This is a genomic window from Bacillota bacterium, assembly GCA_040755295.1.
In the GTDB taxonomy this organism is placed as follows: domain Bacteria; phylum Bacillota; class Desulfotomaculia; order Desulfotomaculales; family Ammonificaceae; genus SURF-55.
Genome location: JBFMBK010000019.1, coordinates 1 through 41,066, shown reverse-complemented (window position 1 = coordinate 41,066; position 41,066 = coordinate 1). Strand labels below are relative to the sequence as shown.

The following is a 41,066-nucleotide window of genomic DNA, read 5'->3' as shown; positions in this document are numbered from 1 at the left end:
AAATGACAACCCTATACAGCAAGAAGTCAGAGGACTTTATACCACTGATGAATGGACTAAATCTACTGATGCCGAAAGCGACGGTATTTATATTGATGTGTGGACATTAGAAAGTAAGGTGCTCAGCGAAAGAATAAAAGAAGCTCTCTCGTCTGAATTAAGCAAGAAATTTGAGATAATGCAAAATGGGTTGGGTTATAATAATTTGCTCTTTATGGCGGCGGTCTTGGGGGATATCGAGGCTGCTACTGCCGAAACGCTGTTCAGTTTACTATTGGTGGAGGAACCCGAGGCTCACCTACATCCGCAGCTTCAGGAACTTGTACATAGCTTTTTTGAAAAGAATTCAAATAATGATAATGTACAGGTAATTTATACTACACATTCGCCGACACTTATTTCACGTATTGGCATTGATAAGATTGTTCTATTATTCGAAAATGCTCACAGAATCGATTGTTTATCCCTTTCCGAAAGCAACTTGGATGAAAGGGATAAGTATTATCTGGAGCGGTATCTTGATGTGACAAAATCACAAATGCTTTTTGCGAAAGGCATTATATTCGTTGAAGGTATCAGCGAAGCGCTCATTTTACCATGCTTGGCAAAAATGATTCACCGCCCGCTTGATAAATATGCCGTGACAGTGGTTAATGTAGATGGTGTTTCTTTTGAGCCGTTTTCCAAATTGCTTTGTTTTGCTAACGACCCACAAAGGCAAACCATCAAGGCTGCTATAATTACAGATGACGATCGTTGTACAGACAAGACCTTGCGAGCGCAGTATATTTCCAAAGATTTAGACTTTGACTGCGACCAAACAGCCTTGAGTGATGTTATATCAAAACTAAGTACTGGCGATGCATCTGATCGATATAATAAGATCGATGAGTTGTGCCAGAATGCCCATATAGAAGTTTGTGGTGTGCCGAAAACACTCGAATACACACTGTCTTTGTCAGATAAAAATATTCATTATATGCTTAGCGCAATTATTGATGTATATACGGGTCAAAGAATAGGGGTCAGGTCTTGAAATATCGGATTATCTCTGTTAAAGTAGCCACATGGCCAGACCGTTGCGAGTCGAATATCCAGGAGCCGTCTATCATATAACATCCCGGGGCAATGCGCGGGATAAAGTTTTTGACGATGATCAGGACCGAAAGAACTTTCTCTCTGTCCTTGCTTCCGTTTCTAAGCGCTACAACTGGCTTTGCCACGCCTACTGCCTCATGGACAATCACTTCCACCTCTTAGTCGAAACACTCGACGCAAACCTTTCCGTCGGCATGCGCCAACTTAACGGCGTGTATACCCAGAAATACAACCGCACACACGACAAACCGGGCCATGTTTTTCAGGGACGCTTCAAGGCGATCCTAGTCGATAAAGAAAGTTACCTGCTCGAACTCTGCCGCTATGTGGTATTAAATCCCGTACGAGCGAAGATGGTCGAAGAACCAAAACAGTGGCTGTGGAGCAGTTACGCGGCTACCGCAGGATTAGAACCGGTACCCGGTTATCTTTCAGTAGACTGGATATTGGGTGTATTCAGTACTAACCGTAAGGTTGCCCAAAAGAAATATCGGTTGTTTGTTAAGGAAGGTATGCATATGGCGTCACCCTGGGACGAACTTCAAGGGCAGGTGTTGCTGGGTAAGGAAGGTTTTGTCGAGAAGTTTAAAGACCTATTGTCCGACAAAGAAAAGATCAAAGAGATACCTCGACCACAGCGCTATGTAGGAAGGCCGGGTCTCGAAAAGCTTTTCCAAGGAATAGATACAAAATCCCAAAGGGACAGAAATGTCTACGATGCCCATATAAAATACGGGTATACACTTAAGGAAATTGCGGATCACCTGGGAATTCACTATACTACGGTCAGCAAAGTGATTTCGAAAGGGGTAAGAGAATAAAGAACTGATAATTCAAGACCTGACCCTACCTGACCCCAATACTACCAAGCTCAAAACCTGGTGCTTCTAATAAAACGGGCGGTCGATGCCTGCCGGGATTTTTTGGAGTCATATGAAGAATTAGAAACGATGGGTGACTGTTCACAGGTCTCAGAAGATATCTGGGTAGAGAGATACGAGGGAGTTACAAAACGCTTCAGGTTTCTGTCGGCAATCGTGCATGAGGTTGAGAAGCTGGCATCTCTAAACCAAGTAATCAGCGTGTTAGAAGGGTCGGGTACGGAAACGCCGGATCCGCAGGCCCATTAATATCTAGGATGAACTGATAATCAGCTCCTCTAAACGCCGCTTCGGTACGTGGTGGACGCCTTCGGCGTCCCGCCAGTATTTGATGTCCCCGTCCGGGCCGATTTCCTCGAGTACAGCCTTCTCCTTTGGTTTGCCGACCGCAATTGCCAGCAGCACTTCGTACTGCTCCGGGATATTAAGCAAGCCCCTTACCTTCTCTTTCTGCACCGAGCCGAGGATACAGCCGGCCAAGTCCTTTTCCCTTGCGCCCAAGACGATGCTCTGCGCGGCGATCCCGGCATCGTAAGCGAAGGAGGAAGCAATTTTTTTGTCGCCGAGCATAATGATGTATGCGGCCGGCCTTTCTCCCTCCGGCGGGTTCCAGTTTTTAATGTAGCCGGCCCAGGCGAGGCAGGAGAAAATCAATTCGTTGGTGTTCGGATTGGAAGAAAGGATGTACTTTAGCGGCTGCGCGTTCCGTGCCGACGGGGACAACCTCGCCAGGTCGACCAGCTCTTTAAGAGTTGGCGCTTCCACCCTGACTTCCTGGTAGAACCGCCGGCAGCTCCGGTTGCTTAAAATCAAATCTTTGAGCACAAAGGACCACACCTTTCTTAGTTTACGATCAACGTTCACAGCTAAGAACACAGCAGTCAGAATCAGAATCGGTTAGGCAACTTAGAACTGTCAAACTGTTTAACTTAGAACTTTCTTAACAATAGTTTATAATACCTGGAAAAGGCTTTTAAATAAGCGGAACGATAAAATGACATTGGGAGGCGGTAAAATGGCGGAGCCTAATTGTCCCAGGTGCTCGATGCGGGCGAAGTACGATAAGAACCCGAAGTCGCTCCGCGGCCGGTTCTGGCGGTGGCATATCAGGTGGTGCCCGGGGTGGCGGGTGTACATGAAGTCCCTTGGTGAGGAAGAAAGGGCGGAGATCAAGGCGCGATACAAAATTAAGTAAAAAGACCGCCTTAAAGTGCTTTTACTTTGATGAAGCAGAGACTGCAATTTGCAAAAATTCGGCAGGAAATACAACACGATTCGAGAATCTTTAGAAAACGCTATGCTGCCTCGACTCTCCGAACTTATATTGTCTGCGTTTTACATACTCCATCGCATCGGCACCTGACCCGGCAGGAGACAAAAAGTAAAGAGGTAAGCATTCCGTTAAAATTCAGAGTGCTGCAGGATGTTCTACGCTTGGCTGAGGAACTGAATAAAGCGGCGATAGCGCCCATATTTTGGCGGTCCGGAAGTTTCTAGGAAAGGTCGAGGCATTCTGCCGGCGGGCTTTGCACGGGAAGGGGGAGACTTCATGAAAACCGGGTTCAAGACTCTAGGAGCGGTATTAGCGGTGATCGTTTTCGGAGCGCTTCTGACCGGCTGCCGCGGGGAGAAAGCATACAACTCCCAGGCGATAGGCGGCGCGGTCAAGCTGTTTGCGGTCACGTACCTTAACGAACCAAACGGGGCCGGGTACGCGGTGGTTCCTGTGAAAAGGGATTTTAAGGAGAGACAATTCGTCAACGTTGTCGCCGACCTGAACAAGGACGGCAAGTGGAAAAATTACAGCGTCAAAGGCAAGGTGCAGGAGGAGTGGGTGGTCCGGAACGTGGCGGTGGTCGCATCAACCGCGGAGCCGTTCAGCTTTTCTTTTGTGTTCAACGATGCAGACGCCCCGTCGCGTAAAGACCTGAAGCTGAGGGTGGTTTTAACGGAGAAGCCGATTAAGGCATCGGACGCCACCGTCGGCTGGGACGGGACTGTTCCGAAGGGAGCGGCCGCCGCCAGGGACGTTACGGTTGCCGAGGTCGGCGTTGATGAATTCGGGGATATCTGGTCGCCGGATCCGACGGGTTTGACGGAAAAATACCCCGACAAGCCTGCTCCGGCCGCCGCGAGCGACAGCACACCTGACGGCGGGTATTACGGAGCGCCCGAAGCGGCGTATGCCGCGACACCGGAAGATATTACGTTTCATCGGGACGGCGTTCCCGATATCGACCAGCGCCGGAACGAATGCGTCCCGACTTCAACGGCCAATTCGCTGATTTGGCTGGCGGAGAAATATGATTTCAAGGATAAGATGCCTGAGACGGCGGACCAGGTCATTCAAGAGCTGAAGAACGACATGAACTGGGGAGAGCGCTGGGATGCGGCAAAGCGAAGACATGTCGGCGGGGTGAACGTTCTAAGCGACTTTCTCAACGGCAAAAAGAAGTTTATCGACCGCCACCACCTGCCTATCGAAACCCACCAGATCGGTGACAGATTCGACTCGGGTTTTTTTGAGAAGATCGTTGTCGAACTAAAAAAAGGACAGGACGTTGAGATTTCTCTGGAGTATAAAAAAGACGGTGAACGCATCGGCGGCCATATGGTCACCGTTGTGGGCGCACAAACTTACACCGACCCGGACGACGGCAGCGTGGTGAAATTCCTCGCTTTCCACGACCCGGCGAGCCGGCCCGGCCCGTCTACCGATATTTACCCGGTTTTTCTAACCAAGGTTTACGGTTACCGCTATTCGCCCGGTAAGACTAAAGACGGCTACGAGATCCACATTCGTTTCGCCTTTGCCGAATCACCGGTCGAGATTCCTCCCGCGGAGGGAGCGCCCCCAAGAGAAGCGCCGCCTGAGGACGCGCCTCCGGCAGACGGAACACCCCCGGATGGGGAGCCGCGTACCGGGGAAGAACCTGCCGCGGAAGAAGAGCCTTCCTCTACGAGAGAAAGGTCTCCTGGAGATGAACCAGTTTCCGTACCGCCGGCAAAGCCTACCACTATAAAGGCGGACAACTCCGTTTCGTGTCGGATTACCGTTACGTGGAAGGACTGCTCGAACGACGAAGACGGGTTTGAAATCGAAAGGAAAGGACTTTACGAAAAGGATTGGAAGGTTGTTCACACTACCGTGCCTGACACCACCACTTGGACCAACTCCGGTTATGACAACCCGCCGATGCAAGGTGGAGCGACGTACGGGTACCGCATCCGAGCTTACAAAGTCGTCGACTCCCGGCGGCTGTACTCCGAGTACACGGATATCGTCTGGGCTAAGAAGCGGTAGAAAAGCGGCCTTGGGGCAGGATTAAGTGATTCTTATGTTGTCGAGGGGGGGGTAGCAATCATCTACAGGATCAAACCGAGCCTCTGTCGTTCATCCAGCCGGAGCGCTCCGACTGACTATTGAATGATTTTATAGATTGAGGAGACACAATGAGCCATCAAAAATTCAGTGAAATAGACTTGGCAGGCCCGTGCGGATTCTATTGCGGTACCTGCAGGCATTATCTCGCAAGGGCAAAAGGATTGTTAAGAGAAAAAAACCTGAAACACGGCTGCAGGGGCTGCCGGATACAGGATAAGAACTGCGCATGGGTTAAAAGGGATTGCGCATTGTTAAGAAAGAGACAAATAGAGTTTTGTTTTGAATGCAACGATTTCCCTTGCGCTAATCTTAAGAAACTTGATCAGCGACATCTTCGCGATGATAAAGTGAGCCTTATTGGTAATTTACTACGGATAAAAAAGATTGGCGCGGAACAATGGCTTAAGGAACAAGAAAATGAGTGGAGATGTCCCAAATGCGGAGGAATTATCTGTATTATAGATAAGGAATGCTATGATTGCGGGTATGAAATCGATTAAAAAGAGAGGGACTCGGAATTTCATATAACCATAGCACAATAGAAATATCCACCTAGAAGGGAGCGGGAGTGCCTTGAATATGATTATCCGTAACGAGAAAGAATCCGACATTGAGGCGATATTTGAGATCACCAAAGAGGCTTTTGAAAACCATCCCCATAGCAATAATACAGAACAATTCATAATCAATGCCTTACGCGCCTCCAATGCGCTGACTGTCTCGCTGGTCGCCGAGGTTGGCGGAAAAGTGGTCGGCCATATCGCTTTCTCACCGGTAACCGTTCCGACGGCAACCATAATTGGTACGGGCTTGGTCCTATCTCGGTGCTGCCAAGATTTCAAAAGCAAGGGATCGGGAAGGCTCTTGCCCATGAAGGTCTGTCTTTGCTGAAATCATTGGGAGCCCAAGGCTGCGTTCTTGTGGGCGAACCTGAATACTATAAAAGGTTTGGGTTCAGAAGCCTTCCGGACTTGATGCTCGAAGGTGTTCCGCAGGAATACGTTCTTGCTTTGCCGTTTAATAAAAATAGGGCTAAGGGCTTCGTTATACATCACCAAGGCTTTTCCGCAAAAGGCTGACGTTGGCTGACCGAATCAGACCCGCCGCTGTATCTAGTACGCCGGAGCGCTTTACATGTGATAACAAAAACGTCCTTTCGTGAAAGGGAAGGCCGTTTCTTACGAAGAGTCTTTAAATACCCACCTCGTCCAGCTGGTACAGCTTGTATTGATTGATGATGTTGATCAGCTTCACCGGGTACTGGGAGTCGGTGGCGTAACCGCACCGACGCAACGCCCAGGCGCCCAAGGTGCCGTCGTTCATGACTGTTCTGAGGAGTGAGTGCCTGCTGTTAGCAAAAAATAGATTGTCCTGTCAGGAGCCGAATGGTAGAATGTTATAAATAATTTCCAGTGACCCCGGCGGTTGTAAGGTTACCATCCAGCGGAGCCGTAGATTACCTGAAAATATATACGTAAACCTAAGGGGGGTTTTTACGTGCGGTTTTGGGATAAACGTAAATCAGGTTGGTTAATGGGTTTCATTGTGCTGTCGCTTATCCTCAGCACCCTTCCGGCGGCAGCCCTGAACCCGCAACCGGAACCGCCGATGCCGGAGGATATCCAGGTTTTGATTGACGAATCGCCGCTGACGCTGGAGGTGGCGCCGGTGATCATTCAAGGCCGGACGCTCGTGCCCCTGCGGGCGATCTTTGAAAAACTCGGCGCAGCGGTGGAATGGAATCAAGGCGACCAGACCATTACAGCCAAGAAAGGAGATTTATCGCTCAAACTGCGGGTCGGGAGCAGCATCGCTTACAAGAACGGAACAGAGGTAAGACTGGATGCGTCGCCCCAAATCATCAGCGGCCGCACGCTGGTGCCGCTCCGTTTTGTCAGCGAGGCCTTGGGGGCAGAGGTTACGTGGGACGGGGGCAGCCGGAAAGTGAACATTTTTTCCACTCCGGGCCAGTCAGCCGGTTTGCCCGACTGGGTTCTCGATGGTCTTAAATTACCGGCTACAGACAAGAAATTCGATGCCTCTGCGATTTACAGGGATAAGCTCATCGCCAAACCGTTGGATAAGAGCATTATCCTGTCCAGTGTGCCGCCGAAATTGGATTATTCCCAATACATAACGCTGACCGGGAGCCAGGACTCCTGGGGCGGATGCATCGGGCGGTCGATCGTTCATAGTATTGACATCATTAAAGAGATGGAGCACCCGTATTCTCCCGACTTTTCCTTCTGGTACCTTCACGCACGGCAAGATCAGTTGTTGCAGGACGGCGTGCCGGACAGCATCGTTTCGAAAACCCTCCTAGAGAACTATGGCCTGTGTCCGGAATCATCCTTGCCGACGGATTACGATCTAGCCAAGCCGATTACGGACGAAAAGGGCAACCCGGGTTGGGATTTCAGTCCTCTGCCGCAGCCTACGGCGGCTACCAACGCAGAGGCTAATCTTTATCGGGTCAAGCTCTTCAGCGAATCTGCCACGCCGAGTGTGGACGGCGTCAAGAGCTTGCTCTGCAAATACGGTCCGGTGATCGCTGGCGGTCTTCTGACGCTGATCCAGGGTCCGAACCCGGCGGAGCGGCACTGCGTTACGATAGTGGGCTACGACGATAGCACCGCCGTTTTTAAGTGCCTGAACAGTTGGGGCGATACCTGGGGCCCTAACGGGAACGGTTATTTCACCGTACCCTACAACAAACTCACGGAAAACTTCGATTGGGTGCGGTACTTCGAGAACCTGCCCTCAGACCGCACCGGAACCGCAAATGCTTACACCGCCCGGATCAGTGTTGCCATGAAGTTGGCTTGGCGCAATAAACTTACGGTGAAAATCGGCGTTTTGGGTGAGCAGCCGGCAGTGATCTGGGATACCCCTTGCGATAAGGTTTGCAAGGACACCAGCAACAACCTGTGCATAGACGTCCCGCTCCCGGCCTACGCTGCGTCACACTGGCCGCCGAGCGCTGTTAACCAGTGGTACGTAGAAATAACGAATCACGGCTACACCGACCCTGTCGACAACCAGGGCACCGCCGAGGTGAAGGAGATCACGCTGGCTCGGCTGAGCAAAAAAGGCGACGGCGGCTTTGCCACCGAAACCTACACGTCGGACGCGAACGGAATTCTGGTACCCGGACAGACCACGAAGAAGATTTACGTGCCGTCTAAGGAAGGATATACATTAACTCTGTTGCCGGAGAGTGCGACGGTTTCCGCCGGGCAGAGAGTCACCTTTACAGGGACGCTGAGCGCCGTTTCCCAGCCTTCCGACGCTGAAGAAGACGCGGTTGCGGCTTTGCCCGTCGCCGGGAAACAAATTAAAATCTACGAGTTTGCTCAGGCAGCATCCAGAACCTCCACGGGGATTGTGCCTGCTTATGAATGGAGACAATGCGGCGCCGCCGTCACCGGCTCGGATGGAAGCTATTCCTACAGTTTTGCGCCTGCAGCAAGCGGCAGGTACGTCGCGGTTTTCGCCGGGGAAGACGGCAAGGCGCTGTCTACCAGCAACAACGCCGCGATTACCGTCGGCTCACTGCTGTTGCCGCCGGTTCAAATAATGCCTCTGTTCTCGGGTTTGACTTGAGCCAAATACCGTAAGCAGGGTGGACGGATTGTTCGTCCCGCCGGAGCGCTCTGACGATGAAATAAAAACGGCCTTCCGTGGACCGGAAGGCCGTCGTTTTATAGCGAAAAGTTTTCTTTAAATCCCCACTTCGTCCAACTGGTACAGCTTGTATTGATTAATGATGTTGATCAGCTTGACCGGGTACTGGGAGTCGGTGGCGTAACCGCAACGGCGCAGCGCCCATGCGCCGGAGGCGCTGTCCTGCATCACGGCCCTGTAAGGAGCGTATCTTGAGCCGGTCAGCAGGAGGTTTTTGTGGTCCGCCCAGCTTTCGGATGCGTTGTGATAGGCGCGGAACGCCGCATCCACGCGGAACGTGACACCGTTGTATTCCTCCCACGTGTTGTGCGTCACCGAACCCGCTGGGCCGGTTCCTTTAATCCCGAAGAGGTTGTAGGAAAGCTTGCCGGTGTACTTGTCCACCGGCGTGGACTGGCCCCAGCCCGTCTCCAGGATCGCCTGGGCCGTTTGCAGCGCCGCGGACATACCGGTTTTCTTCTGCGACTGCACGGCCAGTTGCGACGCAAAGTCCTTGAATTTGCTCTTCTCGATCACCGGCTGGGGACCGTAAATCTTCCCAAGGTAAACGCGAACCGTCAGGGCTTCGCTCTTAATCGTCTCCGAAACGGCGGCGCCCACGGCCTGGATCTGCCGGGTCCCGGCGTCCCCCGACTGGGGTGTCCAGGAGCATTCCGCCCGCGCGTCGGCACCCCCGGCTATGGCCCGCCAGGCGCCGGTCTGAGGGTTGATCAGCCGGTATTCTATCCCGGTAAGCGCGACGTTGGCGGAGGATTTGAATTTTTCGGACCCCGTAAGCACCTGGTTGGGACCGACGGTTTCCATAAGGAGCCTGGCGTTCCCCGGCACATTCACGCTGATGGAGTTGCTGGAATAGGTTTCGCCCGCGGCGTCCGTGACCCTTGCCGTCAGTTCCCAGGCCCCGGCCTGGTCCGGCCCGGGAAACCACTTATAACTGGAATAGCCGCTATGCTGGAACAAGACCTTTTCCTTTCCGGTCTGCGTATTCCGCAAAACGTACTCCACGCTGCCGACAGAGAAATTACGGGAAAGCCAGAGTGTTACCGGCTTGTCCACGGACGCTCCCGCGGATACACCCCGCAGCGTCAGTTGCGGATCGGCAGCGACCGTTACGTTGACCGGGGGGCCGTAGTGTACCTGTCCGGTGCGGTCATAGGCGGCGGCCCGGATGGCGACCGCCCCGTTGTCGGAGAGCTGCGGCGTCCAGTCGTAGGTACCCTGAGGATCGGATTTATCCGTGACAAATACGCCGCCGGTATCCCAGTTCGTAATCTCGTACTTCACATATTCGGCTACAAAGTTCAGATTAACGCCCAAAGAAACGGAATTCTTGACGACCTGCTGTTCCGTTACGCCCTTTAAGGACACCCACGGCGAAAGCGCAATGTCCACGGGCACAACGCCGCCGGTTAAAAAACGCCCCTCGTTGTCGCAGACGGCGGCGGCGAGCACGCGTTTACCGCTGTAAAACGGGTCGGGCAGCCAGCGGTACGAACCGCGCAGGTCGCTGCCCCTGGCCACGACCGGCCCGCGGCCCGTCTCCGGATCAAGGAGCAGAAACCGTATTTCCGCGGCGCCGGCGTGCAGCCCGCTGCTGAAAGCGGCCTGAAGGTCCGTCGCTCCGGTAACGGCCTGTCCCGGCTCCAAAGAGGGAATGGTAACGTCGAAGAACGGGGTAACGGCCGCGGGTGTGCCGGAATCGACGTAGACGGTCCTCTCGGCGCCGTTCCAGTTAACCGATACCCCGAGGGCGTTGCTCACCAGCCTTAACGGTACAAAAGTCCTGCTGTCGTAGACTTGCGGCGGGACGTCGCACAAACCGAACCCGTTTCCCTTGTAGTCAACCAGCCGGTTATCTATCGTCATATTAACGGACCGGCCGCCCTTGGTGACATAAACAGTCCTGTCTTGATCGTCCCATTCAACCGAAGCCCCCAGCGCCTCGGAAACCAGGCGTACCGGTATCAGGGTGCGGCCTTCTTTGATAACGGGCGGCGGCGACGCTTGAATCTCACGCCCGTCAACGACCAGTCTGACCTCTCCCGCCGCCGGCACCGGCGGCGCGGTCCACAACATAAAAGCCGATGTCAATAAAACTACGGCCGCCAGCCGCCGGCCGGATAACAGACATTTTATCCGCATATATCTTCTCCTTCTACTCACATTAATTAACAAAATACTATCGCCTAGGTTTTTCTCCCGTATTGTTAGACGCTTGACAACGCCTAAAAGTTCGCCGAAATAAGCTGAAAAATTATTCCTGCAGCGGCGGCGGAGGAAAACAATATCGGATTATTATTAAGCGACGTGCCCCCATCTTTGAAGATAATAAACGGATTACCCTGATATAAGTCAAATGGCAAATGTTGAACTGTATAACTTAATCTTGGTTTATTCCGCTATATGCGGACACAGTAAGCCAAAAACACGGTGTATAATGATTTTCGACGCAATAAACGGTAAGGGAAGCAGCGTATACAAAAGATAACGCCTAAAACATTTCAACATTTTGCAGTTCTTTCGATGGCTAAATACCGGGGCGAGGTTGTGTTGCATACGACAACCCTGGAAAAACTCAACTGCTGCCGGACGTGGCAAATCTTCCCCGCGTTCCGAAAATCCTCTTCGTATAAAAGCTCCTTGCGTCTTCGAGGTTAGTAAAAAGAAATGAATGAGTGTGAAAACGGACCAAAGCTTGGGGATCGAATAACTGCCGTCATCACGGAGAAGCCTGCTTTTAAGCTTGTGAGAAAACTGGCAGCCGCGATGGCACGTGAAATCAGGAACCCAATCGGCAGCGCCCGGGGGTTCTTGGAGTTGGCCGGCATGAAAGAAGAAGGCGAGTGCTTTTTTTTCAGGCATTACGTCCCGATGGCAATCAGGGAACTTGAGAGGGTTGATAACATGATCGGGGAGTTGCTTTCCCTGGCTGCCGACAAGCCCGTTAATAAAGAATTGCACCACCTTGATTCGATAATGGAGGATCTGCTACCCTTGATCAGCGAGGAGGCTGCCGCGGCCGGTATAAGGGTCGAAACGGACCTGAGGGACGTCCCCGGCTTGTTGGTAGACTATCATGAGTTGAGACAGCTTATTTTAAGTATTGTGCGCAACGGGCTGGAAGCGATGTCCGTAGCCGGACGTTTAACCTTAAAAACATTTCTGGAAAATGACACGGCGGTTTTAGCGGTGGAGGATACCGGCAAGGGTGTAAGAAATGACGTCCTTCAGAGATTGGGCACACCGTTCTTTACGACCAAAAAATTTGGGACCGGTCTTGGATTGGCGGTCTGTTTCAGTATAGCGCGCAGACACGATGCCGAAATAACGATTGAAACTTGTCCCAGGGGTACCACAGTGTACGTCAGGTTTAAGCCGACGCAAAAACTTTAAAAGCAAAGTCTGTTTTTAGCCGACTGTTGATATACGGAAGCTCCTCCTTCCACAGAGTGCTATCGCCGGAAGCACTTCGTATTGCTCCGTAATACGAAGCAAGCGGCCAAATTTATTTTCTGCGCCACCCCTAAGATGCGGCCGGCAAATATCTTTCTCCCCGCGCCCAAAAGGGTATTCGGCGGCGATACCGCCATCGTGCGCCAAGGTGGAGGAGACTCTTTTTTGTACCAAGGATTTGTAATACAATTAAGAAAAATTAAACGGACGAAATAAAACGTCTTGGAGGCGGAAGAATGGCGGAACACAACTGTCCCAAATGCTCGCTGCGGGCGAAGTACGATAAAAAGCCGAGGTCGCTTGCCGGCCGGTTCTGGAGGTGGCACGTCCGGTGGTGCCCCGGCTGGAAGGCGTATATGAAGTCATTGAGCGAGGAAGAAAGGGAGAAGATAAGGGCTCAATATGGAATGAAAGCTTAAGTTGGACGGTACAAATCCCGGAATACGGCAGACGCGAGGCCCCAGTCCCCGCTCCCAAATATTACTTCCTATTCTTTTATTTATTCGAAAGGCATATGGTGTGTAATGTCTGCTAACCGCGTCCCGCCGTCGATGCGATAACGAAGCAGGAATTCATAAACCTCGCAATGAAGTTATTTCAGACAAACAGCCGCATTGGATAGGCAAGGGCTTGCGGAAGGTGTGAAACAGCAAGGCGCGGTTTTACAACAGCTTCTTACCGAAGAAATGAGGATTTCAAAAGATGTACAGCACTGAAACCGTCCTTCTTATCCTGGAGTCGGTATTGCTGGTCGCCACTTTCATGCTTCTTCTTTTCAGCCTCAAGGAAGGGAGAGGCAGGAAAAAGCTCCTGTTGGAAGTGGGGAAGGCAACGAGGATCCTTACCCGGCAGGAGTATTTTCTGGCGGTTACGGACTCCATGGCGGAGGCCGAGGATGAGGTTATCGGGTTTATCACGGGCAGGCCTCCCGTAGGTGAGGACGAGAAAAGGGTAAGGAGCATCGAGGATAATATCAAAAGGCTTGCGAAGCGCGGCGTGAAGGTGAGATATCTCATTCCCAAAATGCACGACAGGCTGCATATAGGTTACCTGTACACAAAAGCCGGAGCCGAGGTCCGATGCGGAACCTGCGCCATCGCAAACGACATTCGTTATATAGTTGCGGACGATAAAATGGTGGTTGTCGGTATTCCTGAAAGCACCGGCGAGGCCGAAGCCACAAAAAAGGGCTATACGATTCCCTCCGAAAGTCTCGCCGCCATACTGAAAGAACATTTTATCAGGTGCTGGGAGGAAGCGGCGGTTTACGAGGAGTATCTCAAGGATATCATTAAGCAGACCGGCGTTACGACGAAGTTGCTCGGCAAGGAACTTCAGATAGACGAGAAGGAACTGCTGAAGCATGGGAAATAGCACGGCCGTAGGCAGAATGTAGAAGGTAGAAGGTAGAAACAATGATCGGAATACAGCAGGCGGGTTGCAGACCATAAAATAGATAGCAGAACCGGAACCCCGAAATTTGAAACTCCGAATACTAAATAACGGATGCCGGAAACTGCGGGGAGATAACTTGTGGATGACTTGACTTTCCAGCTCAGGGATCACGCGGAAGAAACGTACATAGAAACAATTCTCGATGAACACCCCGAACTGCAGATCCTTTGGAGGCATTTGTCCGCCATTACGTCAGATCACGAAATAAACGGCGTTAATCCGTTACTGCACGTCTATTTCGAGGCGATTGCCGAAGCGCAGATCGCTAAAAGCGACCCGCCCGAAGCGAAGGATGCGGCGGAGCGGCTGAAGGAGCGGGGCTTTACGGGACACGCGGCGCGGGGCGCGGTGGGCGCTCTATGCATCCCCCATCTGTACGAAGCCCTGCAGAATAGAAAGCTTTTTGACCGTAAAGGATACGCGCGGCGCCTCCGGGTATTGGGAACATCAGGCGGCAAACCGGGCCGGAACGAACCGTGTTTGTGCGGCAGCGGGCTTAAGTATAAAAGGTGCTGTCTGCCGCTGGGTGAGATAATGACGCCGAGTGAATACGCCGGGCGCCTGATCCTGGGTTTCGGCGCTTACGCCGGTCCGGAAGATTTGAGCCCTCTGCCGCCCGACGACCCTCTCCTTCAACTGGAAAACCGCGCGCATGTGGCGGCCTATCTTGCCGAAAACGGCCTTGAAACGGCAGCCGGAGAAGCACTGGCGGAGAATATTTCGCAGGCCCAGACTTACCGGGACGGCAAATTCCTTAAAAACGCGCTCCTGCACTTCCTGGAGTTAAGCCTGGAGAATAAAGGCGAATTCGGTCTAAAAGGGCTTGAGGCGATCGACAGGCTGCTCGATATCGTTGACGACGATGAAGAAAAAGGAACCTTCTTTTGCGATAAGGCGGATATCCTGGCCGCTTTGGGACGCTTCGGAGAGGCCCGCGATACCTTCAATGACCTGTTCAACGTCCGGCCCGGGTGGCATTTCGGCCGTTACCGGTACGCACTGTTCCTCCTTAGTTGGGGGGATAAGGAAGAGGCGTTCGACGTACTGAGGGAACTGGCAGCGGATGATGATATCGACGAAGAGACATCCGAAGCCGTCCGTGAGTTGCTTGAAGGACTGACTTGCGGCTTCTGACGCGGGAATTGTATGGGAAACAAATACAAAAGGGAAGGGGGTATATATTGTGGCATTATCGGCGTGCCCGAACTGCCATAAGATCGAATTCGAAATAGCGGAAAGCGATACGTTGAGCGGCGGCGGGTACAGCACAAAGGTGTGGTTCGTCCAGTGTTCCGCGTGCGGGACGGTTTTGGGAGTGATAGATTACTTCAACCTGACGCACCGCATTCGCGAGGTGGAAGCGAAGGTGGATAAAATCCTGGATAAAGTTTAATGCCGACTTGTCCGGGAAAGCGGCGGCTGCACATAATTACTTAGGGCGGGATAACCCGCCCTAATTCTATGTACCCATGAGACAGTACATCCCGGCGGCTCACGGCCGCCGTCAGACTCCTCAAGTTCCGCCAAAACCGATTGTAACCTTACCGCCGTCCACCATTACGGGCACAGCCCTGCGACCTTCGGAATACTTCAGCATTTGTTCCATCGCCCGGGGATCCTTTCTTACGTCCAGATAGCGGTAGGCAAGGCCTTTCTTGGCGTGATCTTCAAGGGCGGCCTTCGTGTAGGGTCACCCTTCCTTCCCAAAGATGAGAACCTCCTGAGACAACCATCTCACCCTCTTTCAATAGTAGCTCTTCATTTCTTAATCAGCCGTCGACCCGCCGATTTTTCTAATGTTATCATGCCGGTATCCGAGATTCAATAACCGGAGCAAAACTCTCCGGAAGGGTTTCCGAAAGGTTTGCGAAGCGCGCTTTCCCGGTGGATACGTTCTTTAAAAACAACGGCGCCGGCTTATTCGCATGCGGACAACTCCACGTTATTGGACCTGGAAATATTCCTTTTCGAACAGATATGTTTTAATCTTGTTGTTGACGATTGCCTGAAACCGAGCTATCCTTATTTTAGCAAATAGATGAAGATAGAGGGAGATTTTTATCAGAATAAGATTAAAACTTTTGGGCATGGTGGTTTTGGCTGTTTTCCTGTCGATCATACTGATCGGTTGCCGCGGAGGAAGCGTGGAAGAATCCTCGGTAGTCGGTGACGGCATCAGATTGTTTGCGGTTACTTATCTCGACGCTCCAAACGGGGCGGGTTATGTGATGATTCCTTTCAAAAAGAATATTAAAGAAAGAAAATACGCCAACGTTGTCGTTGACCTGAACAAGGACGGCAAATGGAGAAACTACGGTGCACAGGGAAAAGTGCAGGAAGAATGGGTCGTTCAGAACGTGCCGGTACGTGTCTCGGCGGACGAGCCGTACAGCCTTTCTTTCGTGTTCAACGATGCAGACGCCCCGTCGCGCACAAATCTCAAGGCGAGGGTGGTTCTAACGGGACGCACCGTTGAAGCCGCAGACGTTACGGCAGGCTGGGACGGTGCTGTTCCGGAAGGAGCCGGGGCGAAGGACGTGACGATTTCGAAAATAGCTGTCGACGAATTCGGAGACATCTGGTCACCGGACCCGACCGGTTTGACGGAAAAATACCCTGATGAGCCTGCTCCCGTGTCAGTAAGCTACAATATACCCGACGGGGGCGGCGCCGGATCCCTGGAAACGGAATCAGCGTATGCCGCGGCACCGGAAGACATCAATTTTCAACGCGAGGGTGTCCCGGATATCGACCAGCGCCGCAATGAATGCGTACCCACTTCCACGGCTAATTCGCTGATTTGGCTCGCGGAAAAGTATGATTTTAAGGATAAGATGCCTGCCACCGCGGATCAGGTGATACAAGAGCTGAAGAACGACATGAACTGGTCGGAACACTACGATGAGGCAAGAGGAAAGTACGTCGCGGGGTTAATGTTTTAAGCGACTTTCTAAAAGGCAAAAAGGCGTTCATTGACCGTCACCGTCTGCCTGTTGAAACATACCAGATCGGCGATAGATTTGATTCAGGTATTTTTAAAAAGATCGTTGCCGAACTGAAAAAAGGCCAGGATGTCGAGGTTTCGCTCGAATATAAGAAAGACGGCAAACGTATAGGCGGGCATATGGTCACGGTAGTGGGCGTTCTCACTTACACCGACCCGGACGACGGCAGCGTGGTTAATTTCCTCGCCTTCCACGACCCGGCGAGTCGTCCCGGCCCGTCTACCGATATTTACCCGGTATTTCTGACTAAGCTGTACGGTTACCGCTATTCGCCCGGCAAGACCAAAGACGGTTACGAGATCCATATCCGTTATGCCTTTGCCGAGTCGCCGGTCGCCGAGTTCCCAGCCGGGGAGAAGGAACCGGTGCCTGAGGCGCCCCCCGCGGGTGAGGAGCCTGCTACCGGAGAAACGCCTTCGGCGGAAGAAAAGCCTTCTACGAGAGAAAGGTATCCCGGAGAGGAACCCGCTCCCGTACCGCCGGCAAGACCGACAACCGTGAAGGCGGACAACTCAAAGTCGTGCCGGATCACCGTATCGTGGAAGGATTGTTCAAACGATGAAGACGGTTTTGAAATAGAAAGGAAGGGGCTTTTTGAGAAAGACTGGACGGTGGTTCATACCACCGGACCCAACGCGACGGCCTGGACCAACTCCGGTTACGCGGGCCCGCCGATGCAGGGCGGAGCGGTATACTGCTACCGGATCAGGGCCTACAAGGTTGTCGACGCCAAACGGTTGTACTCCGATTACTCGGAGACGGCCTCGGCGTAAAAGCGGTAGGGCTGCGGCAGGGCTTGTGTTACAATAATCCCGGGTGAAAAATGTGAAACCGGTCAATGTGCTTCTGGTGAACTCCTGGATATACGATTTTGCCGCTTACGACCTGTGGTCGAAGCCCCTGGGGCTCTTGAAAATAGCATCCCGCTTTTTGAAAGTCGGGATCGGCGTGAGCCTTATCGATTGTCTGGACAGGTTCAATCCCCGGCTGTGCGAGTTTTTGGGGGACAGGCTGCCCGGGAGCAGGGTTCATGGCGACGGGCATTACCACTGCGAGACGGTAGATAAACCGGAACTCTTCAAGGAGATTCCGCGGCGTTTCAAACGCTACGGGATACCGCCGGAGTTGTTCCTTAAAATGCTCGAGGCGGAACGCCCGGACGTTATATTTGTAACTTCCGGTATGACTTACTGGTATCCCGGGGTTTTTGAAGCAATCCGGATTCTTAAAAAACGTTTTCCCTCAATCCCCGTGGTTCTCGGAGGAATATACGCCCGGCTTTGCCCGGAGCACGCGAAGAGGTTCAGCGGCGCGGACCTGGTTTACCACGGAAACGATATCAAGGAAATAACCGGTATTGTAAAAACGCTCACCGGAAAGTCCTTCGATACGGCGACTGCGGAAGCGGAAGACCTGACTCCGGGTTACGACCTGTACCCAAGACTGCGGTACATAACCTTGCGGACCTCCTCGGGCTGTCCGTTCAGGTGTACCTATTGCGCATGGTACCTGCTGGAAGACGGTTTCCGGCAGGCCGACCCCGGCACGGTCCTCCAGCAGATCGAGTATTTCGCCGGAAAAGGCATCGACAACTTCGCCTTTTACGACGAGGCTTTACTGTTCAGGGCCGAAGACCACGTTACCGTAATTCTCGAAGGTATTGTCGAAAGACGGATAAGACTGAATCTTCACACACCGAACGGTCTGCACATCCGCTTTATCACGCCCGGTCTGGCCCGTCTATTCAAACGGGCGGGGGTCGTTCAGCCCAGACTCGGGCTTGAGACCGCTTCGGCGGCAAGACAGGAGGAAACGGGAGGGAAGGTCGACAACCGGGAGTTTCTGAAAGCGGTAAACTGCTTGAAAGAGGCCGGTTATAACCCGGGGGACATTGCGGTCAATATACTGATGGGTCTTCCCGGACAGGGCTTTCGAGAAATCCGGGATTCTATTGAATACGCGGCTTCAACAGGGGCGAGGATATTCTTGGAGGCATACTCTCCTATTCCAGGAACGCCGGGATTCGCTGAAAGCGGCCTGCCGGAGGACTGCGACCCTCTACTGCATAACAACAGCGCTTTCCCCCTGTACCGCCCGGAGGACCACTGCAAGTTCGAACGATTAAAGGAATTGACTCGCCGATATAACCACAAATAAGGAGAAGGTAAATAAAAATATTCGGTGAAGAAGTCACATTATCAAAAGGCTTTTTACTACATATAGACAGCATTCGCGCTCCCCCACCATTAAGATTTCTATTTATTCCGCTATTTGCGAACTTCGGAGTCGAACGGTAAAGATATAATATAAAAAAAGTCCGGTGGTAGTAAAAAATAACATAGCAGGGGATAAAGGGTTGTACGCTCAAAATATGGGATCACGTATCCGCGAGTCCCGCAAGAGAAGGGGGATAACACAGAAAGAACTGGCAGAGATGCTGCACGTTTCAAAGTCTCTGGTATCGGATATTGAACGCGGCCAAAGACGTCTTTGCGCCGAGTTGCTTAACGATATAGCCAATCTTTTAGGGGTTTCAGCCGATTACCTGCTGGGAAGGACGGATACCGAACCGCCGACCCAAAGCTGCTGAAACAAAACCGCTGGTTCTTTCTTTTCGCAAGTGCTCGATTCATAGGAATAGATTCCGGGAAGGCATTAAAACCGCCCGGAGGAAATTCTTTGAAAAACGTTAGAGTTGGTGGGGCTCCGGTTTGCACGATACTGCAAAATTGCCTGAAATATAACGAAATTTATGTGTAATTATAGCGCTGTAAATAATCACATCGGTAAACCGGGGCACCGCCCTTTTAATTTGGGGTCAAACGGTTAAATTCCTGGGTGGGAAAAGCCACCTGCAAGTCAGAAAATCCTTCCGAAGAACTCGAATATCCTCCTGAACAACAGCGCCAGCCAGTTTGCACGTCTTACTTCGCTCGTGGTTGCGATTGCGGCCTTTTTCTTCCCGTCTTCCGTCAGGTAGCCGAAATTTGGTGTTCCCTTGTAATTTGTCGTCAGGAAGCCGACGGTCTGACCTTTTCGGAGAGGGGCCAAGAGGGCGTCGTCTTTAGATAACGCCGGATTAAGACTGTATGCCGGAGTAAACAGCCTCTGCTCGTTTTTCTTCGCGAGGACCAGAAGCGGTTTCTTCGTGACAACAAGCACGCTTTTCTGTTTGCCGTTGGCAACCGGCACCGTTGTTTTATAGCCGGCGGGAAGGATCTGTTTTTCGGAGTAATTTTCAAACCCGTAATCCAGCAGCTTCTTCGTCTGCCCGAAGCGCTCCCCGTAGGAACCGGTTTTCATGATCACCGAAATCAGTCGTATTCCTTTTCGACTTGCCGTCGCGGTGAAGGAATAGCCTCCGAGATCGGTTGAGCCGGTTTTAACACCGTCGCATCCCGGATATCCATACACCAGTTCAGGCAGCATCCAGTTCCAGTTCTCCATCTTAATCCGGTCCGTGGTCCCTTCACGGAATACTTTCGTAGGAATGCTCGACGTTTTAAGGACATCGGGGAAGTCGTGGATCAGACGGTAGGCCAGAACGGCCGTAGACCGGGCGGACATTAGATTCTCTTCTTCCGGACCGGTGCCTTTCGGCCTAAAGCCATTTAGATCGCGGTTGTTGAGACCCGTACTGTTCACGAACTTATAATTCTTCAGGCCCATTTGTTTCGCTTTTGCGTTCATCATTTTCAAAAAGTCGGTTTCCGAACCGCCTACGAGTTCCGCCAGGGCGATGGTGGAACCGTTTGCGGAGTATATTATCATCGATTCGTAAAGTTCCCGTACGCTGTACCGGTCATCTTTCCGCAGGGGAACATTTGATAGCTTCCGATTTTGGGAGATGGTATAGGCGTAATCACTGATGGATATCTTTTGACCCCAGGTGACTTTGCCTCCTTTAATCGCTTCAAGAACAAGGTATTCCGTCATCATCTTGGTCATGCTTGCCGGGGGAAATGCCGCGTCTATGTTTTTTTCATAAAGAATGCGCCCGCTTTTGCCGTCAACCAGAACCGCGGATCCGCCAAGTATGCCCGGGGGAGTCTGAGCACCGGCGCCGGTGTTGCTGATCGCAAGAATTATAATGAAGAAAAGGAATGACAGCGGCAAAGCCGCCTTTTTTAATAATCGTTGTTTCACCGTTTCCGACCCCTTATTTTCGGTTGGCGTTCCTATTGTTCTTATCTTGCCCATTGTGTCAGGTCATAATAAAAGGGGATTAAAGCGCATGCGTTTCTTTTTTTCGGTTCAATTCCTGCGACACTCTTCCAGAGGAGTTCGCCATGCGGCCGAAGGCCTCTTTGTCTGAAGCATGAAAATGGGTAGCATGGCAGTTCACAAACGTAGCGTAATACGGCGCGCGGGGAGAAGCAAGTAGAGCACGAAAACCTGGTAGGGACCGGCCGAACAATGGGAAGTGAGACGCGGGAAGTTGGGAGTGGGATTCTCGAAGGAATTCGCTCGTAAGCGAATTCCCACAAGCATCTCACCTCTAACCTTTCACCTTCCAAAACTTGAATAAACCGGCCCTGCCAGGCTGACAAAGCTATACGCAGCTTATCGCCGCGCCTACCGAAACAAGAAAGCATTTTCAGAGGGGGTAACGCGGTGACTAATGATCTGTCCGGGGAAACCCAGCCGGACAAGCAACAGAACACTGAGTCCCAGATAAAGGAGTTGGGAACGACTTCGGTTCCAGAAATACAAAGCAACATTCATTGTTTGACGATTGTCGGCCAGATAGAAGGACATATGGTGCTGCCGGCGGTAAATAAAACGACAAAGTACGAGCATGTGCTGCCTCAACTAGTGGCGCTCGAGCAGCATCCGGGCATCGAGGGGATACTCATTATTTTAAACACGGTCGGCGGCGACGTGGAAGCCGGTTTGGCGATCGCCGAAATGGTGAACTCGATGTCCAAACCATCGGTTTCTCTGGTTCTTGGCGGCGGTCACAGCATCGGCGTCCCGATTGCGGTGAGCGCGAGGTATTCCTTCATAACCCAAACAGCGACCATGACAATCCATCCGATCAGGCTGTCCGGGCTGGTGGTCGGCGTACCGCAAACCTGGGAGTATCTCGAAAAGATGCAGGACAGGGTCGTGAGGTTCGTCGTCGAGCACTCCCGGATTCACGAGACGCGTTTCCGCGAGATGATGTTTCGGACGGGGGAACTGGCGCGGGATGTGGGAACGGTGCTTATCGGCACAGAGGCGGTGGAGTGCGGGCTTATCAACGAAGTGGGCGGAATGGCCGCCGCTTTGGACCGATTGAATAAAATGACCGAGGAATACAAAGCGGGGAAAACGAACCAGGTGCAGTAAAAGTCACGAGTCGAATCTTCAGTCCTAAGTCCTCAGTCGGGGGCAGGGAAAGGATGAAGGATGAAGGCGGAAGGATGAAAGGGGAAAGTTGCGGGTTACGGGTTGCGGGTTGCGGGTTGCGAGTCTGTATTTTATATTCTAACTACTGGTTCTTGGCGTCTTGGCGGTTGATCTATTTCAGAGGAGAGGAGGTTTAACATGATCCTCTATACCCCCCTCCCAATGGAACTTGTCCTGCAGGGGCTGGAATCGGAGCCCGTCCCGAAGCTGAAAGAAACCACCGTCGGCGGCGTGCCGGTAATCGTGGAGGAGACCGGACCGGGTCGGGGCCGGCTGGTGCGGCTTCTCAGTACGGATCCCTATGCATATCTCAAGCCGGATCTGACGCCGGGAACGGAGGTGATTTTCGATTTCGGGAAGGATGGGATTTAAGGTTTCGTATATCTGTAATATCAGCGCCGACTACGTGGATCAGCTTTCGGAATCCCTGAAGGATTTCTAGCTTAAACGTCGAAAAAGCAAAATATGCCTTTAAACGAAAATAAACAGGTATTCGCTCTCGACATAGGTACCCGCACGGTGGTCGGCATTGTTGCGGCCGGACGGGAAGAACGTCTTGAGATACTGGCGCAGGAAATGGTCGAGCACCAGGGCAGGGCTATGTATGACGGGCAGATTCATGACATACCGAAGGTGGCCGAGGCGGTCGCCCGGGTCAAAACCTCCCTTGAGGAGGCGACCGGCCAAAAACTTACCGAGGCCGCCATTGCCGCGGCCGGCCGCGCTCTTGAGACGCGCAGGTGCGGTGCAACGATAGAGGTGGATCCTCAAAGGGAGATTGCCGAGGAAACGGTCCGCGCTTTAGAATTTTCGGCCCTGCGGCAGGCGCGGAAAGAGATGCGGCGGCAGGACCGCCGTACGGATGAGTTTTACTGCGTCGGCCACGGCGTGGTGGATTTTTCGCTGGACGGGCTTGAGCTTACGAATCTTATTGGACACCGCGGCAGGGTTGCAGGAGTCGAAGTAATCGCCACTTTTCTTCCAGCCTCGGTGGTCAACAGTCTTTTCAGTGTTTTAAAAAGGGTAGGGCTTGAGCCGTCCTACATCACACTTGAACCGATTGCGGCGCTCGAAGCTACTATTCCTGAGGATTTACGCATGTTAAACCTGGCGCTTGTTGATGTCGGGGCCGGGACGTCGGATATCGCCGTTACTAAAGACGGAACCGTAATCGGTTACGGGATGGTACCCATAGCCGGGGACGAGATAACGGAAGCCATCGCAGACATCTGCGTCGTGGATTTTCAAACCGCGGAAACGATTAAACGCGGATTGAACGCGTCGGAGCTATTAAAGTTCACGGATATCCTTAATAACGCCGTAACGTTGCGGCGGGAAGATATAATGGCGGTTATTGAGCCGGTGGTCGATAATCTCGCCGCGGCGGTTTCAGAAGTGATACTCGGACTTAACGAAGGAAAAGCCGTAAGATCTGTGATCAGTGTGGGCGGCGGTGCGCAAACGCCGCTTTTTCTCCGGAAGCTTGCGCTGCGTCTCGGTCTCCCGGAGAGCAGGGTCGGGGTGAAGAGTCGCGCTCAGCTTACAGGGGTTACGGCGCCGGAAGAAGATGTCCTTGCCGGTCCGGAAGGTATAACGGTGGTCGGGATCGCCTTTTCCGCCCTGAAGCAGCAAGGCCTCAATCTTATAACGGTTAGGGTGAACGGTAAGGAACACCGCGTTTTCAACCCCGGCGATCTGCGCGTCGTTAACTGTATGTCACTCCTGGAGTACGAACCCCCGGAGTTATTCGGGGTAAACGGAAGGGACCTACGTTTCTACGTCAACGGACAGGAGACGGTTGTATACGGTGAGCTTGCGCGTCCCGCAACCATAAGCGTTAACGGGGAGAACGGCAACCTTCAAACGCCGGTCAAAGACGGCGACCGGATTGAGGTGGTCCCCGCGAAGAACGGGAGGGATGCGACGGCGAGGGCGGGCGAGTTTTTTGCCGATGTTCTGCCGGTGCAGGTTGTTTTGAACGGACAGGAGGTTTCTTTGCCTCCGATGTTCAGGTTAAACGATGTTGCGGTGGATCCGGCGACGGAAATCAGAGAGGGAGACCGGCTGTGGATGGAGTTACGTCATTCGGTGGGGCAACTGCTCGCAGCCGTCGGGTTCGACCCAACCATAGCGGAGGCGGTGGTTGACGGGGTTCCGGTCGGTCTTGATTATACGTTGAAACCAGGCGATGTTGTCGTTGTATCGGACAAGGAAACCGGGCAGGCGAATAACCCGGACAGAGACGGTGAGTCCGCCGATACCGCATCGGAAGGCTTAAGGGTGACTGTGAACGGGAAAGAAATCACCATTACCGGAGAAAAAAAGCCGCTTTTCATTGACGTTTTGAGGTATCTTGATTTCGATTTGAGCCAGGCCCGCGGGAGAATCAAGATTTTACTTAACGGCCGTCCGGCGGAGTATACGGAAGAGTTGACGGAAGGCGATAATGTGGAAATCGGCTGGGAATGAACGGCCAAAACATTTCAAAGCGTGAAAATATAGACCCGTAAACATACATAGAACGCGGCGAGAAGTGATGTACCAATGAAATTCTTATCGTTGCGCCCTCCGAAAAAAGTATTATTTTTCAGAGGAATTGGCCATGTAGCCGGGGGTCGATCCAACTGAAGAATGAAAATGGGGAGACCCGTAAGGTTGGCTGCTTAAAAGCAGTAACGTAGTAAGGGCGAAACGTCGTGAGAAGCGATGCAGGGCAAGGAAGAACGTTGGAGACGAACCGGAGGTACATAGAGGTACATGAGGATTCAGCTCCGGCGGGCTGACACAGCAATGCGTTGCTTATCGCGACGCCCAGCGAAATAAGTGCTATTTTTAAGGGAGGAGGCAGGGGTTTTGGAAATCGGTTTAGTTGGGTTGCCTCTGGTGGGTAAGACCACCTTTTTTAATTTGTTGACCGGAATGACGGCACCCACCGGCGTTACGGGTGACGCCAAGGTCCATACGGGTTCGGCGCCGGTCCCCGACAAGCGCCTGGATTTCCTGACGGCGATTTACCGTCCCCAAAAGACGACCTGCGCACGCGTGGATATTAAGGACATCCCCGGCCTTGACCCGCGCCGGGGGGACCGGGCGGCCGGCGTACGGTTCCTGGAAGAAGTAAGGGGCGCAGACGCGCTTTGCTATGTGGTGCGGGCTTTTGACGCACCGGAGATCCCTTCATATTTCGAGGCGGTGCAGCCGCTGAAAGAACTTCAAGAAATCCACTCGGAGCTGCTTTTCGCGGATATAATGCTGATTGAACGGCGGCTTGAGCACATTCGCGGCGGGAAGAAGATCGCCAAACAGGCGGTCCTGGAAATAGCGCTTCTGGAACGGTTGCTCGACGCCTTAAACAACGAGCGCGCCGTAGGAAACGTTGACCTTACACCTGAAGAAGAGGAGATCGTTCCCGGTTACGGTTTTTTGACGGAAAAACCGATGATTCTCGCCGTGAACCTTGACGAAGAAGGACTGAGGAACAACGATTATCCGGAAAGAAGACCGCTTGTCGATTACGCCGCCAAGAGGGATCTTCCTGTGGTGGAGGTGGCGGCGCAGATCGAAGCGGAAATAGCGCTGCTTGCCCCGGAAGACCGGATGGAGTTTTTAAGGGATCTCGGGCTGGAGGAGGCCGGGGTCGCGCGCCTTGCGACGGCGGCCTACCGTTCACTCGGGCTGATTTCATTCTTCACGGTGGGCGAAGACGAAGTGAAAGCCTGGACGATTACCAAGGGAACGGTGGCGAAAAAGGCCGCCGGAAAGATACATTCGGATCTGGAACGCGGGTTTATCAGGGCGGAAGCCTTTCACTACGAAGACCTTTCCCGTCTCGGTACGACCGCCAAAGTGCGTGAGGCCGGGCTGTTCAGGCTGGAGGGCAAGGAATATATCGTCAGGGACGGAGATATCCTGAACATCAGGTTTAAGGTGTGACAGGTATGCGGGGAAAGAATACCGTCTATCTGAAAATTCGCACTTTGTCCTGTAAGTTTTTTTCCCGGTAGTTACATAACGCAGGAGGGTATTGACAAATTTACGGACAAGGCTTTAAACTTTAGTTAGTTGGTACAACTTCAGCTTTTCTTTTTTTTATAACAAGTTCTCATAATCACAAGCCAAGGGAGGTGTTACTGGTATCCGAGGATACCGACGTGAGGTAACGACCGGTAGAAAGAGTATTCCATCTTTAATGAATCAATTTGATCTGAATTTAAGGAGGAAATAATAGAATGGCTTTAATTGAACCACATGGTGGGAAAGGCTTGGTTTGTTGTTTACTTGAAGGGGCGAAGCTTGACGCGGAACTCAAGAGAGCCGCAACTCTGAAACAGGTCCGGATTCATTCCCGGGCGACTTCCGACCTTATAATGATGGGTATCGGCGCGTTCAGCCCGCTGAATGGTTTTATGACCAAGGCGGACTGGAAGGGCGTATGTGAGAAATTTACCATGGCCGACGGGACATTCTGGCCGATACCGATTACGGTAGACTGCAGCAAGGAAGACGCCGACGCTATCGCGGTGGGTTCAGAGATTACCCTCGTGGATGACGCGACGGGAACCCTAATGGCGACTATGACGGTAACCGAGAAATACGAAATGACCGAAGCCGATAAGACCTGGGAATGCAACCAGGTATTCACGACCGATGACATCGCCGGTCACCCTGGCGTCGAGAAGGTCCACAAGCAAAAAGAAGTCAACCTTGCCGGCCCCGTCAAGGTACTGAGCGAGCTCGACTTCCCCACCAGATTTGCAGGGGTCTACAAGAGGCCTTCCGAAGTCCGTGCAATCTTCCAGGAAAAAGGGTGGAGCACCATTGCCGCACTGCAGCTCCGTAACCCCATGCACCGTTCACATGAATACCTTGCCAAAATCGCCATCGAGGTTTGTGACGGCGTTATCATCCACTCTTTGATCGGCGCCCTGAAACCGGGCGACATTCCGGCGGAAGTCCGTGTGAAATGCATCGACGTCCTCGTCGAGAACTACTTCAATAAGGATACCGTAATCCAGGCCGGCTACCCGATGGAAATGCGTTACGGCGGCCCGAGAGAGGCCCTGCTGCACGCCACCTTCCGCCAGAACTACGGTGTTTCCCACATGATTATCGGCCGCGACCATGCCGGTGTCGGTGATTACTACGGCATCTTTGACGCCCAGACGATCTTCGAAAAGATTCCGAAGGGTGACGGACCGAAATTCCTAAAATGTCAGCCTCTCAAGATTGACTGGACATTCTACTGCTATAAGTGCGACGGCATGGCGTCCATGCGCACTTGCCCGCACACCAAAGCGGATCGGGTTATCCTCAGCGGAACCAAGCTGCGCAAGATGCTCTCCGAGGGCGAGGCCGTTCCGGACCACTTCGGGCGTGACGAAGTTCTTGCCCTCCTTCGTACGTACTATGAAGGACTCACCGAAAAGGTCGAGATCAAACTGCAGAAGTTTGCTACAGGCGAGGATATGAAATAGAAGAACCTGATTCACAGATTTCGATAATATTCGGCAGGGGCGGCCCGGAGACGGGAATGACCATGCCGATTTTTTTCCAATCCAAAGATTGGCGTTCAAGTTATGGAAATCACAAGCAGGGGTCCGGTGAGTTGGATATTGCCGAGGGTGATTTTCGAGTGGTTGAACTGTTCCGGCCTATCTGTTACAATATAAACTACGCCGGAGTGGCGGAATAGGCAGACGCAAGGGACTTAAAATCCCTCGGTCATTAATGACCGTACCGGTTCGACCCCGGTCTCCGGCACCAGTAATACCAACGGTTTGCGAATACCGAAGGACACCTCGTGAAGGTGTCCTTCTTCGTTGTATAGGAAATTATGCTTTTGCTTGTTGTGGAAATTGAAATTCAGAACCGTTGAACGAAAAAGCGTAACATAATATAATATAATACTATGATATTGTTGGGTCTATTGGAGGGATGTTGGATTTCTCCCGACCGACAACACAAACAGGTGTTGTACTCCCGTATGATTGTTTGAGAGCTTTTTTTCACGAAGAATTTTCTTTATCGTATTTTAGCCGCATTTATTTAGAGGTGTCCCACATGCCGCATTCTCAGCGGCACTACGAAAAAGTAGATCCGTAAGCGTGTTGCTTAGTCGCCGTGCCCTACGAAAGAACGTTTATTTTCAAAGGAGTGCCCCATGCCGCCTTAGGCGGCACCACGAACGATGAAAATTTACGTGGAACCAGCGAGTTAAGTGTTGTCATAAAATCCTTTTCTTGATACATGGCGTTCTTGGCGGTTGATTTATTTTCGAAGGAGCTTGGGAATGAACGAATGGTATAGCGCCGATTTAGAGACTATTTTGAGTAGACTCGAATCAGACCCGGAGACCGGGCTTACTCCGGATAAAGTTAACGAACGGCTGCTGGAATACGGCCCGAATACGCTGAAAGAACGCGGCCCGAAAAGCCCCTGGCGCATTTTGTGGGAACAATTAACCGCAGTGATGATAATCGTATTGATTATGGCGGCGGCGGCTTCTGTGTTCCTTCATGACTATAAGGATGCCGCAGCAATCCTGACGATAGTGATCCTGAATGCCGTTCTTGGTTTTGTCCAGGAATACCGGGCGGAAAAGGCGATGGCCGCGCTTAAACGGCTTGCCACACCGGCCGTCAAGGTTCGTCGAAGCGGCGAGGTACAGGAAATCTCTGCCACAGGGCTTGTCCCCGGGGATATCTTCTTTCTGGAGGTGGGGGGTATCGTACCCGCCGACGGCCGTCTCTTCGAAGCGATAAACTTGCGTATCCAGGAATCCGTACTTACCGGTGAATCGCTTCCAACGGAAAAAAACGCTTCATTCATCTCGGAGGACGAGCTTACCCTGGGCGACCGCCTCAACACGGTATATAAAGGTACCGTGGTTACCAACGGGAGAGGCCATGTGGTGACTACAGCCACCGGAATGGACACGGAGCTTGGGCGCATCGCCGAGATGATCCAGTCCGTAGGGGCCGGATCCACCCCGCTGCAGCGGCGGATGGCCGCGCTTGGGCGCACGCTGGGGATTATCGCCATCGCCATAGTGGCGGTAGTAGTGGCCCTAGGACTGCTTCGCGGCGAAGATCTCAAGACGATGTTTTTAACCGGCGTGAGCCTGGCCGTTGCTGCTGTCCCTGAAGGACTCCCCGCAGCCGTAACCATTGCTCTGGCGCTGGGAGCGCAGCGGATGCTGCGGCGCCGTGCCCTCATTCGTAAGCTGCCCGCCGTTGAGACCCTCGGGCTGGTGACTAAGATATGTTCGGACAAGACCGGAACACTTACCGAAAACCGGATGGTGGTTACAAGACTGGCGCTGCCGGCGGAAGAAGCCTCGGGAAGAATCAGAGACTTAGACCTGCCCGCCGAAGGACAGGTTCTGCCGGACGAGCTTTTTTCACCCATTGTCTTGGGGCTTTTAACGGCCGGGGCGTTATGCAACGACGCGCTTCTTTCCTTTAATGAAAAAGAGGACAGGCATGGTTATATCGGCGACCCAACCGAAGGGGCGTTAGTGGTGGCGGCCGCAAGGACAGGCATGCAAAAGCCTGACCTGGAGACTTTTATGCCGCGGGTGGCGGAAATTCCTTTTACCTCCGAACGGAAAAGAATGACTACCATTCACCGGATGATTGAAAACGGGTCAAAGGCGCTTCCTTACGTTTATCCGTGGCAATCTGAATCTTTTGTCTCCTTCAGCAAAGGAGCTACGGGTAGTGTTCTGGATATATGTGAAAAGGTATGGGTTGACGGTTATGCACAACCCATGAATAAAAACCGGCGCGATTGGATTATTGAAGCAAACAATAGGCTTTCCGGATCCGGGCTGAGGGTGCTGGGCGTTGCTTTCCGGAGCCTTGGGTCCTTTCCGGAAACAGCGCAGGAAGAAGAAATAGAAAGAGATTATATTTTTTTGGGCCTGATCGGGATGATGGACCCGCCCCGTCAAGAGGCGAAAGAGGCGGTGGCGATATGCCGCCGGTCCGGTATTGACCCGGTGATGATTACCGGCGACCATCCGCTGACGGCACTGGCGATCGCCCGTGAGCTTGGGATTACGGAGAAGGAGACGGTTATTACCGGACAGGAACTGGAGAAGCTGACACCCGACGAATTAACAGAGATGGTGGAGGATGCCGCGGTGTATGCCAGGGTATCTCCGGAACATAAGCTGAAAATCGTCGAGGCCTTGAAACTGAAGGGGCATGTTGTCGCCATGACCGGCGACGGGGTCAACGATGCCCCGGCGCTTAAAAAGGCGGATATCGGGATAGCCATGGGGATCACCGGCACCGACGTGAGCAAAGAAGCAGCCGATATGGTGTTGCTTGACGACAACTTCGCGACCATTGTCGCCGCAGCGGAGGAGGGGCGGGTAATCTACGACAACATACGCAAATTCTTAAAGTACCTTATGACCACTAATTTTGGGGAAATTCTGGTGCTGTTTGTCGGGATGCTTACCGCCATGCCGGTGCCTCTTGCCCCGTTGCAGATTCTCTGGATCAACCTCGTAACGGACGGACTGCCGGCCCTGGCCCTCGCGGTCGAGCCGGCGGAGCGCGAAGCAATGAACCGCCCGCCGCCCGATACCAAGAAGGGTATCTTCGCCGGCGGGCTTGGCGTGCATATTCTCTGGGTGGGAGCTTTAATGGCCGCGATTTCCCTGGGTCTTGGTTATTGGGCTTGGCAGACGAACAACAATACCTGGCAGACCATGCTCTTCACAACGCTGGCCCTGTCCCAGCTTGGTCATGTAATGGCTATCCGCACCGGCAAGATTTCGCTTTTTAAGGCCGGCGTTTTATCCAACAAGCCCATGTTCGGCGCCGTGGTTTTAACAGTCGCTTTGCAGATTGCAGTGATTTACGTACCATGGTTCCAGGATATCTTCAGGACAGTACCTTTGACAGCCGTCGAAATGTTGATATGTTTTATTCTGGGCAGCGTTGTCTTTTGGTTGGTGGAAACCGAAAAGTGGTTTTTACGGCTTTCGGATGCCCGATTGAGATGATATATCTGACGTAATTATTATGTGAGCGGTGATCATGTGATTTATGCAAAAATATTGTGAAAGGGATAAATATCCCATATAATAACAATAATAATAAAAATAAGGAGGTTAAAATTATGAAAGATTGTCCGGTTTGCCATAACACATTAAAAGAGGTCCCCAAGTACGGAGTGCTTATTGATGTTTGCACCAACTGCCGCGGGGTGTGGCTGGACCGCGGAGAACTTGAGAAGGTTGTTGCGCTGGCGAGGGATTTTGAGACGGGAGACCGCTATGAGGACGATCGCCATGATACGCGTCAATACGAAGAACATAAAACCGGTCACGACGACGACCACAAACACGGACATTACGGGAGTAAAGATTACTTCCACGGGAAAAAGAAGAAAAAGCAAGGGATACTAAGCGTTTTCGAAGACATCTTTGATTGAGGTTCGAAGGTTTATAAACTATTGTTTTACGAGATGGCGTTATTAGACTTTACAAAAGGAGCTTTTCCGATTATAATGGTCATAAGCCCAAAATATTCTTCTCCGCCCGGCAAAAGCCGGGCAATTTTCACTTCCAAAACAAAGACCATTTAATCATACCGAGAATTGTGAGACGGGGCGGCATTCTAATTTGGGATACTATTTGTCGTAGAATTAATGCTGTTTGAGACCATTTGACCAAAGATACCGAAAGCGAACATGGCCACCATGGCGATCAAAATCATTATAAACGTATATTCGACAAAGCCTTGTCCTCTCTCGTCCCTAAAAAACTTTGACAACTGTCTGAGCATATATATCTCCCTTTCACGAAAAATGGTTTTGACAGGGACGAACACAGTATAATTCGACATTTACCAGCATTATAGCTTATATCACCCTTAAGGGGAAGAGTTTTCTTTACCGAATACTCGTGGGTCTTGTTCCCTAAAAAAGCCTGGGTTTAGCAAGAAATCGGTCTGGTTATACTACCGGTTAAAGGGGGTGATACTATGGCGAAATTTGCGGCTCACGAATTACTGGAGGCCCATGAGCTCTTAACGGCAAAGAACCTTAGCGTTCAAAAGGGTTATACCTATCTTCAAATGGTCAAGGACCCGGACCTTAAAGATTTGATTAAAACCGGCATTTCCGACTGTAAACAGGCGGTTACACAATTACAGCAAGTTTTAGGAGGAATATAGCATGGATGATAAAGCCATTACCCTGGACCTTCTTACGGCTGCAAAACAAGATGTGACCATGTTCGCCAACGCTTTGAACGAAACCGCAAATCCCGAGTTAAGAGGGGTTCTTGCGCAGCAGTTGCAACAGGCTCAGAAGTCGCAGGAAAGAATATTTGATTACGCAAAGAATAAAGGGTACTACAACCCGTACAGCACTCCTGAACAAATGGTTGCCCAAGATATTCAGGCTTCCAAACAGGTGATGAGTCAGTTTAAGGACCTCACCTAGAAGAGTGTTGCAAAACATTTAAGCCGTGGAAAGACAACATAGCGGCTTTCGGTAATCAAAATCAGAAAGGGTTCCTGAGGCTGCGAAAAACGAGCATGTCGAGGTCCTCCCAATTCGCCCTTCCAATGGCAGGCGTAGTTGTGAAGCGCCTCCCGGGAGAAGATAGGCGAAACAAACGTTTCGAATAAACCCTGCCCTGGGCACAGCGGCAGGGTTTATAATTGGTGCGCCCTGGCATGGGCGATAGCTTGGCGGTGAAAGTCCGCTATGGGCTTGGCAGTGCATTAGCCAAGGGCAAGGGTGTCCACCGCGAAGTGGAATCTGAAGGAAGCCGGAGGCAAAATCCCGACCCGATGAACAAGAACCGCATACGAGGCTGAATTGGGGCGGACGAGTTTGCCAAACAAAACGAAGTCCAACACTGCCCGAGCCCCTATACAATAAATGCGGCGGGTACATGGGAGGAAAGCTATTGTTCTTACCCGGGGAGGTCTGACAGGCACACCATGGGTACTTAAACAACGAACATTTTGCTAAACTGGGTCTCGTAAGTCTGACAAAGCGATACTCGATAGCGCGTTCCTGACGAACCGCCGTATGCCGGGACGGCTTGTACGGTGGTGTGGGAGGGGGCGGCTAAAAGCCGCCCCCTATCCCGATTTAACCGGTATCCACTATTATTAGGCATATAAATTAACGCCGACAGCCAAAACCTTTACGAAAGTAAAACATTATCTTGACGACTAGAATGCTTTTGTGCTAATATTGTTAGGCATTGCTGTTAAAAAGAGGTCGTTGGGGGGATATACCCGCGATTAAAATGGAATAGCGGGATACTTATAAAGCAGGCGCCCATTCCGGTCAGGGAGGGGAGCATGGGTTTTTGTTGTTTTTAAAACACTTTTCTAATCATCACCAATACCCACTTGTTGGTATTAATCTCGCTAAAAGGGTTCTTCCCGGAAAGTTGCGGAACGGGAATAAAATATAAAAATTTGAATAGAGCCAAGGGGGTTAAGGCGTGGCGATACCGGTATTCACGGGAGCAGACGGTGAGCGGGTGAGTTACGGCAGGCTGAAAGAGGTTTTAGAGCTGCCAAACCTTATTGAGGTACAGCGAAAGTCTTACCGTTGGTTTTTGGAGCGGGGATTGAAGGAAGCCCTGTCGGACATCTCCCCCATTAAAGATTTTACCGGTAATCTTGTTCTGGGTTTTCTCGATTATACCATAGGTGAACCCAAGTACTCGGTCCAGGAATGCAAGGACCGTGATGTCACTTACTCGGCTCCCCTAAGGGTAAAAGTACGCCTTATTAATAAGGAAACGGGCGAGATTAAAGAGCAAGAGGTTTTTATGGGGGACCTGCCGCTGATGACTGATAAGGGTACCTTCATTATTAACGGGGCTGAGCGGGTAGTTGTCAGCCAGCTTGTTCGGTCCCCTGGGGTCTACTTCGGCAGGCAAATCGACCAGAGCGGTAAAAAGCTTTATACGGCAACCATTATACCCAACCGGGGTGCGTGGTTGGAATTCGAAACGGACGTAAACGATATCATCTGGGTGCGCGTCGACCGGACACGTAAGGTGCCGGGTACGGCCATTATCCGTTCACTTGGTTACGCAAACGACGCACGCGTTATGGACCTGTTTGAAAGCGACAAGTTCATTCAGGAGACTTTGGGTAAGGATACCGCAACCACAGAGGAAGAGGCGCTGGTCGAGATTTACAAACGCCTGCGTCCCGGAGAGCCGCCTACCGTGGAAAGCGCAAGGGTGCTTCTGGAAAGCTTATTCTTTGACCCGAAAAGGTACGACCTGGGTCACGTGGGTCGTTATAAGCTAAACAAGAAACTCGGGCATGGCGTGCTCTACCGCTATAACGTCGACAGCCCCGAGGAGTGGGACCCCTACCTTAAAAAAATGGTCCCCCAGGATCGCGACTTTATACGGGAATTAACCCCCGAAGATATCATAGCGACTGTGCGCTACCTGTTAAAGGTTATGCGCGAAGAGGGACAAGTAGACGATATAGACCACCTCGGCAACCGGCGCCTGCGCTCTGTGGGTGAGCTGTTGCAGAATCAATTCCGGATCGGCCTTTCGCGGATGGAGCGGGTGGTCAGGGAGCGTATGACTATTCAGGACGTTGAGGTGATTACACCCCAGGTCTTGATAAACATCCGGCCCGTCGTGGCCGCAATTAAAGAATTTCTCGGATCAAGCCAGCTTTCACAGTTCATGGACCAGACCAACCCCCTGGCCGAGCTGACCCATAAGCGGCGGTTGTCGGCGTTGGGCCCCGGTGGACTGAGCAGGGAACGCGCCGGTTTTGAAGTCCGCGACGTGCATCACTCGCATTACGGCAGGATCTGTCCTATCGAGACTCCTGAGGGACCCAACATCGGGCTCATCGGTTCACTTACGACATATGCAAGGGTTAACGATTTCGGTTTTATAGAAACCCCCTACAGGAAAGTCGACAAGGATAATAAAAGGGTAACGGAAGAGTTTGTGTATATGACCGCCGATGAGGAAGAACGGTATGTCATAGCTCAGGCGAACGTTGCGCTTGATGAGAACGGATATTTTACTGAGAACCGCGCTAATTCCCGCCACAAGGGCGAGATACTGGTCGTTCCCGTGGAAGAAGTGGACTATGTGGACGTATCGCCGAAACAGGTCTTCAGTGTAGCCACTTCGCTGATACCCTTTCTGGAGCACGATGACGCAAACCGGGCGCTGATGGGCGCTAATATGCAGCGTCAGGCGGTCCCGCTGGTAAGAGCGGAGTCGCCTCTGGTAGGAACGGGGATCGAAGGTAAGGCCGCCCGTGATTCGGGGTCCGTAATTCTTGCCGGCAGAACCGGTGTGGTTAAAAGGGTAACGTCGACGGAGATAATTATCGACGGCGACGACGGCGTGACGGAAAGACATACGATGGCGAAATACGATCGCTCGAACCAGGGTACCTGCATAAACCAGCGGCCTATTGTAAGAGCCGCCCAACGCGTGCAGGAGGGGGACGTAATCGCCGACGGTCCAAGTACGGACCACGGGGAGTTGAGCCTTGGCAGGAACGTTCTGGTAGCCTTCATGCCGTGGGAAGGCTACAATTACGAGGACGCCATTCTGGTAAGCGAAAAACTGGTGAAAGAAGACTACTTTACTTCAATTCATATCGAAGAGTATGAATGTGAGGCACGGGATACCAAGCTCGGCCCGGAGGAAATCACCCGGGATATCCCCAATGTGGGTGAGGATGTTTTAAGAGATTTGGATGACCGGGGTGTGGTGCGGATCGGCGCTGAAGTGCGCACGGGCGACATCCTGGTCGGCAAGGTTACCCCGAAGGGGGAAACGGAACTCACGGCGGAGGAACGGCTGCTGCGGGCTATTTTTGGAGAAAAGGCCCGCGAGGTGCGTGATACCTCGTTGCGGGTACCGCATGGCGAGTCGGGGAAGGTCGTGGATGTAAAGGTCTTTACCCGTGAAAAGGGTGACGAGTTAAAGCCTGGTGTGAACCAGCTCGTTCGGGTATACGTGGCCCAAAAGCGAAAGGTTTCGGTCGGCGACAAAATGGCCGGGCGTCATGGTAATAAGGGGGTTATCGCCCGGATCCTTCCGGAAGAGGATATGCCTTTTATGCAGGACGGAACACCTGTGGAGATTGTGCTCAACCCGCTGGGCGTGCCTTCGCGGATGAACCTCGGACAGGTACTGGAGACTCATCTTGGGTGGGCGGCGAAGGTGCTGGGATTCAAAGTGGATACGCCGATTTTCAACGGCGCGACCGAGGAGGCGTTGATCGAAACGCTGCGGATGGCGGGCATACCGGAAAACGGGAAAACCTGGCTTTATGACGGCCGTACGGGGAGACGTTTTGACAGCAAGATCTCCGTAGGTTATATATACATGCTCAAGCTTGCGCACCTGGTTGATGATAAGATCCACGCGCGTTCAACGGGTCCTTATTCGCTGGTAACGCAGCAGCCTCTCGGCGGCAAGGCTCAGTTCGGCGGGCAGCGGTTTGGAGAAATGGAGGTGTGGGCGCTCGAGGCATACGGTGCGTCGTACACCTTACAGGAGATGCTCACGGTAAAATCAGACGACGTTGTCGGCCGGGTCAAGACTTACGAAGCGGTAGTGAAAGGGGAAAACGTGCCCGAACCGGGTGTTCCGGAGTCCTTCAAGGTTTTAATAAAGGAGCTTCAAAGTCTCGGACTCGACGTAAAGGTTCTTACCGATACACGGAGCGAAATAGAAATTAGGGAAAATGATGAGGATATAAGCGAGACTGCCCGTGAACTGGACTTTGATATTAAGTATATGCCGCAGCCTGGTTCATCAAAGAGCGCGGTCAGCGGAGCAGACGAGGAAGAAGAGGATGAGGACCTTCATGAGGAGGTTTTAGAAGAGGACGAGGCGATGGAGGAAGCATAGGCAAAAAACTAGGAGTAGTGACTCTGAAGTAAAAAGACAAAACAAGACCGGATATAGAAACCAACAATAAGCTTACGGATAATAATTCAAAAGTGAAGAATAGGAGTCGAAGTTGGAGCGTTTCTCGCCGAAAAGAAGAATGGTTCTAATCTGAAGACCCCTATTTTCACTTTCCAAGGAGTGCAAAGGCGTGCTTGAATTGAACAGCTTTGACCGTATTCAGATTGGGCTGGCGTCTCCCGGGCAGATTCGTGAATGGTCACACGGTGAGGTTAAAAAACCCGAAACCATTAATTACCGCACGCTTAAGCCGGAGCGGGACGGTTTGTTTTGCGAACGTATTTTCGGGCCGACCAGAGACTGGGAGTGTTATTGCGGTAAATACAAGAGGGTCCGCTACAAAGGGGTCATTTGTGACCGTTGCGGTGTCGAGGTTACGCGCGCTAAAGTACGCCGGGAACGTCTGGGTCACATCGAGTTGGCCGCTTCTGTTTCGCACATCTGGTATTTCAAGGGCATTCCAAGCAGGATGGGCCTTCTTCTCGACATGTCGCCGCGGGCGCTGGAGAAGGTTTTGTATTTTGTTTCATATCTTGTAACAGACCCCGGCGATACACCATTAATCAAGAAACAGCTTTTAACCGACAGTGAATACCGGGAACACCGTGATAAATACGGTGACGCGTTCAAGGCAGGCATGGGCGCAGAAGTGATTGAAGTGCTGTTGAGGGAAATCGAACTCGATGGTCTCGCAGAGGACCTTCGTCACGAGATAAAGGAGACTTCAGGTCAGCGCAGGGTACGCGCAATCAGGCGGTTGGAAGTGGTGGAGGCTTTTCGCAAGTCGTCCAACCGGCCGGAATGGATGGTTTTAAGTGTCGTTCCGGTAATCCCACCCGAGTTAAGGCCTATGGTCCAATTGGACGGCGGCCGGTTTGCGACCTCGGACCTGAACGATCTCTACAGGCGGGTAATCAACCGCAACAACCGTTTGAAGCGGCTCCTGGAACTCGGCGCGCCGGACATTATCGTGCGCAATGAGAAAAGGATGCTGCAGGAAGCCGTCGACGCCCTGATCGATAACGGGCGCCGGGGCAGGCCGGTTACAGGCCCGGGAAACAGGCCATTGAAATCCTTGAGTGACATGTTGAAGGGAAAACAGGGTCGTTTCCGGCAGAATCTGCTCGGCAAGCGGGTTGATTATTCCGGGCGGTCTGTTATTGTCGTAGGACCCGGTTTGAAGCTCCACCAGTGCGGACTTCCGCGTGAGATGGCACTTGAACTTTTCAAACCTTTTGTGATGAAGAAACTTGTAAACCATGGCTTTGCGCACAACATCAAGAGCGCCAAGCGAATGGTTGAAAGAATGAAACCCGAAGTTTGGGACGTCCTGGAGGACGTGATTAAGGACCACCCGGTTCTCTTAAACCGGGCGCCGACGCTGCACCGGCTGGGAATTCAGTCCTTTGAGCCGGTACTTGTGGAAGGACGGGCAATTCAGATACACCCGATGGTATGTACCGCGTACAATGCGGACTTCGACGGCGACCAGATGGCCGTGCACGTACCCCTGTCGGCTGAAGCGCAGGCCGAGGCGCGGCTGCTGATGCTTTCGACGAATAATATCCTGAATCCGAAAGACGGGCAACCGGTGGCTATTCCTACGCAGGACATGGTACTTGGAATCCATTACCTCACCCTGGAGTCCAAGGAAAACAGGCCGAATCCGAAAACGTATTGCGACCCGGAGGAGGCTGTCAGGGCCTATGAGGCGGAGGCGGTAACGCTCCATGAACGGATCCGTGTTCGTCTGCTGGGCATTAAGACGGAGACCTCCACTGTCGAGACCACGGTGGGCCGGATGACTTTTTACAATATACTCCCAGCGAAGCTGAGCCAGGTAAATGAAAGCGACGGTGTGCGCTTGAGCCGGCTCGGGGAAAAGGTGCTTGGCAGCGTCACAGACAAGAAGGCGCTGAGCCAAATCGTTGATTCGTGTTATCGGAAGCTCGGGTATGCGCGGACAACCGCGCTGCTTGACAGCGCCAAACAGTTAGGTTTCACATTCGCCACACGGGCCGGGCTTACGATCGGGATCGAAGATATAGTGATTCCTGAAGAGAAACCGAGATTGTTGGGTGAAGCGGACCAAAAGGTGGAGGAAGTGGAGCACCAGTACCACCGCGGCCTTATCACCAAGGAGGAACGTTATCTCAAGATTATCGGCATCTGGGGTCAGGCGACAGAGGACCTGAAGAACATGTTACTGGAAAACGCCAGAAAGGATCTCTTTAACCCTGTTTACATGATGGCCTTGTCAGGCGCTCGCGGTAATATTCAGCAGATAAGGCAACTGGCCGGAATGCGCGGTTTGATGGCCGATCCGTCGGGTAGAATCATCGACCTGCCGATCCGCGCAAACTTCCGTGAAGGGCTTACGGTATTGGAGTACTTTATCTCCACGCACGGCGCACGTAAAGGGCTGGCGGACACCGCACTGAGGACGGCCGATTCCGGTTACCTTACCCGCCGCCTTGTCGATGTGGCTCAGGATGTAATCGTGCGCGAAGAGGATTGCCGTACGGATGACTACGTAGAGGTGCAGGAGGTAAAGGACGGCAACGAGGTCATTGAAAAATTATCAGACCGTATTCTCGGACGCATTGCGGCGGAGGACGTAATTGACCCGGATACGCAGGAAGTTATTACCCACAAAGGGAAAGAGATTCAGGAAGAGGCGGTAGAAAGAGTTACGACCGCCGGTATTAAAAAGGTAAAAATTCGCTCCGTGCTGACCTGCAGGGCCCGGTACGGGGTGTGTTCCCGCTGTTACGGGCGCAACCTCACAACCGGGTTTCCCGTGGATATCGGTGAAGCGGTAGGGATCATAGCCGCCCAGTCGATAGGAGAACCGGGAACACAGTTGACGATGCGCACCTTCCATACCGGGGGTGTGGCCGGCGAGGATATAACCCAGGGCCTGCCGCGGGTGGAAGAGCTGTTCGAGGCCCGGCGTCCCAAAGGTCAGGCCGTAATAGCGGAGATGGACGGGGTTGTCGAGGTCCGCGAAACGAAGGGGCGGCGCGAAATAGAGTTGATAAGCGATGACGGCGAGAGTAATGTATATCCCGTTCCTTTCGGCGCCCGTTTGCGGGTGCAGAACGGCGACCGTGTAGCTCCGGGTGATGAGTTGACCGAAGGTTCTGTAAACCCGCACGACTTGTTGAAAATAAAAGGGGTCAAAGCCACGCAGATGTACCTTTTAAAAGAGGTACAACGGGTTTACAGGCTCCAGGGCGTAGAAATCAACGACAAGCACATAGAGGTGGTTGTACGGCAGATGTTCAGGAAGGTAAAGGCGGAAGAATCCGGTGACACCGCCCTCCTGCCGGGTGGCCTGGTCGAAATCTTTGAATTCGAAGAAGAAAATGCGCGGATTGAGAATGGGGGGCAACCTGCATCCGCACGGCCCGTGCTTTTAGGAATAACCAAGGCTTCTTTAGCCACGGATTCATTCCTATCGGCGGCCTCATTCCAGGAGACGACCAGGGTCCTAACCGACGCGGCGATTAAGGGGAAAGAGGATCCGCTGATCGGGCTTAAGGAGAACGTTATCATAGGCAAACTTATCCCGGCGGGGACGGGGTTATCCCGGTACCGAAACGTCGGAATCGTCATCGACGGCGGGGGGGGTGACGAGGAAGAGCAGGATATGACTGTTACACCGGAATAAAATTATTGACTTCCAGGGAAATAAATGATAACTTATAAAAGCATGTGGGTGCTTGGGGGGGGTGTTTAGTGCCCTGCGA

The 41,066-nt window shown here is 52.3% G+C and carries 30 protein-coding genes, 1 tRNA gene and 1 pseudogene; 28 read left to right on the top strand and 4 right to left on the bottom strand.

Annotated elements, in window-relative coordinates:
• Positions 1 to 1,036: AAA family ATPase (locus AB1500_11785; GenBank protein ID MEW6183829.1), on the top strand; the 1,036-nt coding region annotated here is incomplete at its 5' end.
• 43 nt (positions 1,037 to 1,079) lie between these two features.
• Positions 1,080 to 1,919 carry a transposase gene (locus tag AB1500_11780; GenBank protein ID MEW6183828.1) on the top strand — a complete coding sequence of 280 codons (840 nt, stop codon included), beginning with the start codon at positions 1,080 to 1,082 and terminating at the stop codon, positions 1,917 to 1,919.
• A 312-nt stretch (positions 1,920 to 2,231) separates the two neighbouring features.
• Here AB1500_11780 and AB1500_11775 read toward each other — a convergent pair whose 3' ends face one another.
• On the bottom strand, positions 2,232 to 2,804 hold the full coding sequence (locus AB1500_11775) for a nitroreductase family protein (GenBank protein ID MEW6183827.1): 573 nt from the start codon (positions 2,802 to 2,804) through the stop codon (positions 2,232 to 2,234).
• A 190-nt stretch (positions 2,805 to 2,994) separates the two neighbouring features.
• Here AB1500_11775 and AB1500_11770 point away from each other — a divergent pair, with 190 nt between their 5' ends.
• The 5 genes and pseudogenes from AB1500_11770 to AB1500_11750 all read left to right on the top strand — a co-directional run bounded on the left by AB1500_11770 (position 2,995) and on the right by AB1500_11750 (position 8,967).
• Positions 2,995 to 3,174 carry a hypothetical protein gene (locus tag AB1500_11770; GenBank protein MEW6183826.1) on the top strand — a complete coding sequence of 60 codons (180 nt, stop codon included), beginning with the start codon at positions 2,995 to 2,997 and terminating at the stop codon, positions 3,172 to 3,174.
• A gap of 354 nt (positions 3,175 to 3,528) precedes the next feature.
• A complete protein-coding gene (locus tag AB1500_11765; GenBank protein ID MEW6183825.1) occupies positions 3,529 to 5,283 on the top strand; it encodes a hypothetical protein in 1,755 nt (584 codons plus the stop codon).
• Positions 5,284 to 5,432: 149 nt separating this feature from the next.
• On the top strand, positions 5,433 to 5,864 hold the full coding sequence (locus AB1500_11760; protein ID MEW6183824.1) for a DUF3795 domain-containing protein: 432 nt from the start codon (positions 5,433 to 5,435) through the stop codon (positions 5,862 to 5,864).
• A 79-nt stretch (positions 5,865 to 5,943) separates the two neighbouring features.
• Positions 5,944 to 6,443, top strand: a pseudogene (locus AB1500_11755) (N-acetyltransferase).
• A 418-nt stretch (positions 6,444 to 6,861) separates the two neighbouring features.
• A complete protein-coding gene (locus AB1500_11750; protein MEW6183823.1) occupies positions 6,862 to 8,967 on the top strand; it encodes a stalk domain-containing protein in 2,106 nt (701 codons plus the stop codon).
• Positions 8,968 to 9,084: 117 nt separating this feature from the next.
• Here AB1500_11750 and AB1500_11745 read toward each other — a convergent pair whose 3' ends face one another.
• A complete protein-coding gene (locus AB1500_11745) occupies positions 9,085 to 11,190 on the bottom strand; it encodes a stalk domain-containing protein (GenBank protein MEW6183822.1) in 2,106 nt (701 codons plus the stop codon).
• 525 nt (positions 11,191 to 11,715) lie between these two features.
• On the opposite strand from AB1500_11745, the gene AB1500_11740 reads away from it, so the two are divergent.
• The 5 genes from AB1500_11740 to AB1500_11720 all read left to right on the top strand — a co-directional run bounded on the left by AB1500_11740 (position 11,716) and on the right by AB1500_11720 (position 15,349).
• Positions 11,716 to 12,441, top strand: a complete 726-nt coding sequence (locus tag AB1500_11740) for an ATP-binding protein (GenBank protein MEW6183821.1) — start codon at positions 11,716 to 11,718, stop codon at positions 12,439 to 12,441.
• 296 nt (positions 12,442 to 12,737) lie between these two features.
• Positions 12,738 to 12,920 (top strand): hypothetical protein, encoded by a 183-nt coding sequence (locus AB1500_11735; GenBank protein MEW6183820.1) that lies wholly within the window; start codon positions 12,738 to 12,740, stop codon positions 12,918 to 12,920.
• 283 nt (positions 12,921 to 13,203) lie between these two features.
• The gene (locus AB1500_11730) at positions 13,204 to 13,875 is read left to right on the top strand and encodes a hypothetical protein (GenBank protein ID MEW6183819.1); all 672 of its coding nucleotides are present in this window, start codon (positions 13,204 to 13,206) and stop codon (positions 13,873 to 13,875) included.
• 159 nt (positions 13,876 to 14,034) lie between these two features.
• Positions 14,035 to 15,090: an SEC-C domain-containing protein gene (locus AB1500_11725; GenBank protein ID MEW6183818.1), complete on the top strand. Its 1,056-nt coding sequence runs from the start codon at positions 14,035 to 14,037 to the stop codon at positions 15,088 to 15,090.
• 49 nt (positions 15,091 to 15,139) lie between these two features.
• Entirely contained in the window at positions 15,140 to 15,349 is a 210-nt protein-coding gene (locus tag AB1500_11720) for a hypothetical protein (GenBank protein ID MEW6183817.1), read from the top strand.
• 120 nt (positions 15,350 to 15,469) lie between these two features.
• Here AB1500_11720 and AB1500_11715 read toward each other — a convergent pair whose 3' ends face one another.
• Entirely contained in the window at positions 15,470 to 15,685 is a 216-nt protein-coding gene (locus AB1500_11715) for a UXX-star (seleno)protein family 1 (GenBank protein MEW6183816.1), read from the bottom strand.
• A 352-nt stretch (positions 15,686 to 16,037) separates the two neighbouring features.
• On the opposite strand from AB1500_11715, the gene AB1500_11710 reads away from it, so the two are divergent.
• From AB1500_11710 to AB1500_11695, 4 genes are all read left to right on the top strand, one after another.
• On the top strand, positions 16,038 to 16,898 hold the full coding sequence (locus AB1500_11710) for a hypothetical protein (protein ID MEW6183815.1): 861 nt from the start codon (positions 16,038 to 16,040) through the stop codon (positions 16,896 to 16,898).
• Positions 16,899 to 17,080: 182 nt separating this feature from the next.
• The gene (locus AB1500_11705; GenBank protein ID MEW6183814.1) at positions 17,081 to 17,734 is read left to right on the top strand and encodes a fibronectin type III domain-containing protein; all 654 of its coding nucleotides are present in this window, start codon (positions 17,081 to 17,083) and stop codon (positions 17,732 to 17,734) included.
• Positions 17,735 to 17,786: 52 nt separating this feature from the next.
• Positions 17,787 to 19,118: a B12-binding domain-containing radical SAM protein gene (locus AB1500_11700; protein ID MEW6183813.1), complete on the top strand. Its 1,332-nt coding sequence runs from the start codon at positions 17,787 to 17,789 to the stop codon at positions 19,116 to 19,118.
• A gap of 199 nt (positions 19,119 to 19,317) precedes the next feature.
• Positions 19,318 to 19,551 (top strand): helix-turn-helix transcriptional regulator, encoded by a 234-nt coding sequence (locus AB1500_11695; GenBank protein MEW6183812.1) that lies wholly within the window; start codon positions 19,318 to 19,320, stop codon positions 19,549 to 19,551.
• 269 nt (positions 19,552 to 19,820) lie between these two features.
• Here the strand turns inward: AB1500_11695 and AB1500_11690 are convergent, their stop codons facing one another.
• The gene (locus tag AB1500_11690; protein MEW6183811.1) at positions 19,821 to 21,107 is read right to left on the bottom strand and encodes a serine hydrolase; all 1,287 of its coding nucleotides are present in this window, start codon (positions 21,105 to 21,107) and stop codon (positions 19,821 to 19,823) included.
• 468 nt (positions 21,108 to 21,575) lie between these two features.
• Between AB1500_11690 and AB1500_11685 the strand changes: the two genes are divergently transcribed.
• From AB1500_11685 to rpoC, 12 genes are all read left to right on the top strand, one after another.
• The gene (locus tag AB1500_11685; GenBank protein ID MEW6183810.1) at positions 21,576 to 22,292 is read left to right on the top strand and encodes an ATP-dependent Clp protease proteolytic subunit; all 717 of its coding nucleotides are present in this window, start codon (positions 21,576 to 21,578) and stop codon (positions 22,290 to 22,292) included.
• Positions 22,293 to 22,490: 198 nt separating this feature from the next.
• Positions 22,491 to 22,724: a YlzJ-like family protein gene (locus AB1500_11680; GenBank protein MEW6183809.1), complete on the top strand. Its 234-nt coding sequence runs from the start codon at positions 22,491 to 22,493 to the stop codon at positions 22,722 to 22,724.
• Positions 22,725 to 22,817: 93 nt separating this feature from the next.
• A complete protein-coding gene (locus AB1500_11675; GenBank protein MEW6183808.1) occupies positions 22,818 to 24,821 on the top strand; it encodes a cell division FtsA domain-containing protein in 2,004 nt (667 codons plus the stop codon).
• Positions 24,822 to 25,205: 384 nt separating this feature from the next.
• Positions 25,206 to 26,285, top strand: a complete 1,080-nt coding sequence (gene ychF / locus AB1500_11670; GenBank protein MEW6183807.1) for a redox-regulated ATPase YchF — start codon at positions 25,206 to 25,208, stop codon at positions 26,283 to 26,285.
• 296 nt (positions 26,286 to 26,581) lie between these two features.
• Positions 26,582 to 27,826, top strand: coding sequence for a sulfate adenylyltransferase (gene sat / locus AB1500_11665; GenBank protein ID MEW6183806.1), 1,245 nt, complete (start codon positions 26,582 to 26,584; stop codon positions 27,824 to 27,826).
• Positions 27,827 to 28,026: 200 nt separating this feature from the next.
• Positions 28,027 to 28,115: transfer RNA gene (locus AB1500_11660), tRNA-Leu, on the top strand.
• A gap of 526 nt (positions 28,116 to 28,641) precedes the next feature.
• The gene (locus AB1500_11655; GenBank protein ID MEW6183805.1) at positions 28,642 to 31,368 is read left to right on the top strand and encodes a cation-translocating P-type ATPase; all 2,727 of its coding nucleotides are present in this window, start codon (positions 28,642 to 28,644) and stop codon (positions 31,366 to 31,368) included.
• Positions 31,369 to 31,484: 116 nt separating this feature from the next.
• Entirely contained in the window at positions 31,485 to 31,799 is a 315-nt protein-coding gene (locus tag AB1500_11650) for a zf-TFIIB domain-containing protein (protein MEW6183804.1), read from the top strand.
• Between the two features lie 551 nt (positions 31,800 to 32,350).
• Positions 32,351 to 32,542, top strand: a complete 192-nt coding sequence (locus AB1500_11645; GenBank protein ID MEW6183803.1) for a spore coat protein — start codon at positions 32,351 to 32,353, stop codon at positions 32,540 to 32,542.
• Between the two features lies 1 nt (position 32,543).
• Positions 32,544 to 32,813 (top strand): spore coat protein, encoded by a 270-nt coding sequence (locus tag AB1500_11640; protein MEW6183802.1) that lies wholly within the window; start codon positions 32,544 to 32,546, stop codon positions 32,811 to 32,813.
• A 1,021-nt stretch (positions 32,814 to 33,834) separates the two neighbouring features.
• Complete coding sequence (rpoB, locus tag AB1500_11635) at positions 33,835 to 37,254, top strand: DNA-directed RNA polymerase subunit beta (protein ID MEW6183801.1); 3,420 nt, start codon at positions 33,835 to 33,837, stop codon at positions 37,252 to 37,254.
• 190 nt (positions 37,255 to 37,444) lie between these two features.
• Positions 37,445 to 40,987, top strand: coding sequence for a DNA-directed RNA polymerase subunit beta' (gene rpoC / locus AB1500_11630; protein ID MEW6183800.1), 3,543 nt, complete (start codon positions 37,445 to 37,447; stop codon positions 40,985 to 40,987).
• Positions 40,988 to 41,066 lie beyond the last annotated feature (79 nt).

Bases quoted from the DNA above. Each gene is read 5' to 3' on its own strand.
- AB1500_11770 (MEW6183826.1), top strand. From the start codon at position 2,995: ATGGCGGAGCCTAATTGTCCCAGGTGCTCGATGCGGGCGAAGTACGAT.
- AB1500_11765 (MEW6183825.1), top strand. From the start codon at position 3,529: ATGAAAACCGGGTTCAAGACTCTAGGAGCGGTATTAGCGGTGATCGTT.
- AB1500_11760 (MEW6183824.1), top strand. From the start codon at position 5,433: ATGAGCCATCAAAAATTCAGTGAAATAGACTTGGCAGGCCCGTGCGGA.
- AB1500_11745 (MEW6183822.1), bottom strand. From the start codon at position 11,190: ATGCGGATAAAATGTCTGTTATCCGGCCGGCGGCTGGCGGCCGTAGTT.
- AB1500_11740 (MEW6183821.1), top strand. From the start codon at position 11,716: ATGAATGAGTGTGAAAACGGACCAAAGCTTGGGGATCGAATAACTGCC.
- AB1500_11735 (MEW6183820.1), top strand. From the start codon at position 12,738: ATGGCGGAACACAACTGTCCCAAATGCTCGCTGCGGGCGAAGTACGAT.
- AB1500_11730 (MEW6183819.1), top strand. From the start codon at position 13,204: ATGTACAGCACTGAAACCGTCCTTCTTATCCTGGAGTCGGTATTGCTG.
- AB1500_11705 (MEW6183814.1), top strand. From the start codon at position 17,081: ATGGTCACGGTAGTGGGCGTTCTCACTTACACCGACCCGGACGACGGC.
- AB1500_11680 (MEW6183809.1), top strand. From the start codon at position 22,491: ATGATCCTCTATACCCCCCTCCCAATGGAACTTGTCCTGCAGGGGCTG.
- AB1500_11675 (MEW6183808.1), top strand. From the start codon at position 22,818: ATGCCTTTAAACGAAAATAAACAGGTATTCGCTCTCGACATAGGTACC.
- sat (MEW6183806.1), top strand. From the start codon at position 26,582: ATGGCTTTAATTGAACCACATGGTGGGAAAGGCTTGGTTTGTTGTTTA.
- AB1500_11655 (MEW6183805.1), top strand. From the start codon at position 28,642: ATGAACGAATGGTATAGCGCCGATTTAGAGACTATTTTGAGTAGACTC.
- AB1500_11650 (MEW6183804.1), top strand. From the start codon at position 31,485: ATGAAAGATTGTCCGGTTTGCCATAACACATTAAAAGAGGTCCCCAAG.
- AB1500_11645 (MEW6183803.1), top strand. From the start codon at position 32,351: ATGGCGAAATTTGCGGCTCACGAATTACTGGAGGCCCATGAGCTCTTA.
- AB1500_11640 (MEW6183802.1), top strand. From the start codon at position 32,544: ATGGATGATAAAGCCATTACCCTGGACCTTCTTACGGCTGCAAAACAA.